Source organism: Streptomyces sp. NPDC048639 (assembly GCF_043199075.1).
Lineage (GTDB): Bacteria > Actinomycetota > Actinomycetes > Streptomycetales > Streptomycetaceae > Streptomyces.
This window is the reverse complement of sequence record NZ_JBICVP010000002.1, coordinates 338,741-395,032: the sequence shown is the minus strand read 5'-3', so window position 1 is coordinate 395,032 and position 56,292 is coordinate 338,741. Positions and strand designations below refer to the sequence as shown.

The window sequence follows — 56,292 nt, the reverse complement described above, 5'->3', positions numbered from 1 at the left end:
GAGCCGAGTCCGCTGCGGAAGCGTCTCCCTCGAGCAGCGGTTCGCAGCCCGATGCGAGTGCGGTGTTCTCCTCCCGCACCGACCGTGAGCGGTGGCTGCCCTGGATGTCGGTCCTCCCCAAGCGTGCGATCCGCACCCGGGATTGGGGGATCGACGCCATGTCGGCACCGCACGGGGACGGTCGGCCCGCGCAGGCGCCCGCGACCCCTTGGGGACGGCTGGAACAACGCTTGCGGACCGGCTCACCGTACGAGCCGAGGGCAGCGACCCCCGTTCCGGTCACCGCGCGGCCGAACCGGAACTGATCGCTCAACCAGCAGTGATTCCGCGGCAGTTGGCAGGAAATATCACCAGATTCCTCTCAAGAGTCCCTGTCGAGCGCCGGTCGCCACGCCCCCGGCGGTACGTACCCGGATCGGTTTCCATGACAGGTATGGTGCGAAATCCAGCTCGATTCCGGGGAGGCGGTTGTGTGACGGACAGGTCGGCGCGTGAACAGGGAAGCGCACGCGACCCGTTCTTCGACAATGCGAAGCTGCTGGCGATGGTCCTGGTCGTCGTGGGACATGCCTGGCAGCCTCTCAAGGACAGCCGGGCGGTCTGGGCGGGTTACCTCTTCATCTACAGCTTCCACATGCCGGTGTTCATCGTGCTCTCCGGCTACTTCTCGCGGACCTTCGCGTTCAAGCCGGGCCAGGTCAAACGGCTGGTGACCGGCATCGCCGTGCCCTACGTCATCTTCGAGACGATCTACACGCTCTACGGCAATGTCGTGGACGACCGCGGCAACGACATCAGCCTGCTGTCACCCTGGTATCTCACCTGGTTCCTCGTCGCCCTCTTCGTCTGGCGGCTCACCGCCCCGCTGTGGCTCGTCATGCGCTGGTACGTCGCGCTGGGGCTGTCCGTGGCCATCGCGCTGGCCGGTGCGGCGAACGAGATCGGCGCCGTACTGAACCTCGACCGGATCCTGCAGTTCCTGCCGTTCTTCGTGATCGGTCTCCTCATGCGCCCCGAGCACTGGGAGATGATGCGGGCCCGGTGGGTGCGGATCGCCGCGGTGCCCGTCATGGTGGTGGCGGCGGGCGTGGCCTATCTGGCGAAGGGGCGGATGACCTCCGAGTGGGCCGTCCGTGCCAAGAGCTGGGGCGAACTCCATGTGCCCTGGCCGGTCGGGGCCGCCATGTCGCTGGCGCTGCTGGCCTGTTCGCTGCTGCTGGTTGCCGCCTTCCTGGCCTGGGTGCCGCGCCACCGCACCTGGTTCACCGCGCTCGGGGCCGGGACGCTCTACGCGTATCTGCTGCACGGACTGGCCATTCGTACGGCCGCCTGGGAGGGCTGGTACGACGTGGCCTTCTGGCACTCTCCCACCGGCCGGCTGACCGTCACCGTGCTCGGGGTCGCACTCGCCCTGTTCCTCAGCTCGGCTCCCGTCCGCAAGGTCTTCCGTCCGCTGGTGGAACCGCGACTGGACTGGGTGTTCGTCCCGGCCCGCCGGACCAAGAGCAGCGGCGCCGACGACCGTACGAGAAGCGGGAGTCAGGCCGGTGCGGAGGCCGCCGGGTCCGCGACGACCACCTCGGCGGCGCGCAGCAGCTGATCGCCCACGCGGTAGCCGCGGCGGACGACCTCCGTGCAGGTCATCCCTCCCGTGGCGGTCGGCTCTGCCGGGGGCACGCGGGAGATCGCCTCGTGCCGGGTCGGATCGAACGGCTCACCCGCCTCTCCGAAGTCCTGCAGCCCGAGTTCGGCAAGGCGGGTCTCCAACGCGTCGGCGACGGCCGCGAATCCGCCCGTGACCTCGTTCTGAGCGCGGGCCTGTGCGAGGGCGTCGAGGACGGGCAGGAGCCCGCGGAGTACGTTGGCAGCCGCGGCCTCGCGGACCGCGAGGCGGTCGCGGCGCACCTGCTTGCGGTAGTTGTCGTACTCCGCCTTCACCCGCTGCAAGTCGGCGGTGCGTTCGGCGAGTTGGCCCCGGAGTGTCTCCGCACCGGGTGCGTCGGCGGGCTCCTCGGGCTGCGCGGCCGGTGGCACGTCGGAGGCCCCGGGCCGGGACGTATCGGCTGGGCCGCCGCCGCGCGGTGTCCCCGGGGGCGGTCCGGCCGGGCCGTTGCGCCGCTGATCGCGGACGGGTACGGGCTGCCGTGGGCCGTACCGGGAGCCGGACGGTGTGCTCATGCCGTGTCTCCCTTGTCCTCGTCGACGATCTCGGCGTCCACCACCTCGTCCTCGGCCTTGCCGTCCTCGCCACTGCCGCCGGTTCCGGCGTCCGCGCCGGACGCTCCCTCCCCGCCCGCGGGGGTGGCCCCTCCCTGGGTGTTGGCGTAGATCGCCTGGCCCATCTTCTGGCTGACGGCGGCCAGCTTCTCGGTCGCGGTACGGATCTCGGTCGTGTCGCCGCCGTCGAGCTTCTGCTTCACCTCGGCGACCGCGGCCTCGACCTCCGTCTTCACCTCGGCCGGGATCCGCTCGGGGTTGTCGAGAAGGAACTTCTCGGTGGAGTAGACGAGGCCCTCGCCGTTGTTCCTGGCCTCGGCCGCCTCGCGCCGTGTGCGGTCCTCATCCGCGTACTCCTCGGCCTCGCGCATCATGCGGTCGATGTCGTCCTTCGGCAGCGCGGAGCCGCCGGTGACCGTCATGCGCTGCTCCCTGCCGGTGCCGAGGTCCTTGGCGGAGACGTGCATGATGCCGTTGGCGTCGATGTCGAAGGTGACCTCGACCTGCGGGACGCCGCGCGGCGCCGGCGGAAGGCCGGTCAGCTCGAACATCCCGAGCTTCTTGTTGTACGCCGCGATTTCCCGCTCGCCCTGGTAGACCTGCACGGACACCGAGGGCTGATTGTCGTCGGCCGTCGTGAACGTCTCGGCGCGCTTCGTCGGGATCGTGGTGTTGCGCTCGATGAGCTTGGTCATGATGCCGCCCTTGGTCTCGATGCCGAGGGACAGCGGGGTGACGTCCAGCAGCAGGACGTCCTTGACCTCACCCTTGAGGACACCGGCCTGGAGTGCGGCACCGATGGCGACGACCTCGTCCGGGTTGACTCCCTTGTGGGGGTCCTTGCCGGTCAGCTCCTTGACCAGCTCGGTCACGGCGGGCATCCGGGTCGAGCCGCCCACCAGGATCACATGGTCGATGTCGGAGACCTTGATCTTGGCGTCCTTGATCGCCTGGTGGAACGGCCCCTTGCAGCGCTCCAGCAGATCCTGGGTGAGCTGCTCGAACTGGGCGCGGGTGAGCTTCTCGTCCAGGTGCAGCGGGCCCTCGGCGGACGCCGTGATGTAGGGCAGGTTGATGGTCGTCTCGGTCGCGGCGGACAGTTCGATCTTGGCCTTCTCCGCGGCCTCGCGCAGCCGCTGCACCGCCATCTTGTCCTTGGAGAGGTCCACCCCGTACGCGTTCTTGAACTGCTTGACCAGGTGATCGACGATCCGCTGATCCCAGTCGTCGCCGCCGAGGAGCGTGTCGCCGTTGGTGGCCTTGACCTCGACCAGGCCCTCGCCGATGTCGAGCAGCGAGACGTCGAAGGTGCCGCCGCCCAGGTCGAAGACGAGGACGGTCTGGTCGTTCTCCTTGTCCAGGCCGTAGGCGAGCGCCGCCGACGTCGGCTCGTTGATGATCCGCAGCACATTGAGGCCCGCGATCTCACCGGCCTCCTTGGTTGCGGTGCGCTGCGCGTCGTTGAAGTAGGCGGGCACCGTGACGACCGCATCGGTCACGTCCTCGCCGAGGTACGCCTCCGCGTCCCGCTTCAGCTTCTGCAGCACGCGCGCCGAGATCTCCTGGGCGGTGTACTGCTTGCCGTCCACATCCCCGGTCTCCGGGAACCGCCAGTCCGGGTCGCCGGCGTGGCGCTTGACCGACCGCGCGGTGCGGTCGACGTTGGTCACGGCCTGGCGTTTGGCGACTTCGCCGACGAGCACGTCGCCGTTCTTGGCGAAGGCGACCACGGACGGCGTCGTACGAGCCCCCTCGGTGTTGGGGATGACCGTGGGCTCACCGCCCTCCAGGACACTGACCACCGAGTTCGTCGTACCGAGGTCGATGCCGACCGAGCGTGCCATGTCCGCTCTCCCATCCTCACGGCCTTGCCGGCGCACGCCGCCCGTGCGCCGGTGCCACCTACCGTGAAGGGCCGTGACCTGCCGCTCTGGAGATAGCCCCTCGCTCTTCAGAAAAGGATCCAAAACGGGGCATTGTCAAGTTGTGGGGCGAGTGGAAGCCCGTACGGGGAGTGGAGGGCGGCGGGCAGAGCGGCCCGTCCGGCGGCCGGACGCACGCCGGGGGGCCGGTTCCGTATCCACCTCAGTCCCCGGTGACCCCGGCGAAGAAGGTCCGGATGTCGGCGGCCAGATGATCAGGCTCCTCCATGGCGACGAAGTGGCCGCCCGGGTTGCCCTCCGGCCAGTGGACGATCTTGTTGCGTCGCTCCGCGAGACGCCGGAAGAGGGCGGGCCCTCCGCTGTAGACGCCGGTCGGGACCTCCGCCTGCCCCTCCGGCCAGACGAACCGGTCGCTGTCGTACGAGAACCACGACGAGGACCCCGACGTCCCCGTCAGCCAGTACACGGTCGCGTTCGTGAGCAGCAGATCGCGGTCGATGGCCTGCTCGGGCAGGTCGGCGGTGGGCGTGAACTCCTGGAACTTCTGCATCATCCAGGCGAGCTGTGCGACCGGGGAGTCGTGCCACCCGTACGCGAAGGTCTGCGGTGCGGTGCGCAGGAGGGCGTGGTGGTCCACGCCCGCGTTCACCCAGCTCTGCATCTCCGCGTAGTCCGCACGCTCGTCCTCGCTCATGTCCGGGACATCGGCCTCGGTCGGAAAGCCCAGCCCGCCGTTGACGTGGACGCCGATCACACGGTCGGGGAAGAGCCGGGCCACCTCCGGGGCGACGTACGCGCCGAGGTCGCCGCCCTGGGTACCGAAGCGCTCGTAGCCCAGGCGGCTCATCAGCGCGGCCCACATTCCCGCCACGCGGCTCACGCTCCAGCCGGTCTCGCGCGGCGCCTCGGAGAACCCGTAGCCGGGGACGGAGGGAGCGACCACGTGGAAGGCGCGGGACGGGTCGCCGCCGTGGGCGCGGGGGTCGGTGAGCGGGCCGATGAGGGAGGTGAACTCCACGATGGAGCCGGGCCAGCCGTGGGTGAGGATCAGCGGTACGGCGTCCGGCTCGGGGGAGCGTACGTGCAGGAAGTGGACGCTGTGCCCTTCGATCTCCGTGAGGAACTGGGGGAAGGCGTTGAGTGCGGCCTCGTGCGCGCGCCAGTCGTAGCCGGTCCGCCAGTACGCGGCCAGGTCCTTGAGATAGCCCACCGGCACGCCGCGCTCCCAGCCCTCGCCGGGCAGTTCCTCCGGCCAGCGCGTCCTCGCCAGCCGGTCGCGCAGATCGTCCAGGTCCGCCGGCGGGATCTCGATCCGGAAGGGACGGATGTGCTCGTTCATGACGTCGCCTCTCTCGCTGCATCCTCCAACGGCTTTGACGCTAGAGAGGATGTAGGTCAGCTCCTGTCACACATCAGTGGGATGCTGGACGGCATGAGCGACACCCGATGGGCGCTCGCGTCAACCGTGCGGCGGACGGCTCCGCTTCGGGCGGCCCCTGCCGGACGGTTCTGCTTCGGGCGGTGACGCGAACGGCCGGCCGGGCGGCGACCCCTGACAGGGGCCATGGGGCTCATGCCGCGCCGGCCGGCCGGGCCGGAGGTCGTCAGTCGAGCCCGAGGGAGGCCAGTTGCTGCTCGAACGGGCTGACCCCGACGCTCGGTTCGGTGGTGCGGGGCCGGTTGGCCAGGAGTGCCGCAAGCTCGCCGGCCGCACGGTCGATGCGGGCGGGCAGCCCCTCCGTCTGCGCGTCCCCGGCGCCCCAGTCCTCGGAGGCGGCGAAGACGGCTGTCGGTACGACGACGGTGCGCAGGTGGGCGAACAGCGGGCGCATCGCGTGTTCCAGGGCGAGCGAGTGCCGCGCCGTACCGCCCGTGGCCGCGATCAGTACCGGCTTCCCTTCGAGCGCGGTGGGCTCGACGAGGTCGAAGAAGGACTTGAACAGGCCGCTGTAGGAGGCGGTGAAGACGGGGGTGACGGCGATGATGCCGTCGGCCTCCGTCACCGCGTCGATCACCTCGCGCAGCGCCCCGCCGGCGAACCCGGTCACGAAGTTGTTGGCGATCTCCGTTGCCAGATCGCGGAGTTCGACGACCCGGACGTCCGTCGTACGGCCGGTGCCGTCCAGGTGTTTCGTCGTCGCCTCGGACAGCCGGTCCGCGAGCAGGCGGGTCGACGAGGGCCTGCTGAGGCCGGCGGAGACGACCACGAGCTTCACCGGTTCCCTGGTGTCCTCGGTCGGCTGCATCCTGTCCTCCTTCAGGGGTGTCACGTTCTTCACGGTCACGTTCTGTTCGGTCGCGGGATCCGTGCTCTCCGGGTCACCGGGACGCGCGTGGTGTACGGGCGGGGGCGCGGATGCTTCCACGGCCTCGGATCCACCGGCTCAGGCGGCCGGGTCGGCGGACGCTCCTTCGGCGTTCCGCCGGGCGACCCGCGCCGCGTGCGTGGGCGCGTCCGGCACCTCGGCCGGACGGCCCGCCGCGAACTCCTTGCGGAGCACGGGCACGACCTCCTCGCCGAGCATGTCGAGCTGTTCGAGGACGGTCTTCAGCGGCAGGCCCGCGTGGTCCATCAGGAACAACTGCCGCTGGTAGTCGCCGAAGGACTCACGGAAGGTCAGGGTCTTCTCGACGACTTCCTGCGGGCTGCCGACGGTGAGGGGCGTCTCCCGTGTGAACTCCTCCAGCGACGGACCGTGTCCGTAGACGGGCGCGTTGTCGAAGTACGGACGGAACTCCCGTACGGCGTCCTGGGAGTTCCTGCGCATGAACACCTGCCCGCCGAGTCCGACGACGGCCTGCTCGGGCGTGCCGTGGCCGTACTGCGCGTACCGCTCCCGGTACAGCCGGATCAGCCTCTGGAAGTGCTCCTTGGGCCAGAAGATGTTGTTCGCGAAGAACCCGTCGCCGTAGTACGCGGCCTGTTCGGCGATCTCCGGGCTGCGGATGGATCCGTGCCAGACGAACGGCGGGACGCCGTCCAGCGGGCGCGGCGTGGAGGTGAATCCCTGCAGCGGGGTACGGAAGCGGCCTTCCCAGTCCACGACGTCCTCGCGCCAGAGCCGGTGCAGCAGCGCGTAGTTCTCGATGGCCAGCGGAATGCCCTGGCGGATGTCCTGGCCGAACCACGGATACACCGGACCGGTGTTGCCCCGGCCCATCATCACGTCGACGCGGCCTTCGGCGAGGTGCTGGAGCATCGCGAAGTCCTCGGCGATCTTGACCGGGTCGTTGGTCGTGATCAGCGTCGTCGAGGTGGACAGGACGAGGCGCTCCGTCCGCGCGGCGATGTATCCGAGCATGGTGGTGGGCGAGGACGGGACGAACGGCGGGTTGTGGTGCTCGCCCGTCGCGAAGACGTCGAGACCGACCTCCTCCGCCTTGAGCGCGATGGCGACCATCGACCGGATCCGCTCGTGCTCGGTAGGAGTCCTGCCAGTGGTGGGATCGGGGGTGACGTCACCGACGGTGAAGATCCCGAACTGCATCTCGCTCACCCAACTTCTGTAGTTGCGCATTCAACTAATGCGTGCAACGAGCGGGCGGTCGGCCGTATTCCCGTTCCGGCGGGTGCCCCGGACGCGCCGCGCATCCCGGCCGCCGCCGACGCCCGCGCCTGTCGTCCTCCCAGGTCGAAGCATGATCGGCTCCCCTCGTGCGACGCCTGTCCCACCCCACTAGCGTGGGAGGGAACGGGAGGTGGTGTCCATGAACGGGTGGTTGCCGACGAGACAGATTCCGCTCCGGCTGAGTGCCGGAGCCTTCATGCTGACCTCCGGGTTCTCGAAGGCATCGGCGGACGAAGAGGCCGCCGGCCAGCTCCACGGTTTCGCGACGGGCACCTATCCGTTCCTCGGCAAGCTGGACGCGCGGTCGTTCGCCGGGCTGCTCTCCAAGGCCGAGATGGCACTCGGCGCGGCGCTGCTGCTGCCCGTGGTCCCCTCCGCCGTCGCGGGCGCCGCCCTGACCGCCTTTTCCGCCGGGACGCTGGGTCTGTACTTGCGGACACCCGGCATGCGGGAGGAAGGCAGTCTGCGCTGGACGCAGCAGGGCACGCCACTGGCGAAGGACGTCTGGCTGCTCGGCATAGGGCTCTCCCTGCTGATCGACGGCTTGCCGAAGCCGGGCCGGGGGCGCTGCCGATGAACGCCTCAGCACCCGATCCGCATCTGTCGATGGTCAGGCCCGTGGAGCCCCGGACTCCCGAAGGATGCGAGGAGTGCCTGCGGCTGGGCTCGACGTGGGTGCACCTGCGGGTGTGCCTCACCTGCGGCCAGGTCGGCTGCTGCGACTCCTCACCGCACCGGCACGCGCGCGGGCACGCGGACGAGGCCGGTCACCCCATCGTCGCGTCGATCGAGCCGGGTGAGGACTGGCGCTGGTGCTTCGTGGACGAGGCGCTCGTCTGACGGTTCGCCTGACGCAGGTCCGCAGGTCCGCAGGTCCGCAGGTCCGTAGGTCCGCAGGTCACCGAAGCGGGTACATGGGTGACCGATGCGGGTCCGGGGTGACGACGCGGGTTCATGGGTGACCGATGCAGGTCGATGGTGACCGACGCCGGTCCGCGGATGTCGGAACGGAGGCCCCCGGGCCCCGGCCGTAGGTCTCCGGGCCTCCAGGACGTGGGTCTCCGCGCCTCTGTGGGTCTCCGGGGTCTCCGAACCCGGGTCCGGGAGCGAGGAACACAGGTCCACGAGCGTCCGACGCAGGTACCCGCGGCGGGTGGTGGCACGATCGTCGCGCCGGGCGGACGCAGCGCAACCGGGCCGGGCACTCAATCCGCGGTCCGCCGCCCACCCGCGGCTACGGTCCGTCTATGGGACTGGGCATCGTCTTCGCACTCGCCGCCGCCTTGACCACGGGGACCGCTACCGTCATGCAGGCCATGGGGGCACGCAGGGCAGCCGAGGAGGCCCCGGAGACGCACGGGCTCGGAACCTTCCTCCTGGCCCTTCGCCGCTGGCCGTTCATCGCCGGAATCGGGCTCGACATGCTGGGCTTCGCCGCCGAACTGCTGGCGCTGCGCACCCTGCCGATCTTCGTGGTCGAGGCGGCGCTCGCCTCCGCCCTCGCCGTCACCGCCGTCGCCGCGGCCATCGTGCTGCACATCCGCCTCCGCCGGATCGAATGGAGCGCCGTCATCGCCGTCTGCGTGGGCCTCGTCGTCCTCGCCGTCTCCGCGGGCCGGGAAGGGGACGGTGACGGCGACGAACTGCTGCGCCTCGCCACGCTCATCGCGTCCGGGGGGCTCGCGATCGTCGGCTTCGTCACCGGACGCGTCGTGACGCACCACCGGGCCCCCGTCCTCGGGATGATCGCAGGGCTCAGCTTCGGCCTGGTCGCCATCAGCGTGCGCATGCTGCCGGACTTCGACCTTCCCGGGCTGCTCACCGAGCCGACGACGTACGCCGTGGTCATCTCAGGGATCACCGGCTTCATGTTCCTCATCGACGCCCTCCAGTCGGGCTCGGTCACCTCCGCCACCGCGGCGATGGTCATCGGCGAGACGATCTGGCCCGCGGTGTTCGGGGTCGCCTGGCTCGGGGACACCACGCGGCCCGGGCTGGCCCCGCTCGCCGTGATCGGCTTCGTGCTCTCGATCGCGGGGGCCCTGGCCCTGGCGCGGTTCGGCGAGGCGGAACAGACGGAGGAGGCCGCGCCGTAGACGGCCCGCACACCGTGCGGACGGCCGGACCACCACGGCACGGCCGGCGACGTGCAGCTGCACGTCAACACCGCGTACGTGGCCCGGACGGGCGGGATACCGTCGACCTACGGATGACCGATCCCTCGGAGTGTCCCGCGGCGCGTGCCGCCGGATCCGCGAGGCGGGCGTGGAGGCAGGTGGCCGGGGCGTGAGGCTGACGATTCTGGGCGGCGGGGGATTCCGCGTGCCGCTCGTCCACCGGGCGCTGCTGGGGGACCACGCCGAGGGACGCGTCACGCAGGTGACGCTCCATGACCTCGACGCCGGACGCCTCTCGGCCATCGGCCGGGTCCTCGCCGAGCAGGCCGAGGGAATCGCCGACGCACCCCGCATCACCGTCACGACCGACCTCGACGCGGCGCTGAAGGGAGCGGACTTCGTCTTCTCCGCGATCCGCGTGGGCGGTCTGGAGGGGCGCGCCGCCGACGAGCGCATCGCCCTGGAGGAAGGCGTGCTCGGGCAGGAGACGGTCGGCGCGGGCGGCATCGCGTACGGTCTGCGCACCGTCCCCGTCGCCGTGGACATCGCCCGCAGGGTCGCCGCGCTCGCGCCCGACGCCTGGGTCATCAACTTCACCAACCCGGCCGGGCTGGTCACCGAAGCGATGTCCCGTCACCTCGGGGACCGCGTCATCGGTATCTGTGACTCGCCCGTGGGTCTCGGCCGCCGCGTCGCCCGTGCGGTCGGAGCCGATCCCGCCGAGGCGTGGATGGATTACGCCGGGCTCAATCACCTCGGCTGGCTCCGCGGGCTGCACGTCGGCGGCCGCGACCGGCTCCCGCGCCTGCTGGCCGACTCCGGCGCCCTCACTTCGTTCGAGGAGGGCAAGCTGTTCGGCGCGGACTGGCTCCGTGCGCTCGGCGCGATCCCCAACGAGTACCTGCACTACTACTACTTCAGCCGCGAGGCCGTGCGCGCCGCGCAGGACGCGCGGCAGACGCGCGGCGCCTTTCTGCGCGACCAGCAGCGGGGCTTCTACGCGCGCACGGAGCGCGGCGTCGGGCCCGCCCTGGCGGCGTGGGAGCACACGCGCGCCGAGCGCGAGTCCACGTACATGGCGGAGAACCGTGAGACCGCGGGCGCCGGGGCGCGCGACGCCTGCGACCTGGAGTCCGGCGGGTACGAGCACGTGGCCCTCGCCCTGATGCGCGCCATCGCCCGGAACGAGCGCGCCACCCTCATCCTCAACGTCCGCAATGGCGCCACCCTGCCCGTGCCCGATGCCGACGCCGTCGTGGAGGTGCCGTGCCTGGTGGACGCCAACGGCGCCCATCCGCTGCCGGTCTCGCCGCTGCCCGGGCACGCCACCGGTCTGGTGTGCCAGGTCAAGGCGGTCGAGCGCGAGGTCATGGCGGCGGCGGACAGCGGCTCGCGGGCCGCCGCGCTGAAGGCGTTCGCCCTGCATCCGCTCGTCGACTCGGTGCAGGTCGCCCGGCGGCTGCTGGACGCCTACGTGGGCGAGCATCCCGGTCTGGCGTATCTGCGCCCCTGAACGCGGGCCGGCCGAGGACCGCGCTCGGAAGGGCGGGCGGAGCCCATGCCCGGAAGGGGCGGGCGAGGAGCCGTGTCCCGAGGGGTGCGGGCGTGACGGCGTGCCCGGGGTCAGGCGACGTCGTGCGGCCGGGGTCAGGCGACGCCGTGGCCCGTGCTCAGGCGACGTCGTGCGGCCGGTACTGGATGCTGATCCGGGGCCCAACGGCCTTGCTCGTCTTGGGAATCGCGTGTTCCCACGTCCGCTGGCACGAGCCGCCCATGACGATCAGATCGCCGTGGCCCAGTGCATGCCGGACCGTCCCGCCGCCGCCCTCCCGCGGACGCAGCATCAGGAAGCGCGGCTCACCGACGGACACGATGGCGACCATCGTGTCCTCCGTGTCGCCGCGCCCGATCCTGTCGCCGTGCCAGGCGACGCTGTCGTGTCCGTCCCGGTAGTAGCACAGGCCCGCGGTGGTGAACGGCTCGCCGAGCTCCGCCGCGTAGTGCTCGCTCAGTGCCGTACGGGCATCGGTGAGCGCCGGGTGGGGCAGCGGGTCGTCCGCCCCGTAGAACGCCAGCAACCGCGGCACGTCGACCACGCGCTCGTACATCCGCCGCCGCTCGGCGTGCCAGGGGACGGAGCCGACGAGCGCCTCGAACAGCTCGTCGGCTCCGGTCAGCCAGCCGGGCAGGACGTCGATCCAGGCGCCGCTGCCCAGTTCCGTGCGGCGTACGGGCTCCAGCGAGCGCAGGCCGACCTCGTCGGTCTCGTCGAAGAGAGAGCCCTGAAGGTGAACTGCCATGCGTGCAGTCTACGCCCGCATTAGAACGTATGAGCTAATCCTGTGCCTCACGAGAAGTACTCCCGCAGCACCGTGGTCAGAGCACCGGGCGACACGTCGTGGGTCTGGCCCTCCACCGTGTGCTGACGCCCTCCCGGGATCGCGGCGGCGATCGCGCGCGACGCCTCACGCAGCCACCGCGGACTGTCCCCGCCGTCGATGACGAGCGTGGGCACTCCCACGGCGCCGAGACGGCCGACCGGCAGCATGCCGTCGCCCATCACCGCGGCGTCGTACGCCAGCGAGGGCGCCAGCTCTTCGAGGCCGGGCCAGAACGGACTGCGGCGAGCCTCGTCGATCATGGCGTCGGGCGCGCCCGCGTAGCGCATGAAGAGGGTGAGCGCGCCGCCGCGGTCCCCGGCGGCGAGCAGCCGGGCGAGCTCGTTGCCGTAGTCGGCCGTCCGGTCCCGGTGGCCCCAGTCGAGCGCGTACGGCACCTCGAACACGGCCGACTTGGCGATGGAGAGCCCCGCGGCCGCCGCCTCGAGGACCAGGGCGCCGCCGGAGGACAGGCCGCAGACCGACGCGGTGCCGCCCGCCTCCTCGATGACGGCCTCAAGGTCCTCCACCTCGCGGGCCACCGCGTACGGCGGGGTGTCGCCGCTGGCTCTGCGGCCGCGCCGGTCGTAGGTGAACACCGTGAAGTGCGGGGCGAGGAGTTCCGCGAAGGGCTCTCCGGCCGGGCCGTCGTTCAGAGCCCCGCCGACCAGGATCACCGGCCAGCCGTCGCCTGTGCGCTCATACGCGATGGAGGTGCCGTCACGCGAGATCACTGTGCTCATGGAGGGCCTCGTTTCTCGTAAGACCGTGGATCCGGTTGAAGAAGACTTACGAGGATGAGGACTCCGCGGCGCGGCCGAACTCATCGCCCGCCGCGGGGAATTCAACGAATTCGGCCCTCTGCCCGCTCCCAGGTCTACAGGGGGCGCGGGGTGATCACGGCGAAGACGGCGCCCTGCGGGTCCTGGACCACCGACATCCGTCCCGCCGGCATGTCGAACGGCGGCCGTACCACCTGGCCGCCGGCCTTGATCAGGGCGTCCACGGTGGAGTCGGTGTCGTCCACGGCGAAGTACGTGAGCCAGTGCGAGGGTTCCTCCTTGGGCGTGTCCTCACCCTGGACCGACATGCCGCCCACCGTCCGGCCGCCCGCGTTGATCCCGAAGTAGTCGTCCATCCCCTCGACGCCCTCGATCTCCATGGGAGCGATGCCGATGCCCAGCGCGGCGGGGTAGAAGGCGCGGGCGCGGTCGGGGTCCCGCGTGGCAAGCTCGCTCCAGATCAGGGCGCCGTGCTCGTTGGCGATTCCGGCGCCGGGGAACTCCTTGGCCTGCCAGATGCCGAATACGGCGCCGTCGGGGTCGGCGGCGATCGCCATACGGCCGAGGGCGGCGACGTCGTCCGGCGGGAACAGGACGGTGCCGCCGTTCTCCGTGATCGCCCGCGCCGTGGCGTCGGCGTCCGCGGTGGCGAAGTAGGTCGTCCACGCCGTGGGGGGCGGCGGCTGGTCGCCCATCGGCTGCGCGGACATGATGCCGGCGACCGACTTGCCGTGCAGTTCGCAGTTCGCGTAGCCGCCGTACTCGGGCGGTCCGATCTCGCCCTGCCAGCCGAACAGATCGCGGTAGAAGTCCAGAGCGGCTTGCTGTTCGGGGGCGCTGAGATCGATCCAGCACGGAGTCCCGGGCGCGTACGGAGTGGAGATCTCGGGCATCGTCTGCCTCCCGCTGCAGAATTCCGCCCCCGGCCGCGGTCCGGCCGCGGGGCCGGTGAACACCCCCGCCTACGGCCCACACTCCCGGAGTCCGACCGCCCCCGCCACTCGGCGCACGGCGGCCGCCCGGGCTCGGGGGCGGGCGGTGGTGCGGCGTACGGCGGGGCTCGGGGCGGGTGGTGGTCCGGCGTACGGCGGGGCGCGGCCGGGCGTGGGACAGACGGTGGTGCGGCGTACGGCGGGGACGGCGCGGGGACCACCCGCCGCGGCGGTGCCGGCCACGGCTTCGCCACGGTTGCGGGCGGTCCCTGTGCCGGGGTCGGGATTGCCGCCATGATGAGGCTCGGAACGCGTCCGCGGCAGGTGCGCCGGCGGACCGGGGGCGGGGGGAGCTCCGATGACAGGGGTGTTGGAGAGCGGCGATCCGCGGCGGGTGGGGCCGTACCGCATCGTGGCGCGGCTCGGCTCCGGCGGAATGGGCCGCGTCTACCTGGGGCGCTCCCCGGGCGGCCGTGCCGTCGCGGTGAAGGTCATCAGGCCGGACCTGGCGGCGGATCCGCAGTTCCGGATCCGCTTCGCGCGGGAGGCGGAGGCGGCGGGGGCGGTGAGCGGGGCGTTCACGGCCGCGGTCGTGGATGCGGATCCGCACGGCGAGCCCCCGTGGCTCGCGACGGTGCACGTGCCGGGCGTCTCCCTCACGGACGCGGTCGCGCGCTACGGAGTCCTCCCGGAGCCCTCGTTGCTCGCGCTCGGCGCGGGGCTGGCCGAGGCGGTGCAGGCGATCCACGCGGCCGGACTGGTGCACCGTGATCTCAAGCCGTCGAATGTGCTGCTGGCGTCCGACGGCCCGAAGGTGATCGACTTCGGCATCGCGGTCGCCGCGGAATCCAGTGCGCTCACGCGCAGCGGCGTCGTCCTGGGAACTCCCGGATACATGGCGCCCGAGCAAGTGACGGGCCGTCGGGCGGGCCCTCTCTCGGACGTCTTCGCGCTCGGCGCGGTGCTCGCCTTCGCCGCCACCGGCCAAGGGCCTTTCGGCAGGGGGTCGTTGCACGCGCTCGGCTACCGGGTCGTGCACGAGGAGCCCGGGCTCGACGCCGTACCGCCGGGACTGCGGCCGCTCGTGGCGCGCTGTCTGGCCAAGGATCCGGCGGGGCGGCCCGCGGTCTCCGCACTGCTCGACGACCTGGCCGGGCGGCTCCTCGCGCAGCCGACGGGCGGCTCGGCGGGCGGGGGCGGCGACACGGTGACGCTTGCCCTGAAGGGCAGCCGGTGGCTGCCCGCGCCGATCGCCCGGGCCGTCGACCGGGCGGGGACGACGGGCGAGGGCATGGATCGTATGAGCGAGGGGGCGCATCGTACGGGCGAGGGGGCGCATCGTACGGGCGCGAGCCCGGATCGTACGGGCGAGGGAGCGGTGGGTGGGGGAGACGCAGTCGTGGGCGAGGGCGACCCGGCCGCCAAAGGCCCCGACCGTGCGCTCGGGTTCGGCATGCGTGCGGCGTCCGTCGGCGGGAGCGAGCGGACCGAGGTCCTGTCGCGGAGGTCCGGGCCGGTTCCGGTCGATCACCCGTCTCCCACGGACGGGGTGCCCGGGTGGCCCGACCGCATCACGCCCGAGCGCGCGGCACCGGAGCATGAAGGGCCCGAGCGTGAACTGCCTGAGCGTGAAGTGCCCGAGCGTGAAGTGCCCGAGCCTGAGGCGCCGGAGCGTGAAGCGCCCGAGCACGATGGGCCCGAGGACGGGCCGCGGCCCGGCAGCGGGCCCGGTCGCGCGGTCCCCGTTCCCGCGGACTCCGCTCGCGCTGCGGACGGTGAGGCGGGCGCCGGCGCCCTGCCCGTGCCGGACGCCGCACCGCGCACGCCCGGTCGGAACGAGGGCGGACCGGCCAGGCGCCGCGTCCTCATCGCGCTCGCCGGTGCCGGCGCCGCCACGGCTCTCGGCGCCGGCGGCCTGCTCATGTTCCGCGACGACGACCCGGCAGACTCCCCCGCATCTCGCGGGAGGCGGAAGTCCCGCCGCCGCTGGGAGTTCGCGACCGGCGGTCCGGTGACCGGTGCCCTGACCGCGACGGACGGGACGGTCTACGCGGGCAGCAAGGACCGGAGCCTGTACGCCCTGGACGCCGAAACCGGCGAGCAGCGCTGGCAGTTCACCGCGGGCAACGGCGTCTACTCGGGACCTGTGGTGGCCGGGGGAGTGGTCTACGTCGGCAGCGCCGACTACAACCTCTACGCCCTGGACACCGCGACCGGTGCAAAGCGCTGGGAGTTCCCCACCGGCGACGAGGTCAACTCCTCTCCCACGGTCGCGGGCGGTGTGGTCTACGTCGGAAGCGACGACCGTCATCTGTACGCCGTCGACGCCCGGACCCACGAGCGAAGATGGGCGTTCCGCGCCGACGGATGGTTCCGGTCCTCCCCGGTCGTCGCGTGGGGCGCCGTCTACGCGGGCAGCAGGGACGGCAGCCTCTATGCCGTGGAGGCCCGAACGGGCGCGCAGCGCTGGAGATTTCCGACCGGCGGCGAGGTGAAGTCGTCCCCCGCGATCGCGGACCGCATCGTGTACGCGGGCAGTTACGACGGCACGCTGTACGCCGTGGACTGCGACACCGGCGAACGGCGCTGGGCATTCGCCACCGGCGGCGGGGTCGGTTCGTCCCCGGCAGTCTCGGGCGGCGTGGTCTACGTGGGCAGTGACGACGGCAAGGTGTACGCGCTGGACGCCCGGTCCGGCTCGCCGCGGTGGAAGTCCACCGTCGGCAACGTCGTCTACTCCTCTCCCGTGGTGGCCGGCGGGACGGTCTATGTGGGGGCGAAGGACGGCAGCCTGCACGCGCTCGACGCCGAGACCGGTGCCCGCAGATGGAGGTACGCGACGGGCGCCGACGTCAAGTCCTCTCCGGCCGTTGCGGGTTCGGCCGTCTACGTGGGCAATGACGCGGGCACGGTGTTCGCCGTACGCCGCTGAGCCGAGGCCCGTGGTCCGCGTTCCCGAGATGCACGGGGCGTATCTCGTAGGCACTCCTGCGGTGCTTCGGAGCGGTCAACGTCCCCCGTACCGAAGCGCGTTCACGTGTGCGGGCGGCGCGGGAGAACCGTCCGTGCGTAGTCCTCCACGGCCGCCTCCATGCCGACGTCGCGCTGCGCCTGCTCGGACAACAGCCAGCGGTGTTCCAGCAGTTCGTGGTAGATCTGCGCGACATCGGCCGAGCCGCGCAGCTCGCGGGGCACGGCGCGTACGGCCGGGCGGAAGACGTCCCGGACCCAGCGGTGGGCGAGGACTTCCGGGCGGGCGCCGAGGGGATCGCCGGGTGCGTAGTCCTCCTGCGAGACCATCCAGGTCTCCAGGTCGTTGAGGAGGCTCCGCGCCTGGTTCTCCTCGGCGTCCATGCCGGTGAGCCGCAGTAGTTGCCGCTGGTGGTGTCCGGCGTCGACGACCTTGGGCAGGAAGGTGACGGCATCGCCGTCCGGCGAGCGCTGGATCTGCATCTCGGCCACGTCGAAGCCGAGGTCGTTGAGGCGCCGGATGCGACGGTCGATGTAGTGGCGCTTGGCGAGCGGGTAGACCGACTGGCGGGTCAGCTCGTGCCACAGTTCGGCGTACCGCTCGGCGATGGCCCGGCCGAAGAGCACCGGGTCGACGGAGGGGTGCAGGGATCCGCCCGCTTCGAGGTCCATCAGCTCGCCTGCGATGTTCACCCGCGCCAGCTCGACGTCGTACTCCCGCTGCCCGTCGGTCAGCCGGGGCTGGATCTGCCCGGTCTCCGCATCCACCAGGTAGGCGGCGTACGCTCCGGCGTCGCGCCGGAAGAGGGTGTTGGACAACGAGCAGTCGCCCCAGGCGAAGCCGAGGAGGTGCAGCCGTACGAGCAGCACGGCGAGGGCGTCGAGCAGCCGCTTGATCGTGCTGGGGCGCATCGTCGTCTCGAACATCGAGCGGTACGGCAGCGAGCCCTTGAGGTGGCGGGTCACCAGGGCGGGTTCGAGGGGTTCGCCGTGCTCGTCCGTTCGCCCGGTCACCACGGCGACGGCGTCGACGGCGGGTACGGCGAGCCGGTCGAGGTCGCGCAGCAGCCCGTACTCCCGGGTGGCGGCCCACTCGCCGACCTCCTTCACCGCGACGATCTCGTCCCCGGCGCGGGCGAACCGGACGATGTGCCGGGAGATGCCGCGGGGGAGGGCGACGAGGCACTCGTCCGGCCACTCCTCCAGCGGGATGCTCCAGGGCAGGTCGAGCAGGGCCGCCGGATGCTCGGGCGATGTGGCGGTGATCTGGAGCTCCATGGAGACCAGTCTGCGGCAGGAAGGTTTCTGCGCGCCGGGAGGGTTCTCCCGCCGCCGTGCGGTCCGAGGTTCACCGCGGAGGGTTGGGGGCAGGGGGCGGTGTCGGCCGGGTGGGCCGAGAGGCCGGGAGGGGGCCGGGAGTGCCGCGCCGGTCCCTGTGATGTGCGACAGCACCCTTGACCGCCGGCGGGCCAGCAGTAAAGTCTAGACCAATGCCTCTGGCGTGAACTCGGGCCGCTCCATCGGCAGTTGCCGCACCCTGCGCGGACCGTGCTCGCCGGCCCGTCGGCGGGCGCTCCGTGGTCACGTCCCCCCGCTATCGGTCGGGACTCTCCCGCTCTCCCTGGCTGCGGGCGTCGACCGAGAAGGAGTTGACATGCACAAGAAAAGAAAGCTGGCCGTCGTCATAGGCGCCGGAGTCGCCCCGCTCATCGCGCTGAGCCTTCCGGCCGGCACCGCCCAGGCCCACGGCTATGTCTCCTCTCCGCCCAGCCGTCAGGCCCAGTGCGCCGCCGGGACCCTCCCGTGCGGCCCCATCAAGTACGAGCCGCAGAGCGTGGAGGGGCCGAAGGGCCTGACCAGTTGCAGCGGCGGCAACGAGCAGTTCGGCGAGCTCGACGACGACAGCAAGGGCTGGACGGTCACACCCGTCGGCACCTCGACCGGCTTCAGCTGGAAGCTGACCGCGCGTCATTCCACCAGCACCTGGCAGTACTTCGTCGGCGGCTCGAAGATCGCCGAGTTCGACGACGGGGGTGCCCAGCCCGGCGAGACGGTCACCCACCAGGTCGACTTCGGTGGGCTGAGCGGGAAGCAGAAGGTCCTCGCGGTCTGGAACATCGCGGACACGGCCAACGCCTTCTATGCGTGCATCGACGTGAACATCGGCTAGCGCACGGGGGAGAGCCGAACGCGATGCACGGCCCGCGGTGGACGGGAGAGGGACGTCCACCGCGGGCCTCACCCACGCGCAGCCCCTGCCGCGCCTTGCGTGTACCGCCATCACCCACGCCCGCAGCCCCTGCCGCGCCTTGCGTGCCTCCGCCTGCCCCGCGCCGTGCACGCCCCGCCGCCCTCGACCGCATCAGCGGCCGAAGGTGCCCGCCCCGACCCGCGCCGAGCGTGCCCGCCCCAACTCCCGCCCTGTCCCGCCGCTCGCTCACTCCGGCCGGTGGCAGACCGCCTCCACGTTGTTCCCGTCGGGGTCGCGGACGAAGGCCCCGAAGTAGTGCTCGTGGTACTCCGGCCACACCCGCGGCTCGTGCAGGCTTTCGGCCCCGGCCGCCGTCGCCGCCTCGTGGAAGGCGTGCACGGTCGCCCGGTCGGCGGCCTCGAACGCGAGGTGTGCCTCACGCGCCTCGCCGCCCGACGTGACGGGACCGAGCCAGAAATCGGGGCGGTCCGTGCCGTACCCGATCACGGAGCCGAAGTCCATCAACCGTCTGCCACCGAGCGGGGCCAGCACGGTGTCGTAGAAAGCAGCGGCCGCCTGCACGTCCCGGACCTGAATCGCCACGTGATCCATCATGCGGGCAGTCTGGCAGCAGGGTCCGACAATCCGGCCCGGCTTCAGCCCTCCAGCAGGACCACCTCGAGCGTGCGCGGGCCGTGCACCCCTTCCACCCGGTCGAGTTCGATGTCGCTCGTCGCCGAGGGGCCGCTGATCCAGGTCAGCGGACGCAGCGGATCGAGCCGTTCCAGCGCCTGCGGCACGGAGTCCACCACCTGCTCCGGGACCCGTACGACGCAGATGTGGTGGTCGGGCACCAGGGTGATGCGGCGGCGTCCCTGATCCGGGCTCCCGTCGAGGACGATCGTGCCCGTCTCGGCGATGGCGACCGTGCAGCCCGTGACGACGCTGTCGACCGCGTCGAGTCGATGCGGGGTGCTCGCACGCCGGTCCGCGATCCGGGCCGCGTCCCCGGGCGCCATCCACTCCGGCGGAAGCCCCGGCGGTACGAGGACGGAGGCCGCGCCGCGCTCCGACAGCAGCCGGGCGATGAGCACGGGCAGCCCGTCGGCGCGCGTACGGTGCACGACGGCGCGGTAGTCGGCGAGGTTCTCGGCGAGGAGGTCCACCATCTGTGCGGGAGTCCGCTCGCCGTGCACGCGCAGATAGTCGCGCACGACGGGAACGTCCTCCGGCCGCTCCTCGCTCGGCACGTCCGCCAGAGCGCGGCGTACCCGTCCCAGGATGCGCTCCCTGCTGCTCACCGGCCGCTCCCGTCCTCGCCGTGCGTCCGGTCTCCACCCGCACCGCGCGGCACTTCCCCGTCCTCTCCCCGCGCCCGCTTCGCCTCCTCGCCCCGGTGCCGCTCCCCGCCCTGGGTCCGTTCCCACCAGTCGCGGAAGGACTCGGCGGGCACCTCGGGCAGGTCGCGCGTCTGCGTCCAGGCACGGCCCGGGCCCGGCAACCGCTTCGGATGCAGCCGCCGCGTCCGGGCGGCGAGGCGCTGTCCCGCACGCAGTGCCCGCGGATGGTCCAGCGTCCAGCGCGCCGCGCGCATCGCGGCCCGCTCGGCCGCATGACCCTTCGCGGGCCTGATCGTCGCCTTGGCCCCCTGCCGGGTCACCTCGCCACCCTCGACGACCCGTTCCCGCAGGTGCACCAGCACCTCGGGGATGTCGATGGCGACCGGGCACACCTCGTAGCAGGCGCCGCAGAGCGATGAGGCATACGGCAGCGACTGCTCCAACGGCCCTGCCATGCCGCGCAGTTGAGGCGTGAGGATCGCGCCGATCGGACCGGGGTACGGGGAGCCGTACGCATGCCCGCCCGCCCGCTCGTAGACCGGGCACACATTCAGGCACGCCGAGCAGCGGATGCAGCGCAGGGCCTGCCGTCCCACAGTGTCGGCCAGGGTGTCGGTGCGGCCGTTGTCGAGCAGCACGAGGTGGAAGGCGCGCGGCCCGTCGTCCTCCTCCGTGCCGGTCCACATCGAGGTGTACGGGTTCATCCGCTCCGCCGTCGAGGACCGCGGCAGCAGCTGGAGGAAGATCTCGAGGTCGCGCCAGGTGGGCACGATCTTCTCGATGCCGACCACCGAGATGAGCGTCTCGGGGAGGGTCAGGCACATCCGGCCGTTGCCCTCGGACTCCACCACGACCAGCGTGCCCGTCTCGGCCACGATGAAGTTCGCCCCCGAGATACCGACGCGGGCGCGGAGGAACTTCTCCCGCAGATGCAGCCGGGCGGCCTCGGCCAGCTCGGCGGGCGCATCGGTGAGGCCGTCGGGCGCGGGGCGGCCCCACTCGGCCATCCGCTCCCGGAAGAGGTTGCGGATCTCCGAGCGGTTGCGGTGGATCGCCGGGACGAGGATGTGGGAGGGCAGATCGTCGCCCAACTGCACGATGAGCTCGGCCAGATCGGTCTCGCAGGCCGTGATGCCGGCCCCCGCCAGAGCTTCGTTGAGCCCGATCTCCTGGGTGGCCATCGACTTGACCTTCACCACCTCGGTCTCGCCGGTGGCGCGTACGAGACCCGTGACGATCCGGTTGGCCTCGTCGGCGTCCGCCGCCCAGTGCACCTGGCCCCCGGCGGCCGTCACCGCCGCCTCGACCTGCTCCAGGTAGTGGTCGAGATGGCGCAGCGTACGGTTCTTGACGGCGGCTCCGGCGGCACGCAGACGTGCCCAGTCCTCCAGTTCGCCGACCGCCTGGGCGCGCTTGTCGCGGATGGTGTGCGTGGCGTGGCGGAGATTGCCGCGCAGGGTCTCGTCCCGCGTGGAGAGGGCCGCGGCCTGCGGGAACGCGAGCATGCCCAGATCTGTGCCACTCATCGCGCATCGCCCTCCGTGCTCGCCAGGATCTCGGCGATGTGGACCGGGCGGACCGATGAGCCGAGCCGGGTCAGCGTGCCGCCGATGTGCATCAGACAGGAGTTGTCGACCGTGCATACGGCCTCGGCGCCGGTGCCCATGACGTTCCGCGCCTTGTCGGCGCCCATCGCGGCGGACACGGCGGCGTTCTTGACGGCGAAGGTGCCGCCGAAACCGCAGCACTCCTCCGCTCCCGGCAGCTCGCGCAGGTCGATGCCCTTCACCCGCTCCAGCAGCCGGCGCGGCCGGTCACCGAGACCCAGTACGCGCAGCCCGTGGCAGGTGGGGTGGTACGTCACGGGGTGCGGGTAGTACGCCCCGACGTCCGTCACGTCCAACACGTCCACCAGGAACTCCGTCAGCTCGTACGTCCTGGGCACCGCGACGGCGGCGGCCTCGGAGAGCGTGTCGCCCCGCCCCTCGGCGGCGGCGCTCGCGCCGATCCGCGGGTAGTTGTCGCGCACCATCGCCGCGCATGAACCGGACGGGGTGACGACGTAGTCGTAGTCGCGGAAAGCGGTGGCGAAGCGGCGTAGCAGGGGCTCGGTCTCATGGCGGTAGCCGGTGTTGAACTGCGGCTGCCCGCAGCAGGTCTGGGCGGCGGGAAAGTCCACGTCGACGCCCAGCCGTCTCAGCAGGGCGACGACCGCCCGGCCCGTCCCCGGATAGAGCGTGTCGTTGACGCAGGTGACGAAGAGCGCTACGCGCATGGCGGTTCCTCCGGGCGGTCGGTCGCGGCCGGCACCGTTCCGGGCCCGGTCCGCTTCGGCGCCCGCTGCCACGACACGTGATCACCCATGGGCTCATGGTGCCGCAGGGAGCGGGGATCCCGCACGGGGTGGGGCGCGGACGGTTCGGCGGGTCGCGCACTTGATCGCCGGGCCGGGTACGCCCAGCAGGAGGACGGGGAGCCCGGGGAGCACGGGGAGCACGGGGAGCACGGGGAGCACGGGGAGCACGGGAGAGAGGACACGACCGATGCGCGCTGTGGTGTTCGAGGAGTTCGGCCGGGTGCCCGAGATGCGGGAGGTGCCGGAGCCTTCGGCCTCCCCGCACGGTGCGGTGATCCGGGTCGAGGCGACCGGGCTGTGCCGGAGCGACTGGCACGGCTGGATGGGCCACGACCCGGACGTACGGTTGCCGCATGTGCCCGGCCATGAACTGGCCGGGGTCGTCGAGTCGGTGGGGCCCCAGGTGGTCAACTGGCGGGCGGGCGACCGCATCACGGTTCCCTTCGTCTGCGCCTGCGGCCGCTGTCCGGCGTGCGCCGCGGGCGACCAGCAGGTGTGCGAGCACCAGACCCAGCCGGGCTTCACCCACTGGGGTTCCTTCGCGGAGTACGTCCGGATCGAGAACGCGGACGTCAATCTGGTCGGGTTGCCGGACGACCTGGCGTACGGCACGGCGGCCGGCCTCGGCTGCCGTTTTACCACGGCGTTCCGTGCCGTCGTCGCCCAGGGGCGGGTGGCGCCGGGGGAGTGGGTCGCGGTGCACGGGTGCGGAGGGGTGGGCCTGTCCGCCGTCATGATCGCGGCCGCGAGCGGGGCGCGCGTCGTGGCAGTCGACGTCTCGGCGGAGGCTCTGGAACTGGCCGCGCGGTTCGGTGCCTCCGTGTGCATCGACGCCTCCGCTTCGACCGCCTCCGCGCCGACCGCCTCCGCGTCGACCGGCTCCGCGCCGGGCGTCTCCGCGGCGGACGCCGTGCGGGAGGCCACCGGCGGCGGGGCCCACCTCTCGCTCGACGCTCTCGGCAGCCCGCAGACCTGCGCCGCCTCCATCAACGGCCTGCGCCGCCGCGGCCGCCATGTGCAGGTGGGGCTGCTGCCCGCGGCCACGGGCGATCCCGCGCTGCCCATGTCCCGCGTGGTGGGCCTCGAACTCGAGGTGCTGGGCAGCCATGGCATGGCCGCGCACACCTACCCGGCGATGATGGACATGGTGCGGTCCGGGCTCCTCCGCCCGGACCTGCTCGTCACCGCCACCATCGGACTCGACGAGGCGCCCGCGGCGCTGGCCGCGATGGGTACGGCCACGGGCAGAGGCGTCACGGTCATCGAGCCGCACCGGAAGGCCTGAGTCCGTCAACAGGGGTTTCGTACAAGCGAGTCGGCGGTCACGGAAGCCGGAGAGCGGTCGGCCGCGGTCGGCGAGCCTTCGGGCGGACGGCCTACGGGAGTCAGGGGACGTTGTACGGGAGCGGCGCGTCCGCGTCCGGGAACGCCTGCTCCGTCCAGATGGTCTTGCCGGACGGTGTGTAGCGGGTACCCCACCTCCGTACCATCTGCGCCACGATGAACAGCCCCCGCCCGCCCTCGTCGTCGCTGGCACTGTGCCGCAGGTGGGGCGAGGTGTACCCGCCGTCCGACACCTCGCACAGCAGGGTCCGGTCGCGGATGAGCCGGAGCTGTACGGGCGGTGCGGCGTGCCGGATCGCGTTCGTCACCAGCTCGCTGACGACGAGTTCGGTCGTGAACGCCAGCTCCTCCAGGCCCCATTCGCGCAACCTCGCGGTCGCCAGTTCGCGGGCCTTGGCCACCCCCGCCGGCTCCGGGGGCAGCTCCCAGACCGCGACCTGATCCGCCCCCATCCGGCGGGTGCGGACGAGCAGCAGGGCGGCGTCGTCGGCCGCAGGACCGCCGGGGAGCAGCTCACCGAGCACTCGGTCGCAGGTCTCCTCCAGGGACCGCCCGGGCTCGGCGAGCACCAGGCTCAGCTTCTCCAGACCGGCGTCCAGGTCCCGGGTCCGGGAGCCGACGAGGCCGTCCGTGAGGAGGGCGAGGAGGCTCCCTTCGGCGAGTTCGATCTCCATGGACTCGAAGGGCAGGCCTCCGAGCCCCAGCGGCGGGCCCGGAGGGAGATCGGGGAACGACAGGGCGCCGTCGGGCGCGACGATCACCGGGGGCAGATGGCCCGCCCGTGCCATGGTGCACAGCCGCGACACCGGGTCGTACACGGCGTACAGGCAGGTCACCCCGGTCGCCACGTCGTCCTCGGGCCCCCCTTCCTCCGCGGACTGCCCCACCAGGTCGTCCAGGCGGAAGAGCAGCTCGTCCGGTGCGAGGTCGAGGCGGGCGAGAGCGCGTACGGTCGTGCGCAAACGCCCCATGGTGGCCGCGGCGTTGAGGCCGTGCCCGACGACATCGCCGACGACGAGCCCGACGCGCGTACCGGAGAGGGCGATGACGTCGAACCAGTCGCCGCCCACCCCCGCCCGGCTGTCCGTCGGCAGATAGCGGTAGGCCATGTCGAGGGCGGACTGCGGCGGCAGATGCTGGGGGAGCAGGCTGCGCTGGAGGGTGAGGGCGGCGGTGCGCTCGCGGGTGTAGCGGCGGGCGTTGTCCAGGCTCACGGCCGTACGCGCCACCAGCTCGTCGGCGAGGGCGAGTTCGCCGCTGTCGAAGGGTGTGGGATTCCGGGTCCGCAGAAAGGTCACCAGCCCCATCGTCGTTCCGCGCGCCCGCAACGGGACCACCAGCGTGCCCTCTTCGAGGATCGTCCGGCCCGAGGACAGGCCGCGGCCCTGCGGCGAGGCCGGCGGGTAGCCGATGGGGTGGGGCATCCGCTCCTCGGCGCCGTTGCCCGCCACGGACGTCCCGGCGTCCTTCGTTTCCTCGGTGGCCGTCGGGTCCCCGGTACGTGTCGGGTTCGCCGTTCCGGCCGAACTCTCCGTGCCCTTCGGGTCGTTCGGTACCTCCGGGTCTCCGGTGTCCTTGGGGCCGGAGCGGCGCGCCATCCGCAGCAGGGAAGCCGGGGGCTCCCGGGCCGGGTCCGGCTCCTCTCCTTCCAGGACGACCCCCACGACGTCGACGGTGACCGTGTCGGCGAACTGCGGGACGACCACATCCGTGATCTCCCGCGCGATCAGCTCCATGTCCAGCGTCGTACCGATGCTGCCGCCCGCCCGGACCAGGAGTTCCAGCCGCTGCTGGGTCCGGTAGCGGTCGGTGATGTCGAAGGCGTCCTCGCAGACGCCCAGCACATGGCCGCGGGCGTCCTGCAGTCGGTAGTACGAGCAGGACCAGAAGTGGTCGTTGTCCGGGTCGGCCGGGGGACGGCCGTGGAAGTGCAGGTCGACGACGGGTTCGCCGGTCGCGAGCACGTAGCGCATGACTTCGGGGAGTGTGACCGGATACGTCTCGGTGAGGAACTCGCCGCGCGGGTACAGCTCTTCGACGTGGCGGCCGCCGAAGTCCTCGAGCGGGACGCCGATCTCCTCCTCGTACTTGGCGTTCGCCCACGCCACATGGAGATCACGGTCGTAGATGCACAGGGCGATCGGGGACTGGGTGGCCAGGCCCTGGCGCATCGCCTGATGCGACTCCCAGCGCCGCAGCACCTCCAGGTCGGCGGCGACAAGGACGCGGGCCGGGCCGGAGCCGCCGTTCTCCAGCTCGCACAGGGTCGTGGCCACCTGGAGGACGTGTCCGTCCCGGTGGCGTGCGATACGGGGCTCGCTGGGCGGCAGGGGGCCTGCGGGGGGCTCGACGACCCCGGGAAAGGCGGGCTCGGGGGTCGGGCGGCCCACGAGCAGGGTGTCCACGCGATGCCCGATGATCTCCTCGGCGGGGTATCCGAGCAGCTCCTCGGCCGCGGGGGACCAGCCGATGATCACGTTCTCGGCGTCCAGCACCGCGGTGGCCGCCCTCGTGACGTCCAGGGGACCACGGAAGTCATCGGCATTGTTGGACGCGTTCCACATGCTCATGGCATCAGACCCAGCCCGGATTCATTACCTCCAGCTTCGATCCTGATCAAGGCCTCCACAACCGCAGTGACACGGACTGATGCGCAGCATCCCTGTTCACACGGCGCCGCATCCGTCACATCCGCCTCACCGTCGCCCGGACGGCCCGGGCCTGGCGCGTCGTACGGGCGGGGGTGAGGGGTGTGACGGGCGGGGGTGCCGGCCAGGGGCGTACGGCGCCGGCATGGGCCAGGGAGCGTACGGGCGCGGGTCAGGGGCGTACGGGCGCGTGCCAGGTGGCCAGGTCAGAGGGATCGGGTGCGATCAGCACCGGCGCGGGAACCGCGAAAAAGGGCGCTGACGAGTGCGCCGGAAGCACACTCGTCAGCAGCTCTGGGATTTCTTGGGGAGACCGGACTACCGGTTCGCTCGGCGGCGCAGCGTGACCACGGTCCCCGCGCCCGCGACGGCCAGCAGCGCGGTGCCGCCGGCGATCTGCAGGGAGGTCGTCCCGTCGATGCTGCCGCCCAGGCCGCCCTCAGTGCCCTTGCTGGGCGTGCTGGGGCGAGACGTGGGGCGCTCGGTGGGCCGGTGCGTCGGGCGCTCGGTCGGCCTCGACGTCGGGTGGTGCGTCGGACGGTGGGTCGGCCGCGACGACTCGTGTCCGGGGGAGGGCTCGGCGAGGGCGGCGGGGGCCCCGAGGCCGAGGGTGGCACCTGTCACGAGGGCAACGGCGAATATTCGTCCAGCTCGCATGTCGGATCTCCTGCGCCGGCGCGACCTTTGGCCCAGCCGCTTCGAGGGAATTCCGGCGTACTTGGATTAAGCACGCAACCCGCTCATGTCGCGATGGGGGGAGCGGGGTTGGGGTCACTCCGATGGAGGACCCGGCTCCACCGCGGAGGACGCCTCTGTGCAGGTTGGCCGTCGTCTCCGGCGCCTGCGGCGGGATTTCGGGGCTGCCCGCCGCATGGGTGACCCCGAGGGCCCGGGCCGCGCCGGGCCGGGCCGGTGCCGCGCCGGAGCGATCGACGGCCCGGGTACGCGAACCATGGCCCCGAACCGCGAACCGCGAACCGCGGGCCCGAACCCGTCCGCCGCGCTCGGTCCGCCGATAGTGCGCCCCGCGGGTGTTCCGTCCGTTCCGCTGCCGCGGTCCCGGCACACGACCCCGAGGTCCGTACGGGCGCATCGGACCCGCAGCCCGTGTTGCCCTCCAACTCGCCCTCGTACGCGCCCAGATGCCGGATGGATCCCTCACTCGCCCTGCACCGCACCAGCGTTGACCCCGTGAGGAACGCAACAGACATACGGAGAACCGGAGATGGGGCGGTCCCGTAGGACGAACGAAGCCCCGGAGGGCGGGCACTCACCCCACCCCTCTCGCGGAATGGTGCCCGCCCCCACGGGGCGCCGCCGGCAGTCGCCCGGGGGCGACGCCGACGTCAGGTGGCGGCTTCGGCCACCGCCAGTACCGCGGCCATGATCGTGATCTGCGGGTTCACCTCCGGACAGCTCGGCAGCAGCGAGCCGTCCGCGATCACGACGCCGTCGACACCGCGGAGCCGCCCCTGCGTGTCGACGGGGCTGACCTCCGGATCGGTGCCCATCGCGACCGTCCCGGTCGGGTGGAAGGCGGACAGGTGGAGCGCGTTCGCCGACACCCCGCGCAGCAGCTCGACGAGTTCGTCCATGGAACGCGCCCGCGGGGCGGTCGGGATGCCGGTCAGAACCTCCTCCGCACCCGCCGCGAACAGGATCCGGCCGGCCGCTTCCACCGCGCGCAGCAGCTTGCGCGCGTCGTCCTGGTGCAGGTCGTAGCGGAGCAGGCTGCGCCGCCCGCCGAGCACCCGGCCCGAGGGCCGGTCGGCGATCATCGCGCCCACGGTGGCGAGCGATGCCGCGTCCTCCAGCTCGGCGCGCAGCGCGCGGCCGACGCCGGGCAGGACGAACGAGCCCATGCCGGGCGGCCCGGCCGTCGCCTCGAGAAGGATCCCGTCGTCGTGCAGCTCCTCCACGCCCACGCTCTGCAGGACGCCCCGCCAGGCCGTGACCGGCTCGGAGAAGCGGCCGGCGGTGCTGACCGCCGGGTGCACGGCGAGGTTGCGCCCGACCCGGGGGTGACTGCCGAGTCCGGAACGGCGCAGCAGCGTCGGCGAGTACAGCGCTCCAGCCGCGACGACGACCAGCGGGCTGAGGATCTCGAACGTCGTGCCGTCGGGCCGACGTACGGCGACTCCGCCCGCCCGCGGCCCGCCCGGCCGGTCCCGTTCGACCAGGATGCGCTGCACATACGCGCCGGTGACGATACGGGCGCCCGCGGTGCAGGCGTCGGGGAGGACGGAGAGCTGGACGCTCTGCTTGGCGCCCGTGGGGCACCCGACGACGCACTGGCACGAGCCCTTGCAGCCGGGGGCGTTGCGGCGCAGCGGGCCCGCCTCCCAGCCCAGCTTCTCCGCGCCGAGCAGGGCGGTACGGCCGTTTCCGCCGAGGACGTCCAGCGGCTGGGTGCCGACCTGAAGGGTGCGTTCGACCTCGTCGAGGTGGGTCCCGAAGGTGGCGCCGTCGGCCATGTCGAGGCCGAACTCGCCGCGCCAGCGGGCCAGGACGTGATCAGGAGTGCGGTAGCACGTACCGGAGTTGACGATCGTGGTGCCGCCGACGGCCCGGCCGACCGGGATGACCACGGGCGGATTGCCCAGCGCCACGGTCGCCCCGCCGTCCCGGTACATGTCCGTGAAGCGGTCCAGCGGTGCCCGCCGCCCGAACTCCTCGGTGGTGTGGTGCTGTCCCTCCTCCAGCACGACCACGCTCATCCCTGCGCGCGCCAGGGTACGGGCCGCCATTGCCCCGCCCGCGCCCGAGCCGACCACGACGGCGTCGACGGTCGCGCGGTCCGGCCACTCGGTCGACGGCACGCAGTCGAGCGGGGGATCGGCGGCCGCGTTCCGGGTCAGCGGCATCGGCTCCTGGTGGAGCATCCGCTCGGTGCCCGCCGCGAGCATCACGGGCACCTTGACCACGTCGAGCAGTTGCAGCAGCGCCTTGCGGCTCGCGAGCGAGGTCAGCAGGGCCTCGCGCTGCTCCGGGCTCAGGGCGTGCAGTCCGCGTCCGGTGCGCACCCGGGCGTATGTGTCCACGGCCGCCGCCGCGCTGTGGACACCGGCCCGGGCCGGAGCCGGCATCGCGGCGAGCACGCCCTCCAGTCGCTGCGGGACCGCACCCACCCAGGGCGCGCCGCCGTCGTCCGCGAGCAGTGCGGCGACCAGGCCGCCGAGCCGGCGGCTCACCGGGTGCCAACTTCCGCGTGCGCGGTGCCCACCAGGGACCACTCCGCTTCCGTCTGCCAGCCGCCTTGCTTTCGGCGTTCCAGGACGATGTGCGCGTCGGCCGATTCGCTGTTGCGGCACACGGCGGGGCTCCCGTCGGGGTCGGTGTAGTCCAGGGCGAGGGTGCGGTCTTCGGGCTGGGTGACCGAGACGCGGATGCGGCGCCCTCCGGCGGTGCCGATCACGGTCCACTCGGGCAGGCCGATGTCGGCGCGGAACCGGCCGAAGCCGGCCCAGCCGATCGCGCCGCGCTCCGCACGGCGCGGCCAGGTCCGGCCGTCCTTGCGCAGCCGCAGGAAGACCAGCGGGGGCAGCCGCCGCAGGCCGGGCCGCGTCGAGACGGCGGCGACGACTTCGAGGACGTCGCCGTCGCCGAGGTCGGCGTGGAGCCAGGCCCACCGGCGGGCGTTGCCGTGCCCGTAGATGCGCGCGGTCGCTCCCGGTGCCCCGGCAAGCCGCAGCTCCCCGCCGTCGTAGGCGACGGTGCCGGAGTACGACGAGCGGGGCGCGGGCAGAATCTGCGCGGCGGGCAGCAGTTCGCGCCGCCACGACCAGCGGGGAAAGGTGTAGAGCGGCGTCCGGTCCTCGTGGCGCTCGGTGAGCTTCCAGGCGAACTCGCCCGCTCTGCCCGTCAGTTCGCCCGGACCTGCCGAGATGGAGTCGGCGGCGAAGCCGCGGGGGTTCGGCTCCCACGGCTGGGGCCCGAAGCGGGCGTGCCGGACCGGTCCGTCCGGCGGGTAGAGCGCGACCCACCCGTGCGCGTAGGCCTCGGATCCGTCGCTGGGGGCGACCAGTTCGTGGTGCAGCCAGAGGCCGGTACGGGTCTCGGGGTCGGTGATCGTGGTGTACCAGACCTCGGTACGGCCCGGCTTGCCGTCCCAGCGCGGTACGAGATGCCGGTCGGCCTTGTCGGGCTTGGGGAAGCGGAAGCTTCCGAGAAAGGGCAGCAGCCCGGTGGTGAGGGGGAAGCGCAGGGTGCCGTGCCCGGCGGTCTCTCCCTCGGCGAACAGCGTGAAGGGCAGCACGGTCATGGACTTCAACGGCCGTGACGGGGCTATGGACTTCCAGCCGTCGAGCACGTAGCGGCGGCCCTCGACGGTGAAGTTGATGTGGTAGCGGATGCGCCGCCTGGCCAGGGGCGAGATCTCCAACTCGCCCGTCGCGTACGGGTCGTCGGCGAGGCCGGTGATGCGCACCCGCCCCGTCACTCGCGCGTCCGTCGTACGGTGAAGGAGCATCACCTCGTCCGAGCGCACATCGAGATCGATGCGCATCGGGCGCGATGCGTCCTCGCCCACCAGCCGTACGGTGCCGAGCATTGTCTCCGCGAAGGTCGTGCCGCGGCTCATACGCCAACTCCCAGGTCCTCGAGCATGATGTGTTCGGTCTCGCCGAGATATGCCTCTGCCGCGGCTCTCGCCGCCGGCGCGTCGCCCTTGAGGACCGCCTTCACGACCGGGGCGAGGCGGTCGTGGGCGAGCGCCGCGTCCAGGAACGGGCCGATGAGGTGGGAGCGGACCGGCAGGTACGCGTTGAAGAGCGTGTTGCTCAGCAGGCTGTAGACCCGGTTGCCGGTCGCGCGCGCAAGGGCGCGGTGCACCTCGACGTCCGCGAGCTGGACGCCGTCACCGTCATCGGCGGCCGCGATCTCCATCAGCAGGTCGGCGAGTTCGATGCGCTGGTCGGGGGTGGCCTTCTGCGCGGCGCGTTCCGCGATGAGGGCCCCAACGGCGCGGCGGACCTCGAAGACCTCGCCGAGCCAGTCCGGGCTGTGGCGGACGAGCATCGGCAGCAGGTCGGCGCCGCCGAGCCGGGCGAAGTCGCGGACGCGTGTGCCGACGCCGTGGCGGGTCTCCAGCAGCCCGGCCTGCACCAGGCGACCGAAGGCGTGCTTGAGGGTGGTGCGTGTGACGCCGTAGCCCTCGGCCAGTTGGCGCTCGGGTGGCAGATAGCTGCCCGTTGGGTGACGCCCGGAGAAGATGTCCTCGCGCAATCGATTCTCCAGGACATCGACGATCGTCTCGCGTGGCAGCGTCGTCACGGGCTCGCCCTCTCGCAGGTGACCTTCGTGGCTGAGTGGATGAGCCACTGAACCACACGTGGCGCAGCCACGACAAGAGGCAGGAAGATGAAGGGTGAACTACTCGGCGGGTGGTGCCGGCCCGCTTTTCGGGCCCAGGCTTCCGCGGAGGACATGCCGGCCGGCGTGCCCACCGCGGATTTCGGGAGAGGGTTCGTGGGTGGACGGATCTGGCGCAGCGAGAGCGGACTCAGGGACTTCTTCCGGACGTGCTCGGTCTTCTTCGAGGAGTCCACGAGGCTTGTGCAGATCCTCGTCGTGCGCGAGGCCGGGCCGGGAGCCGTCGAGGCGTTCCACACCGGGCGCCCGAGGCTGGAGCCGGGGGAGAGCCACTGGCGGTCGCGGCGCGGATCGTCGAGGGCTTCGCGGCGCTGGACACCAGACCCGCCGGCTGTTTCCGCCCCCGCCGAGGGCCTGGAGACCTGGAGGCGTCACGGCACGGCACGCCCCGCCGTGGTGGCACACCGGCCCCGGTGGCCCGAATCCGCTCACCCGTGGTGCAGTGGAGAAGGGCAGGGCCCCGCTCCGCGGAGGGAGGGACGATGCCGCAGTGGACCTGGGAGTACACCGGCTACGTTCCCACCGAGGAGCGGCTCCGGGAGTCCCTGCTGACCCTCGGGAACGGCTACTTCGCCACCCGCGGTGCCGCCCCCGAAACCGTCGCCGACGACGTGCACTACCCGGGTACGTACGCAGCGGGCTGCTACAACCGCCTCGTCTCGCAGGTGTCGGGCCGGCACATCGAGAACGAGGACATGGTCAACCTGCCCAACTGGCTTCCACTGAGGTTCCGTGTCCGCACCGAGGACGGCTCCGCCGCCTGGTTCTCGCCGGACACCGACGAACTGCTCGACCACCGCCTCGTCCTGGATCTGCGGGGTGGCAACCTCACCCGGCGCCTGCGCTACGAGGACGCGGAAGGCCGCCGGATGCGCGTCGACCAGTGCCGTCTCGTCCATATGGGAGATCCCCATCTGGCCGCCCTGCGGACCGAGTTCACCCCGGAGGGCTGGTCCGGCGAGGTCGAGGTCGAGTCGGCCCTGGACGGCGAGGTCACGAACGCCGGCGTGCACCGCTACCGCGATCTCGCCGGCAGCCACCTGGCCCGTATGCACACCGGCGCCGTGGAACCCGACACCGTATGGCTGCGCTGCCACACCTCCGGCTCCGGCATCGGGATCGGCATGGCGTCACGCACCACGGTCACCGGCGCCACCCCCGTCGCCTCCCGGCTGCACATCGCGCCACGGCGCGTCGCGCACACGCTGCACATCCCCGTCTCGCCCGGTGCCCCCGCCACCGTGGACAAGGTCGTCGCCCTGCACACCTCCCACGACCCGGCGATCGGCGACCCGCTCGACGCCGCGCTGGGCGATGTCGCCGCCGCCCCCGGCTTCGCCGGGCTTCTCGAATCCCAGCGCGCGGTGTGGGAACAGCTCTGGCGGCGCGCCGAGTTGGACGTGCCCGGCGAGGCCGGCGCCATCCTGCGGCTCCATCTCTTCCATGTGCTGCAGACGCTGTCGCCGCACACCGCCGACCTGGACGTGGGGGTGCCGGCCCGCGGGCTGCACGGCGAGTCGTACCGGGGCCATGTCTTCTGGGACGAGCTGTTCGTGCTGCCCTTCCTCAATCTGCACTTCCCCGGCGTCTCCCGCGCGCTGCTGGACTACCGGCACCGACGGCTGCCGCAGGCCTGCAAGATGGCGGCCGAGTCGGGCCGGGCCGGCGCGATGTACCCGTGGCAGAGCGGCAGCGACGGCCGCGAGGAGACGCAGATCCTGCACCTCAACCCCCGTTCGGGCCGCTGGCTGCCCGACCACTCCCGCCTCCAGCACCACGTCGGCTCGGCCGTCGCCTACAACGTGTGGCAGTACTGCGAGGCGACCGGCGACACCGGGTTCCTGCAGACCAAGGGCGCCGAGATGATGCTGCAGATCGCCCGCTTCTGGGCGGACAGCGCGGCCTTCGACCCCGGGCTCGGCCGCTACCGCATCCGCGGCGTGGTCGGCCCCGACGAGTACCACGACGCGTACCCGGACGCGGCCGGGCCCGGGCTGGACGACAACGCGTACACCAACGTCACGGCGGCCTGGGTGCTCGGCCGCGCCCTCGACCTCGTACGCGATCTGCCGGAGCCGCGGCGGCGCGAGCTGTTCGAGCACATCGGCGTCACCGACGGCGAGCCCGAGCGCTGGGAGGACGTCTCCCGGCGGCTGCACGTGCCCTTCCACCGCGACGTCATCAGCCAGTTCGAGGGCTTCGGCGACCTGGAGGAGCTCGACTGGGAGGGCTATCGCGAGCGCTACGGGGACATCCGGCGGCTCGACCGGATCCTGGAGGCCGAGAACGACACCGTCAACCGCTACCAGGCCTCCAAACAGGCCGACGTCCTCATGCTGGGCTATCTCTTCTCACCGGCCGAACTGGCCGGACTCTTCCGGCGGCTGGGCTACGAGTTCGGCAGCGAGCTGTGGCACCGCACCGTCGACTACTACGTCCACCGCACCAGCCACGGCTCGACCCTCAGCGGCCTCGTTCACGGCTGGGTCCTCGCCCGGGAGCGCCGCGCCGGTGCCTGGAGCTTCGTCCGCGAGGCGCTGGAGGGCGACGTGGCCGACCTGCAGGGCGGCACCACGGGGGAGGGCATCCACCTCGGCGCCATGGGCGGGACGCTCGACCTGGTGCAGCGCGGGCTGACGGGCCTCGAGACCCGCGACGACGCCCTGTGGCTCGACCCCGTACCCCTCCCCGAACTGTCCGAGTACGGCTTCTCGCTGCGCTACCGCGGGCACTGGGGCGTGGATCTGCGGCTGCGCCACGGCCGGCTGCGGATCGAGGTCCCGGCATCGCCCGAACCGCCCATCCGCGTGGTGCTCGCGGGCCGGTCCATCATGGTCGCGCCCGGCGAATCCGTCGCCCTGCGGCTGCCCTACGGGTGATCAGTCCCGGGAGAGCAGGCGCTGCAGCCTGCGGTGCCCCCGACGGACCGTACGGCGCATCCGGTAGCCCGTCGTGGGGTTGCTGGGCTCCTGGCGGTGGCGGTCGAGTTCCTCGGCCAGCCACTGGGAGCGCCGCTCGACGTCGAGCTCGTTCAGCAGCCGGTCCACATTGGCCAGCAGCGCCCCGTGGAGTTCCCATTTGTCGGGCTCCTTCTCCATCTCGGCCCGCAGCAGGTCGTCGATGCGCCGACGGGTGCGCCGCCCCTCGGCCAGTGCTTCGGCGAGCTGTTCCTCGGCCATCTCGGCGTTGGTGCTGACCTGGGCAGTGATGAGACGGCCGAAGCTGTCCACGGCGTCCGCGATGTGCGCGAACAACTCGCTCATGACGCCGGCCACCTCGCCCTCGTAGACGAGCTCGGAGCGGCGGTCGCGGGTGAGGTCCGTCAGGGACCTGGACAGGGTGCGCAGCACCACGGTGCAGATCTCCAGGGTGTCCAGTCCGCTGCGCAGGACGAGACGGGCGAGCAGCCCCTCGCGCACCCGCGGGTTGAACCGCATGCTCTCGTCGGCCTGTCTGAGCTGGGCGTCGACGTCGGAGATCTGGTTGTCGAGCTGGCGCGCCTCGTGGAGCCAGGCCACCGCGTCCTCGCCGGTCGCCCCGCGTTCCAGGGCCCGGCTCATCCGCAGCAGCAGCGACCGCATCCGGCGGGCGAGGTCGGCGATGGCCTGTCCCGCGGGCTCCACGTAGACAGGCGGGGCGATCAGCACGTTGAGCAGAATGCCGGTCGCGGCGCCGATCAGGGTCTCGGCCACCCTGCTCCACGCCATTTGCGCCGTGTGGCTGACCCCCAGGACGAGCATGGCGCTGATCGCCACCTCGGGCACGAACTCGTGGACCCGTACGAGGTGGCCGATGACGAGCGACGCGAAGATGAGCAGGCCGAGGCTCCACCAGCTCAGGCCCACCACGGCGCTGAATCCCGAGGCGACGAGCACGCCCGCGATGACGCTGTTGACCCGCCGGAAGCCCATGGTGAGGGTCGCGTACAAGCTGACCTGGACGACCAGCAGCGCGGTCAGCGGGGCCAGCAGCGGCGGCGGACCGCCCTGGATGATCCAGTCGGCGGCCGCGTAGGCGAGGGTCGCGCCCACGGTGCACCGGACGGTCTGCACCACGACCGGGTCATTCTGCCGGTCCCGGGCCTTCCGGCCGACGTCGGCGACTTGCTGCGCGAGTCCAGACACCTTCCCATCTATGCCACGGCGGGCCGGGACCAACAATCGCGGCGGCACCACCGGTCGGCCGCAACCGCCATACGGTCGTGCGCCGGCGGGCGGTGCCGTGCGGACGATGGCACAGTGGCGGACATGTCGGCCTCGACGCACGCGGTGCCCGGCGCGCCGTGCTGGGTGAGTTTGATGACGCGCGACCTGGAGGGCGCGCAGAGCTTCTATGGGGCGGTGCTCGGCTGGTCCTTCCGGGAGACGTCGCTGGGGTCGGAGTTCGCGGTCGCGGTCGCCGACGACGTACCCGTCGCGGGCATCGGCGCCCTGGCGCACAGCATGGGCGTCCCCGTCTCCTGGACCGCGTACTTCGCCGTCGAATCCGCCGACCTCACCGCCTCCCGGATCCGGGAGCGCGGCGGCACGGTCGGGGTCGGGCCGATCAGCATCGGCAAGGGCCGGGCGGCCCTCGCCGCCGATCCGGGGGGAGCGGTCTTCGGCTTCTGGGAGGGCGGCGGCGTCCCCGGCTGGGAGGTGGGTCGCGGCAAGGCCCCGGCCTGGCTGGAACTGCGCACCCGCGACGCCTTCGCCGCCGCCATCTTCTACGGCCAGGTCTTCGACTGGGCCTCCGGACGGCCGGACGCCCCCGAGGTCGAGTACGAACAGGACGCGGTACGGGTGAAGGCCGGCGGTCATACGGTCGCGCACCTGCGAGGCGGCGGCGTCGAGGCCGATCCGGACCCGCAGGTACGGCCCCGCTGGCACGTCTACTTCGTCGTCGAGGACGTCGACGCGGCCGCGGAGGCCGCCGTCGCCGCCGGAGGCACGGTCACCGCCCACCCGGCCGATTCCCGTATCGGACGGGAGGCGACCCTGCGCGATCCGCACGGCGGGATCTTCACGGCGACGGCGCCGCGGGCGGACGCACCGGAGGAGAGCTGAGCGACGGCTGCCCGCTTCGGCCGTGTCCTGTGGATCGCCTCGGATCAGCCCGCGGGGTGCGCCGCGGGGTGCCCTGCCGGCGGTAGCCGGGGCCAGGACGGGGAGCGCCTTCCTCGCAAGGGCCCACGCGGATGCTGCGGCAACACAGTTGGGGCACTCCCGGGCGAAGCTGTGGGGGAGCCGCACGTGTCGTCGCGCGCCGACCAACGATTACGGGACAGCCTCAGCCGCCGGACGCCACCGCCGCAGCCGCCCCGCTCTCCGGCTCCTCGGCCCGGGCGGTCCGTTCCGTGCCGCGGGCGACGACGCGGTCGCGGCGGCCACGGTTCTCCGCTCGCGCCGCCCCGATGCCCGCCACCACCACCAGCGCGGTACCGGCCGCCTGAAGGACCGTCGGCGTCTGGGCGATGAGCACCAGACCGGCCAGCAGACCGACCGCAGGCTCCAGGCCCACCAGCGTCCCGTACGCCGTTGTGCCCATCCTCTGCAGTGCCGTCATCTCCAGCAGGAACGGGACGAGCGGCATCAGCAGCGCGATCCCGGCGACCGCCGCGAACACCTCCCACCGCGGTTCTGCCAGGGCTCCTGGCGCCCCGAGCGGCGCCGTGACCACCGCGGCCACCGCCAGGGAGAGCGCCAGCCCGTGGTGGGCCGGGAAACGGCTGCCGACGTGCCGCGTCCCGAGGACGTAGAGCCCCCAGCACGCGCCCGAGCCGAGCCCGAACAGCACGCCCGCCGCGTCGGCGCCGCCGTTCCACGGCGAGGTCAGCATCAGCACCCCGCCGGCAGCGAGCAGCAGCCAGGCCAGCTCCCTGCGGTGCCGCAGAGAGGCGACGGCCACGGTCAGCGGCCCGAGGAACTCCAGCGCGACCGCCGTACCCAGCGGCAGACGCGCAGCCGCTTCGGAGAAGAGCAGCATCATCCCGGCGCTCACCACGCCGAGCAGCGCCGTGGCCACCAGGTCGGCGCGCGGAGCGGTCCGTACGACCCGCCACAGCGGCCGGCCCGTGCAGGCGAGCAGCACGAGCGCGGCGAAGGTCAGCCGCAGCCAGGTCGTACCGGCGGGCCCGATGGTGTCGAAGACCTCCGTCGCCAGCGCGCTGCCGGTGTGCAGCAGCGTCATCGCCACCAGCACCAGAACGGCTCCGGGAACCTGGTGCGTACGGGCACGGCGGACGAGGGCGAAGGGCGAGGAGGAGATCACGGCCCCATTGCACCGTTACGGCTTCCTTGCTGTCCACGGGCCGATGGCGGACGCACTGTTTACGATTGGTGGATGATCGACGACCGGCTCCCCGACCTCGGACGGCTGCGGCTCCTCGTCGAGCTGAGCAGACTCGGCACCATGGCCGCCGTGGCCGAGCGCACCGGCTACGGAACCTCCGCCGTCTCCAAGCACCTCGCCGTCCTGGAGGAGGAGATGGGCGCGAAGCTGCTGAGCCCGGCCGGACGCCGTGTCCAGCTCACCCCGGCCGGGGAGCGCCTGGTCGAGCACGCCGTCGCGATCCTGGCCTCGGTGGAGGAGGCCCGCGCCGAACTGCGGGGGCAGTCCGAGCCGGAGGGGCGGGTGCGCATGGCGAGCTACTTCACCGTTGCGGGCACCGTCGTTCTGCCGGCCCTGACACGGCTGCGCGCCGACCACCCGGGTGTCGAGGTGCGGCTGTACGAGCACGAGCCGCAGGAAACCCTCGATCTGCTGCTCGCGGGGGACATCGACCTCGGCGTCGTCTACGACTACAGCCTCGTGCCGCGCCAGGTGCCCGACGGACTGAGTGCCCGCCGGATCGGCGAGGAGCCGCTCCATCTGGTGACCTCGGCGGCGGACGCGGTATGCGCCGCCGCAGCGGATCTCTCCGGTCTCGCAGGCCTCGAGGACATCGCTGGACTGGCGGACGCCGGGTGGATCGCCAACTCCCGCGGCACCGACGACGACGAACTGGCCCGCCGGGTCTGTGCCCTGGCCGGTTTCACCCCGCGCATCGTCCATCGCGTGGACAGCCTGCACTTCATCAACACGCTCGTGGGTGCCGGCCTCGGAGTCGCGATCCTCGCCGAGTCGGGTATCGAGCGCGGGCGCGAGGACGTGTCGTTCCGGCGGCTGGACCCGGTGGCCGGGGTCCGCCGCAGCTTTCTGGTAGCGCGGCGGGGGCAGTGGTCGTGGCCCCCGATCGCGGCCTTGGCCCGGAGCATGACCGTGGCCTCCCGGATTGCCCGGGAGGCCACGGAAGAAGGCCGCGAACCGGCGTGACTACCAGCTCTTGGTGGACTTCTTCGCGTCCTTCTTCTTGTCGTGCTTCTTCTTGTCGTGCTTCTTGTGGTGCTTCTTCTTGTCGTGCTTGGTGACCTTGGTCTTCTCGCTGCTCGAGTTGACGCAGGTGTTGCCGAACGCCGGGTTCAGCCCACCGACGGCGTCGAGCGTGTTGCCGCAGAGGTTCACCGGGATGTGCACCGGAAGCTGGAGCACGTTGCCCGAGAGGGCGCCGGGCGAGCCGATGGCGGCGGCCTTGGCGCCCGAGTCGGCGAAAGCGACTCCGGTGGAACCGGCGAGGACCGCGCCGGCCGCGATGGTGACGGCGGCGGCCTTCGTGATGCGCGACATGTAGTCGTCTCCTTCTGCAGGAAGTCTCGTACCGTCCCGATACGGACGGTGACGCCATCCAGAACGCGCGAGTATCACGGGGGTTACGCAATTTGTGCCGAACCGGTGAAACCCCCGATAAGAGTGGTATCGGGTCACTCGCCGACGAGCCGCGCCGGGGGAGCGCGGTTAGCGTGAAAGACATGCAACCGCCCCTGCGTACGGAACGCCTCGAGGTGCGTGACTGGGCCGTCTCCGATGCCGAGGCGGCGCACCGGATCTACGGTGCCGAGGAGGTCGCGCACTGGCTCACCCCCGCCATGCACCGGGTCGAGGACCTCGGGGCGATGCGAGCGGTGCTCCAGGCGTGGGAGGAGGCCCAGCACAACCTGGTCGTTCCGTCCGGCCGGTGGGCCTTGGAGCGCCTGGAGGACGGCCGCGTGGTGGGCGGTCTCGTGATCCGGATGCTGCCGCCGTTCGAGGAGGATCTCGAGATCGGCTTCCAGCTCAGCCCTGACGCCTGGGGGAACGGTTATGCGACCGAGGCCGGGATCGCCCTGTCCCGGTGGGCGTTCCGGCAGGGGGTCGACGAACTCTTCGCCGTCGCCCGCCCAAACAACCGCAAGGCCGCCGCGACCGCACGCCGCATGGGCATGGAATGGGTCGGCGAGACGTCGAAGTACTACGGCATGCGGCTGAACGTGTACCGCATCCGTCCCGCGGACCTGCCGGCCGTACCACGGGCGTGAGGCCGGTGCCCGCCCCCCACGGACGGACACCGGCCTCCTGAGGCGGGCCGCGTTACGGCTCGACCACGATCTTGCGGCCCTGCCCCGCCTTGAACCGGTCCAGCGCCTGCGGGTACTCCTCCAGCGGCAGCCGGTCGCTGATGAACAGATGCGGGTCGAGCACACCGTTGGCGAAGAGATCGGCCGCGCGCTCGTAACTGTGCAGGACCGCCATCGAGCCCGTGATGGTGATCTCCTGGTTGTAGATCTTGTACGGCTCGATGGTGGCGGTCGTCGCGTAGTCCGAGACACCGAACTGCAGGAACGTCCCCGCCTTCGCCACCCGGCCCAGCCCGTCCTGGATGGCCGCCGCATTGCCCGTGGCGTCGATGACCACGTCCCAGCCGCGTGGCCGGTCCAGCTCGTCGGCCGCCGCGGCCGCCGAGGAGACGCCCAGCTTGCGCGCGGTGGCGAGCCGTTCGGGGTTGATGTCGACGATGTCCACCAGGGAAGCGCCGGTGCGCTTGGCCAGCTCCAGCATCATCAGGCCCATGGTCCCCGAGCCGTAGATGAGCACCTCGGCGCCCAGGCGCGAGCCCAGTACGTCGTAGCCGCGGACCGCGCAGGAGAGCGGTTCGATGAGAGCGGCGTCCCGTACGTCCACGTGGTCCGGGAGGCGGACGCAGTTGGCCGCGGGTGCGACCGCGTACTCCGCGGCACCGCCGGCCACGGTCACGCCGATCGCGGCCCAGCGGTCGCAGAGATTGTTGTGGCCCGTACGGCAGTAGCGGCACTCGTGGCAGTACAGGGACGGGTCCACCGCCACCCGGTCGCCGACGGCCAGCTCGGTGACCTCCGCCCCCACGCCCACGATCTCGCCGGCGAACTCGTGCCCGGGCACAACCGGCAGGGTCGGGGCGAACTCGCCCTGCAGGATGTGCAGATCGGTGCCGCACAGCCCGCAGGACGCCACGTCCACGACGACCTCCCGCGGCCCCGGAGCGGGGTCGGGCACGGTGGTGACGGTGACCTTGCCGGGGGCTTCGATGAGCGCGGCCCTCATTTGACGGCTCCTAGCGACAGGCCCTGGACCAGCTTGTCCTGGGCGGCGAATCCGGCGGCGAGCACCGGCAGGGAAATGACGACCGACGCCGCGCACAACTGCGCCAGGAACAGGCCCTGACTGGTGACGAAGCCGGTCAGGAACACCGGAGCGGTCTGCGCGGTGACACCTGTGAGGACCCGGGCGAACAGCATCTCGTTCCAGCTGAAGATGAAGCAGATCAGTGCCGTGGCGGCGATCCCGGGACCGGCGACGGGGGCGACGACCCGGGCCAGTACGGTCGGCAGCCGGGCCCCGTCCATCTGCGCGGCCTCGATGATGGAGACGGGCACGTCCGCGAGGAAGGACTGCATCATCCACACCGCGATCGGCAGATTCATCGAGGTGTAGAGGATGACGAGCAGCCAAATGTTGTCCAGCAGGCCGGTGTTCTTCGCGAACAGGTAGACGGGCAGCAGACCGGCCACCACCGGCAGCATCTTGGTGGACAGGAAGAAGAACAGGACGTCGGTCCACTTGCGGACGGGCCGGATGGACAGCGCGTACGCCGCGGGCAGGGCCAGCAGCAGGACGAGAAGCGTCGAGAACACGCTCGCCGAGACCGAGTTGATCAGGGACGGCCAAGGGCTCGCCCCGCCCGTCGCGCCGAAGAACTCCCGGTAGCCGTCCAGGGTGAGCGAGGCGGCGAGCGACGGCGGGTTGGTCGCCGCGTCCGCCTCCGAGTGCAGTGAGGTCAGCACCATCCACAGCACCGGCAGGCAGAACGCGATGCCCACCACCCACGCCAGCAGACCCAGCGCGGCCGAGCGGCGGCGGGCGCGGCGTGCGGCCGGAGGCAGCGGTGCGTTCAGCGGGGTCGTAGCGGTCGTAGCGGTCGTCGCGGTGGTCGCGGTCATCCGCGGGACACCTCCTCGCGGAAGAGGGAGGAGACCACCCGGAGGGCGAAGGTCGCGATGACGATGGTGCCGATCACGACGACTACTCCGGCGGCCGAGGCCAGCCCGTACTCATGGGCCTGGTAGAAGGTCTGGTAGATGGTGTACGGGAGATTGGCGGTGCCCAGGCCGCCGCCTGTGATCGTGAAGACGGCGTCGAAGTTCTGCACGATGTAGACCGAGCCGAGCAGGATGCCGAGTTCGAGATAGCGGCGCAGATGAGGCAGCGTCAGATAGAGGAAGATCTGCCGACTTCCGGCCCCGTCGAGCCGGGCCGCCTCCACCATGTCCGCGGGCCGGCTCTGCAGTCCCGCCAGCAGGATGAGCATCATGAACGGCGTCCACTGCCAGACCAGTGACGCCTCCACGGCCAGCAGCGGCATCTCCGAGATCCAGTCCGACTGCCCGAGACCCAGCCAGTTGAGCACGCCGTTCAGCAACCCGTACTCCGGGTTGTAGAGCGCGTGCTTCCACAGCAGGGCCGAGGCGATCGGCACCAGCAGGAAGGGGGCGATGAGCATGGTGCGCACCGCGCCGCGGCCGAAGAACGCACGGTCCAGCAGCAGTGCGAGCGCGAGGCCGATGACCACGCTCGTCACGACCACGGCCGCGGTCAGCAGCATCGTCGTGAGGACCGAGTCCCGCAGCTCCGCGTCGGTCACCACGGTCGCGTAGTTCTCCAGGCCGGCGAAGTGGCGGCTGTCCGGAGCCAGGGAGTTCCAGTCGAAGAGCGAGATCACCAGCGTGGCCACGAAGGGCAGTTGGGTGACGACGATCAGGAACACCAGCGCCGGCAGCAGCGGGGCACGCGTGGCCCATGCCCTCAGGCCCGGGGGCCTGCGCCGAGCCGGGGCGGCCGGTGAAGCCGGCGGCTCGCCCCGGGAGCGGCGTACGGGGAGTGTCGTGGTCATCGGTTCCGGTACTCCTCGGCGACCTTCTCGGCCATCGCCTGCGACTTCTTCAGGGCGCTCTCGACCGTCTGCTTGCCGGCGATCGCGGCGCTGATCTCCTGGGATACCTTGGTGCCCAGATCCGTGAACTCCGGGATGTCGACAAACTGGATGCCGATGGTCGGCCGCGGCTGAGTGCCCGGATCACGCGGGTCGGCGCTGGAGATGGCCTGCTGCGTGACCGACTGGAAGGCGGAAGCGGCCTTCTTGTACGCGGGGTTGGCGTAGGTGGAGGACCGCTTGCCCGCGGGGACGTTCTGCCAGCCGATCTCCTTGCCGACCAGCTTCTCGTACTCCTTGCCCGAGGCCCAGGAGATGAACTTCCAGGCGTTGTCCGGGTTCTCGGACGCCTTCTGCACGCCCCAGGCCCAGGTGTAGAGCCAGCCGGAGCTGTCCGTCCGCTCCACCGGCGCCTGGACGTAGCCGATCTTCCCCTTCACCGGGGAGCCGGAGGCTTCGAGGGAGCCGGCCGCGGCAGTGGCGTCGTACCACATGGCGACCTTGCTCTGGGTGAGGTTGTTGAGGCACTCGGCGTACCCGGCCTGGGCGGCGCCGGACTCGCCGTGCTCGCGGACCAGGTCGACGTAGAACTTCGTCGCCTTGACGAACTCGGGCGCGGTGAGCTTCGCCTGCCAGTCCTTGGTGAACCAGGTGCCGCCGAAGGTGTTGACGACCGTGGTGAGCGGGGCGATCACCTCGCCCCAGCCCGGCTGCCCGCGCAGACAGATGCCCTTCATGCCGGGCTCGGCGCCGTCGGCCTTGGCGGCGAGGGCGGCCACCTGCTTCCAGCTCGGCTTCTCGGGCATCTTCAGGCCCTTCGCCGCGAAGACGTCCTTGCGGTACATGAGGAACGACGACTCGCCGTAGAAGGGCTGGCCGTAGACCTTGCCGTCGTCGGCGGTCAGCGAGTCGCGCACCGGCTTGAGGATGTCGTCCTGGTCGAAGGCCTTGTCGTCCGCGATGTGCTTGTCCAGGGGGTGCAGCCACTGGTTCTTGGCGTAGAAGGGCACTTCGAAGTTGCTGATGGTGGCCACGTCGTACTGCCCGGCCTGGTTGGAGAAGTCCTGGCTGATCTTGTCGCGGACGTCGTTCTCCGGCAGCACGGTGAAGCGGACCTTGATGCCCGTCTTCTTCGTGAAGTGCTTCGCGGTGAGCTTCTGCAACTCGACCATCTGCGGGTTGTTCACCATGAGCACATTGAGGGTGTCACCGCCGGACGAGCCGGAGCCCCCGGCTCCGGCGCACGCCGCGAGGAGCGTCCCCGCTGCGGCGACCGCGAGGGTCGCGCGAATGCCGTTTCGTCGCTGGATCGGCATGAGATTCTCCGTACACCTGTGTCGGGATCGGGTGGGCGGGCCACGGATTCGTGACGCCGGGTCGGTACGAGGGTCGTCGAGAGCGGGGCGAACTGCTGGGCGAGGGCGGGCCGTTGGGAGCGGACTGCCGGGTGCGCGGCCCGGCTCCGGGCGTACGCGACCGGGCCACGCCGCCTCGTGGCGGTCGAGCGGAACGGGTGGAGTTGTCGGAGGGCGTGCGGCTCACACCCGTAGGACCTGGGGACCGAGGAGCGAGTAGCGGCCCGCCTCGGACGAGGGCAACCCGGTGTCGGTGACGATGGCCTCGAGGTCGCCCACCTCGCCGAACCGGCAGAAGCTGGCGGCCCCGAACTTGGTGTGGACGCCCGCGAGGACCCGGCGCCGGGACACCTTCATCACCTGCTTCTTCACATCGCTCACGGCAGGGTCGGGGGTGGTCAGACCGTACGTGCGGGAGATGCCGTTGGCGCCGACGTACGCGAGGTCGATCACGAAGCCGGAGAGCATCCGCACGGTCCAGTGGTCGACGGTCGCCATCGTGCCGCCGCGTACCCGCCCGCCCAGCAGCAGCACGGTGATCCGCTCGCTCGTGGCGAGCGCCGCGGCCACGGTCAGGGACGCCGTCACCACGGTCAGCGGCCGGTCCCTGGGCAGTGCCTCGGCGATGAGCTGGGGGGTGAATCCCTCGTCGACGAAGACGGTTTCGGCGTCGCCGAGCAACTCCGCGGCTGCCGAGGCGATCCGGGACTTCTCCGGGACGTGCATGGTGGTGCGGAAGGCGAGGGTTGTCTCGAACCCGGCGCTCTCCACGGGATAGGCACCCCCGTGCGTACGCCGGATCAGCCCGTGGTCCTCCAGCAGGCCGAGGTCCCGGCGGACGGTCTCCTTGGAGATGCCGAAGTCCGCGGAGAGCTTGGCGACGTCGACGGAGCCTGCGCGCCGTGCCAGCTCGAGCATGGCCCTTCTGCGCTCCTCGGCGTCCACTGCGCACCTCCCTCGCTGCGGGGTCCCGCTCTTGCGATCAGCGATGAGCGATGACCGTTCGGGCTTGCGTGTTGATTTAACAAGCCTGAATCTGCCGTGACCAGGTTCGAAGCGACAAGGATCCTGACTGTTTGTGACCGTTTCGCAAGAAAGAATCCCGCAGATCAGCGGCATGGGAAGCGCTTGCTGCGAGGTCGGCCACTGCCCGGGAGGAGGGTGCGGGGGCCCGTTTCGTGCCCGGACCGCGCGGCGAACCGGGCATGCCCGTTCGGTAGGGGGTGGTCCGAGCCTCCAGGAACGGCACCTTCACCGCCGTCGGGTCCCGGCCGCGCCGCCCGCCCTCGGGCCGCTCTCGACGGCGCAGTGCCGGTCCGCGGTGCGTCCTCGGTCCGCGGTGTGCTCTTGGCTCGCGGTGTGCCCTCGGACCGCGGTGTGCTCTTGGCTCGCGGCGCGCTCTCGGCCCTCGCCGGGCCCTTACCGTCAGCTCGCGGTCAGCAGCGGCGTCTCCGCGCGCCGGGACTCCTGCGAGGTGATCACAGTGGACCGTTGGTCGAGAAGCGGCCCATCGGCCGAGGCCATCGCCGGAGCCGGGATGCGGATCCCACGCTCCCTGCCCGCCTCCACGGTCGGTCGCGGCGCCCGGTGCGCCTCGCTCCTCTCGCGCGCCGCGCCGTCGGCCGTCAGGACCACCAGGCCCCAGGCCGTGAGCGCCCCCGCCGCGAGCGTCACCGGCACTCCGGCCACGCCGAACCTGATGCCCTCGTCGAGCAGCACGATGCCGATGGTGGCGGCCACGACCGGGTTGACGACCGTGACGGTGGCCAGCGGCGCGGTCAGACCTGCACCGCGGTACGAGGCCTGCGACGCGGCGACCCCCGTTGTCGCGAGCACGGCGATCACGCCCAGGCCGGGCAGCGCGTCCGTGACCGAGGATGTCGACCAGGCCTCGGCGACCGTCTTCACGAACACGGACGAGACACCGAAGGACACTCCGGCGGCCGCGGCCAGCGCCAGCCCCCGCGCGGCGGCCCGCCGCGCCCGCCAACCTGTCAGCACCAGCGCGCCGATCGCGCACGCCGTGACCACCGCGACCGCGAGTTGCTCGGACCCGGACAGGGCGCGTGAGCGCGAAGCGCCGGTGAGCAGCAGGAGTCCGGCCAGTCCGGCCGCGACCATCAGGGACCCGCGCCACCCAGCCGCCGTCACCTCGCGGCCCACGCAGAGGGCGGCCATCGGCAGCACGAACACGATGGTCAGCACACCCAGCGGCTGGACGATCGCCAGCGGCCCGGCTCCCAGCGCCAGTACGTGCAGACCCGCGCCGGCGCCGCTCAGCCCCATCGCTGCCCACCAGGCGCCCCGCCGGAGCAGCCCGAGGCGCTGCGGCGGACCGGTGGCTGCGACCCGCTCCTGGACGATGGCGGTCGCGGCGTAGCAGACCGCCGACACCAGGGACAGCAGAACCGACAGCGTCAGGGGGCTCATCGCCCGGCCGGCCGGTGTGAGCGGGTACGGATCGTCATGGCCCAACGATCTCCAAGGAGCAGGGGAGTTGTCGTCGTCTCCCAGGGTCCACCGGCGTACCACATTCGGAGTACTCCGAGCCGCCATGTCAGCCCACTGGTGGAGATCACCATGCCACTTTCGGGCGGTGTCGGGGTGCCGACGGGGTCTGAACGCACGGCCACGGGGTACTCGCCGAGCCGTGCGGGAACAGCCGCACACCGATCGATGATGCCCGGGAGGTTCACCATGACCACACCCCGACCCGATCCCGTACCTCCGGCGCCGACGCCTCCGCCGGGGCCCGGGCCCGGTCCGGGACCCGGTCCTGGACCGGGCCCTGGGCCTCTGCCCGTCCCCGAGCCGGACCCGGTTCCGCCGGTGCCGCCGGGGCCGACGTCACCGGAACCGCCGGCCCCCGGGCCCGAGCCCCAGCCCGAGCCGGCTCCGCCGCCCGCCGGAAGGGGGTGAAGCCATGGAACTGCTGGACGCGTTCGACACCGGGCTGAAGGAGTTCGGCCGGCGGGTGCACCGTGTGCAGGACGACCGGTGGACGGCCGGTACGCCGTGCGCCGAGTGGTCGGTGCGCGATCTGGTGAACCACGTCGTCGGCGAGCATCTGTGGGCACCGTGGCTGCTGCGCGGCGCGACCCTGGCCGAGGTCGGCGACCGGTTCGACGGCGATGTGCTCGGCGATGACCCGGTCGCGGCGTGGGACGCCGCGGCGGCGGAGTCGAAAGCCGCGTTCCACCGGCCCGGCGCCCTCGACATCGACGTGCACACCAGCAGCGGGCCGACGCCCGCGCCCGAGTACATGTGGCAGATGGTCACGGACCTCGCCGTGCACGCCTGGGATCTGGCCCGCGGCATCGAGGTCGACGACACCCTTGACGAGGACCTCGCCGCCGAGGTCTACGCCTACGTCGAGCCGTATGCCGACAGTTGGCGGGGCTACGGCGTCTTCGGCCCCGCCGTGAAGGTGCAGGACGCCGCGCCCGTACAGGACCGGCTGGTCGCCCTCCTCGGCCGCGAGCCCTGAGCCCGCGATCAGCGACAGGCCCCCGCCCGGCACTTGGTGCCCGGCGGGGGCCTTCGCGTGGGCGGCTGGGGGTCTTCGCGTGGGCGGCCGTGCGCCTTCGCATGGGCGGCTGGCGGCCTTCGGGTGAATGGACGGGGGTTTCGCGTGGGCGGGCCGGGGGCCTTCGGGTGGGCCCGGATCCGGTCCTCGTCTCCGACCCGCCCCGGGCGACGGGCGCCTGACCGTCCGTCGATCACGCCTCAACCGCCCGCCGCACCACGGCGGTTGACCGGTGACGCAGTACGCCCCGGCCTGCGTACGAGCCGCTTCGGCAGGTCCGGTGGACGGTCACGGTGCGTACCGCCGCGGAAAAATATTGCCCCGCCTTTGAACACGCCGTGCTCCACCGTCCGTACATAGCGCTGTCAGAGGCGCACACCCGCGCCGGACGGGAAGCCGATTGCAGGAGTGGACGATGAGGAAGTGGCAGAGCGCCTCGATCGCGGTGGCCGCGGTGGCGGTCATGCTGACAGCGGGTTGCGGCTCCCAGCAGAAGCAGTCGCAGCCGACCGCTGCTCAGCCGGCCGGACAGGCCGACGCCGCCTACGGCGGGCAGGACAAGGCCAACGGGGGCGGGTACGGCGGTGCGAACCCCCAGGGCGAGAAGTCCCAGGCCAAGCCGGCCGGGCAGCTGATGATCGGTGACGACAAGAAGCTCGGCTCCGTTCTCACCGACAGCGAAGGCTTCACCCTCTACCGCTTCGACAAGGACACGGCCAAGCCGCCGAAGTCCGGCTGCGACGGCGACTGCGCCACCGCCTGGCCTCCCGTCCCCGCCTCCGACGTCTCGTCCGCCGCCGGTATCGACCCCTCCCTTCTCGGTGAGGTCACCCGTGCCGACGGCACGCAGCAACTGACCGTCGACGGCTGGCCGATGTACCGGTACGCCAAGGACACCAAGCCGTGGCAGATCAAGGGCGAGGGCGTGGGCGGTACGTGGCATGCCTCGGCGCCCGACGGCAAGAAGGCGTCCGGCGACGGTGCCGACCAGGGCGGCGGCGAAGGCGGCGAAGCCGGGGCGGGCGGCGAATCGAAGGCGGCGTTGTCCACCTTCAAGGACGCGAAGCTCGGCGAGATCCTCCGCGACGCCAAGGGCCGTACGCTCTACCGGTTCAACAAGGACTCGGCGTGGCCGATGAAGTCCAACTGCACCGGTGCGTGCCTGGACACCTGGAAGCCGGCCAAGCCGGTCGACAAGAACGATGTCGAGGGCGTGAACCCCAAGCTGCTCTCGAAGTTCACCCGCCCCGACGGTGACGAGCAGCTCGCGATCGACTGCTGGCTCCTGTACTGGTACACCGGCGACGAGAAGCCCGGTGACACCAACGGCCAGGGCGTGGGCGACGCATGGTTCACCGTCTCCCCGGACGGCAAGAAGGTCGGCGCCGAGAAGTAGGCGCCCGCAAGAAACCGGAAGTCCCCGCCGGAGACCGGAAGCTCCGGTGGGGACGCCGGAAACGGTGGGAGTCCGGAAGGGCGGTGGAGGGGTCGGCAACCCAGAGTTGCCGGCCCCTCCGCCGCTGCATCCGTGCCTGCGCGGGAATCGGGGACCGCCGCGATCAGTTTTCGCCTGTACCTTTCGAAAAATCGCATAAAGAGTGACAGAGTTGCGCTGAGTGGCAGAGCGCAGGAAGCCGGCGCACGGCTCAGGGGTGGGTACGCCGGACCAGGAGGGCGACATGGTTGATCGGGGAACTACCCCGGCCCCCACCGCCCCGCTGCCCGCCGACTGGCCCGTCCGCGCGGACGTCAATCTCGCGCTCAACCGCATGGGCAGCTTCGACTGGGACCTCGACAGCGGCCGGATGCACATGGACGCCCCGGCCCTCGAGGTCTTCGAGATGGACCCCGACGAGTACGACGGCCGTCCGGCGACCCTGGCCGAGCGCGTACCCACCGGCGAGGCCGAGCGCCTCGACGCCGTCGTCACCCATGCGATCAAGGGCGGCGCCGGCGCGTACGGCGCGTACTTCCGTATCCGCTGCCGTGACGGGTCCCTGCGCTGGACCCACACCCAGGGCCACATCCAGCGAGGCGACGACGGCCGCGCCGTCCGCGTACTCGGGATCATCCGGGACGCCACCCAGGAGCTGGCCCACTCCGCCGAGCGCATCGCCCTCAACGAGGAGCGAAGACGCCAGACCAGCGTGATCGACGAGACCACGGCCGCTCTCGCCCACGCGATCACCGTCCAGGACGTCATCGACGTGCTCGGCGGCAGCCAGGGCCTGGGCCGCCTCGGCGCCGTCAGCCTGGTGATGGGGCTGATGGACAACGGGCGGATCCACGTCGTGGCCGAGGGACAGGCCGGAAGCTGGGTGCCGGAGCTCGAGTACACGCGGGTCGACGAGGAGTACCCGATGAGCGAGGTGGTCCGCACGCTCACCCCGCGCCTGATCACCTCGCCCGAGGAGTTCTCCCGCCGCTATCCGCGGCTGTGGCCGTACGTCGAGCCGCTGGACGTCTCGGCCGCCGCCTATCTCCCGCTGATCGCCCAGGCCCGCCCGCTCGGCGCGATCGGCCTCCTCTACCGGGGCAAGCACGACTTCACCCCGGAGGAGCGCAACATCCTCGTCGCCCTCAGCAGCAGCATCGCCCAGGGCCTCCAGCGGGCGATGCTCTTCGACCAGGAGCACGACATCGCCGAGGGCCTGCAGACGGCGATGCTGCCGCGCAGCATCGCGACCGTCCCCGGCGCCCGGATAGCCGTCCGCTACCGCTCGGCACGCTTCGGCCGCGAGGTGGGCGGCGACTGGTACGACGTGATCCCCGTGCCGGGAGGCCGGGTCGGCGCCGTCATCGGCGACGTCCAGGGGCACGACACGCACGCCGCCGCCGTCATGGGCCAGCTCCGCATAGCCCTGCGCGCGTACGCCTCCGAGGGCCACGCTCCCGCCACCGTCATGGCCCGCGCCTCGGTCTTCCTGCACGAGCTGGACACCGACCGCTTCGCGACCTGCCTGTACGCCGAGGTGGATCCGGTGGACGGGACGGTGCAGCTGGTCAGGGCGGGGCACATCGAACCGATGATCCGGCACCCCGTCAGCGGCTGCCGGCCCGTCCAGGCTGCGGGCGGCCTTCCGCTCGGAGTATCGGCGGCGTTCGGGCAGACCGACTACCCGGTGACCCGCGTGGTCCTCGACCCCGGCGAAACGTTGATGCTGTTCACCGACGGGCTCGTGGAGCAGCCGGGGAAGGACCTCGACGACGGGCTGCGGCTGCTGGCCGCCGCGGCGTCCGACGGCCCGCACCTGGTCGAGGAGCTCGCCGACCATCTGAGCGCGGCGATGGGGGAGCGGACCGGGGGCGACGACATGGCGATGCTCCTGCTCCGCAGGGAGGGGGAGCCCATCCCCGAGATCGGCCGCCGGGTCCACCAGCACGTCGCCCAGGGCGACCCGGAGGCCCTGAGCCTGGCCCGGCACATGATCAGCCAGGCCGTACGGGACTGGGGCGCCGGAGGCCGCGCCGACGAGGTGGAACTGGTCGCCGACGAACTGATCACCAACGCCCTGATGCACACCGACGGCGGCGCCGTGGTGACCGCCCGTATGCCGGGCGGCGCGGAGCGGCGGCTCCGGGTCGAGGTGCAGGACTCCTCCAGCACCTGGCCGCGGCGCCGGGAGCCGGGGGAGAGCGGCGTCTCCGGGCGCGGGCTGCTGCTGGTGGACCGGCTGGCGGATGTCTGGGGTGTGGAGTCCCGGGGGAGCGGCAAGAGCGTGTGGTGCGAATTCGTCCTCCACGACCGTCCCATGGAGTGACGGTTCCGCACGGCGGGCCGTGACGGATCCCTTCGGGAGCGACGGCCGGTGCGCGCGGTGGCTGGTACGCGCGGTGGCTGGTGCGTGCGATGGCCGGTGCGGTGCGAGGGACCCGCTCCGGTCGGCGTGACGAATCCGGCCGGTCTAGGCTCGTCGGGACGGATGTTCACGGAACGAGGGAGCCCATGCGTACGGGACTGGCCGAGCAACTGCGTCATCTGGACGGTGCGTCCTACGGCCGGTACAAGTCGCTCGGCGGCGCATGGCAGATGGCGGGCTTCACCCTCGAGGTGGTCCGCGGCCAGGCCGACCCGTATGCGCCGCCCGCCCGCCTCGCCTTGCACGTGCCCGCCGAACACGCGGGATTCCCCGGGGAGTTGAGGGACAGTGCGGTGCGCCGACGTGCCCTCGCCGGGTATCTGGTGCGCCGGGCCGCCGCCGTGGCGGGCCGGGGCCCGGTGCATATCGACCACGGCGGTCAGGAGGTGCTCGACCGCTCCTCGTGCAGGATCGGCGACGGCATCGGCATCGGCAGCGGTGGCGGCAGCGGTGACGACGCCGCGGGTGCGGTGACGGTCCGCCTGGGCGTCGAACTCCCGGGCCGGGGACGGCGGATCGACGGCCGTGCCGCCGAGGAGGTCCTGTGCCGGCTGCTCCCGCGCGTCGTCGAACGCGCCCTGCGGTACGCCTCGCTGGACGCGGCCGAGGTGCGCCGCTTCGTCGACACCGTGGAGGACACCGATGTGCTGCGGCGGTCCCTGGAGCCGCGCGGGCTGGTCGCGTTCGTCGCCGACGGTGCTGTTCTGCCGCGCCGCAGCGGCGTGGACGACCGGCCGCTGGCCGGGCCCGCGACAGTGCCGTTTGCATCCCCGGACGCCTTCCGGGTGGAGGTGGACCTGCCGAACGCGGGGCGGGTCACGGGCATGGGCGTACCCGAGGGCGTCACGCTGATCGTCGGCGGAGGCTTCCACGGCAAGTCCACCCTGCTGCGGGCGCTGGAGGCGGGCGTCTTCGACCATGTCCCCGGCGACGGACGGGAGTTGGTGGCCTCCCGCGGCGACACCGTCAAGATCCGTGCCGAGGACGGCCGCCGCGTCGAGCGCGTGGATGTGCACGCCTTCGTCAGCCATCTGCCCAGCGGTGCCGACACCGCCGACTTCTCCACGGACAACGCGTCAGGATCCACCTCGCAGGCCGCATCACTGGTGGAGGCGGTCGAAGCGGGCGCCGGGACGCTGCTGATCGACGAGGACACCGCCGCCACGAACCTGATGATCCGTGACGCACGGATGCAGGCGCTGGTCGCCAAGGACCGCGAGCCGCTGACTCCGTTCGTCGACCTCGTTCGGTCGCTGCACCGCGACCACGAGGTGTCCACCGTTCTCGTCATGGGTGGATCGGGCGACTACATGGACGTCGCCGACCAGGTGATCATGATGGACGCCTACCGGCCTTCCGACGTCACCGAGAGGGCGCACGAGCTGGCCCGCGTCCCGACCGGCCGTCATGCCGAGGCGGACTCCTTCCCGCCCGTGACCCACCGCAGCCCCGACCCCGCGTCCGTCGACTCCCGCGTCCGGGGCCGCTCGCGCGTCAAGTCCCGGGGCACCGACGCCCTCGCCTTCGGCGATCAGCACGTGGACGTACGGGCGGTGGAGCAGATGCCCGACCGGGGGTATGTCACGGGCGCCGGGTTCGCCATGGAACTCCTGGTGCGCCGGGGCCACCTGGACGGCGGCCGGACGCTCGCCGAGGCGCTGGACCTGCTGGACCGTGATCTCGCGCGCGGCGCGGCCGAGTTGCTCACCGTCCACGAGGACGACTGCGCGGTACCGCGCCGCCACGAGATCGCCGCCGCGCTCAACCGGCTGCGGAGTCTGCGGATCAAGCGCTGACGGTCCGCCGAGCTTTGACGGGCCGTCAGGATCCTTGCAGGGGCTCAGAGTTTGCGATAGGTGCGGGCGTCGTCCGTGGCGGCCATGATGGCGTCGAGGTCCGCTCCGGTCGAAGCGGTCACCAGGGCCGCGACCGCGCCCTCGACGAACGGGGCGTCCGCGATCCGCACGTCCTTCGGAAGGGCGCCCTCCCCGGTCTCCGCGAGCAGCGCCTTCATCGTCAGCACCGCACTGCCCATGTCGCACAGCACGACGACGCCGCGGCCGCCGTCCACCGCCTTGACCGCCTCGCGGACCAGCGTGGAACTGGTGCCGATGCCGCCGCCCTCGACACCACCTGCCGCGGCGACCGGCGCCGGGTCGCCCGAACCGACCAGGGCCTTGGCCAGATCGGCGGTGGCGTCGGCCAGTTCACTGCTGTGCGAGACGAGGACGACGCCGACGCGTGGGCGTGGCCCACCACCGCCCGTCGCGTTCTTGCGCTCGGCCTCCTCGTCCTGCTCCTCGTCACCCTCCGGGGCCGAGGCCTCGGCGCCCCCGCCGGTGGCCTCATCGGTCAACGGATCCACCGCCCCGGAGGCCTTGCCGGATGCCGCCTCCGTTTCCCCGGAGTGTCCGGTGGCCGCCTCGTACAGTGCCGTGATCAGCAGGGCCGACGACGTGGCACCGGGGTCCTGGTGACCGATGCTCCGCGCGCCGAGGTAACTGGCCCTGCCGCGGCGGGCCTGCATCGGGATCGTCTCCTCGGCGCCCTCCTGGGCGGCCCGCGCCGCCGCTTCGAGGGCGTCGCGGAGCTGCCCGCCGCTCTGCAGGGCGGCCGCGTACGCCTCGGCGGCCGGGGCCAGCGCATCCACCATCGTCTTGTCCCCGGGCCCCGAGTCGCCCAGCCGCCGCACGCCGGCGACGGCCTGCGCGAGGGCATCGCCGAGCGCCTCCGGGCTCACCGTCTCCTCATCGCCCAGCGCACGCCCCGCCCGCCGCAGCACGGTCCCGTAGAGCGGTCCCGAGGCGCCGCCGACCGTACGGGTGAGGTGCGTCCCGAAGGCCTTCAGCAGTCCGCCCGGTGAGTCCGAGGGCTCCGCGGTCACCGCCGCCGATGCCGAGGTGAAGCCGCGCCGCAGATTGATGCCATGGTCCGCGTCCCCGATGGCGGAGTCGAGTTCGGTGAGCTGGTCGGCTTCCTGAGTGATCACCTGCGTGGCGTCCTGCAGCCAGCGGAGGAAGAAGGCGGTGTCGAGGACGGGGGATCCCGGAGGCACGGTCATGAGCGGGTGGCACTCCTCGGCTCGTGGCGGATGCGTCTGCGCCCCGGCCGGGGCGGCCGTGACGCGGGCTGTACGTCAGGGTGCACGTCACCAGTCTCCTCCCACCAGTGCCGGGCGGCCCAGGTGTAGCCGTACGGATCGCGGAGACTCGCCATCCGGGAGGAGGAGATGATCACGTGGCCCATGCAAACATGCCCGCGGGGGCGGGCGAGCGTCTTCTCGAAGAGTTGGTAAGACACGTCCAGTCGGCGGCCCCGACTGACCTGTCCGCCGTGGTGAACCGGCACGTCCAGGCCCTCGGCATGGACGACGCCCGGGTCTATCTGGCCGACCTCCAGCAGCGGCGGCTCATGCCGCTCGATGAGCGCGGCCCCGCGTACCCGGGAGGCACGCGGGGCCGGTTTCCGCGGGGACCTAATCGATCGCCTTGATCAGTTCGCCGTCGGCGGTGTCACCGCTGAGCTCCCAGAAGAACGTGCCTCCGAGGTTCTGCCGGTTCTTGTAGTCCATCTTTCCGGCGATGGTGGCGGGGGTGTCGTAGCTCCACCACTGGTTGCCGCAGTGGGCGTACGCGGTGCCCGCGACGGTGCCGTTCGCCGGGCACTTGCCCTTCAGCACCTTGTAATCGTCTATGCCCTGTTCGTACGTGCCGGGCGCGGGGCCGGTCGCGGTGCCGCCGGGCTCCTTCTGTGTGACGCCCGTCCAGCCGCGGCCGTAGAAGCCGATGCCCAGCAGGAGCTTCTCGGAGGGGATGCCCAGGGAGGTGAGCTTCCGGATGGCGTCGTCGGTGGTGAAGCCCTGCTGCGGGATGCCGTCGTAGGTGGTGAGGGGGGAGTGCGGGGCGGTGGGTCCCTGGGCGGCCCAGGCGCCGAAGAAGTCGTATGTCATCGGGTTGTACCAGTCGACGTACTGGGCGGCCCCGGCGTAGTCGGCGGCGTCGATCTTGCCGCCGGAGGAGGCGTCGGCGGTGATGGCGGCCGTGACGAGGTTGTCGTCACCGAACTCCGCCCGCAGCGCCCGCATGAGGTTCGTGTAGGCGTCCCGGCCGCTGCTGTCGCAGCTCAGGCCGCAGGCGTTGGGGTACTCCCAGTCGA

The 56,292-nt window shown here is 71.8% G+C and carries 46 protein-coding genes and 1 pseudogene (1 of these 47 running past the window's edge); 17 read left to right on the top strand and 30 right to left on the bottom strand.

Going from position 1 to position 56,292, the window contains the following annotated elements; genetic code table 11:
- Positions 1-472 precede the first annotated feature (472 nt).
- A complete protein-coding gene (locus ACGFNH_RS06120) occupies positions 473-1,600 on the top strand; it encodes an acyltransferase family protein (protein ID WP_393651833.1) in 1,128 nt (375 codons plus the stop codon).
- Here ACGFNH_RS06120 and grpE read toward each other — a convergent pair.
- The 5 genes from grpE to ACGFNH_RS06095 form a co-directional block, all read right to left on the bottom strand.
- Positions 1,540-2,178: a nucleotide exchange factor GrpE gene (grpE, locus tag ACGFNH_RS06115; protein WP_393651832.1), complete on the bottom strand. Its 639-nt coding sequence runs from the start codon at positions 2,176-2,178 to the stop codon at positions 1,540-1,542. The genes ACGFNH_RS06120 and grpE overlap by 61 nt on opposite strands.
- Positions 2,175-4,061, bottom strand: a complete 1,887-nt coding sequence (dnaK, locus tag ACGFNH_RS06110; RefSeq protein WP_393651831.1) for a molecular chaperone DnaK — start codon at positions 4,059-4,061, stop codon at positions 2,175-2,177. Before dnaK ends, grpE begins: the two co-directional genes overlap by 4 nt.
- 241 nt (positions 4,062-4,302) lie before the next feature.
- A complete protein-coding gene (locus ACGFNH_RS06105) occupies positions 4,303-5,439 on the bottom strand; it encodes an epoxide hydrolase family protein (RefSeq protein WP_393651830.1) in 1,137 nt (378 codons plus the stop codon).
- Positions 5,440-5,704: 265 nt separating this feature from the next.
- On the bottom strand, positions 5,705-6,346 hold the full coding sequence (locus ACGFNH_RS06100) for an FMN reductase (RefSeq protein ID WP_393651829.1): 642 nt from the start codon (positions 6,344-6,346) through the stop codon (positions 5,705-5,707).
- Positions 6,347-6,484: 138 nt separating this feature from the next.
- On the bottom strand, positions 6,485-7,588 hold the full coding sequence (locus ACGFNH_RS06095; protein ID WP_393652225.1) for an LLM class flavin-dependent oxidoreductase: 1,104 nt from the start codon (positions 7,586-7,588) through the stop codon (positions 6,485-6,487).
- Between the two features lie 277 nt (positions 7,589-7,865).
- On the opposite strand from ACGFNH_RS06095, the gene ACGFNH_RS06090 reads away from it, so the two are divergent.
- The 4 genes from ACGFNH_RS06090 to ACGFNH_RS06075 all read left to right on the top strand — a co-directional run bounded on the left by ACGFNH_RS06090 (position 7,866) and on the right by ACGFNH_RS06075 (position 11,299).
- Positions 7,866-8,246 (top strand): hypothetical protein, encoded by a 381-nt coding sequence (locus ACGFNH_RS06090; RefSeq protein WP_393651828.1) that lies wholly within the window; start codon positions 7,866-7,868, stop codon positions 8,244-8,246.
- Positions 8,243-8,509 carry a UBP-type zinc finger domain-containing protein gene (locus ACGFNH_RS06085; RefSeq protein WP_393651827.1) on the top strand — a complete coding sequence of 89 codons (267 nt, stop codon included), beginning with the start codon at positions 8,243-8,245 and terminating at the stop codon, positions 8,507-8,509. The genes ACGFNH_RS06090 and ACGFNH_RS06085 overlap by 4 nt, the downstream gene beginning before the upstream one ends.
- Before the next feature lie 407 nt (positions 8,510-8,916).
- Positions 8,917-9,765, top strand: a complete 849-nt coding sequence (locus tag ACGFNH_RS06080) for a DMT family transporter (RefSeq protein ID WP_393651826.1) — start codon at positions 8,917-8,919, stop codon at positions 9,763-9,765.
- A gap of 190 nt (positions 9,766-9,955) precedes the next feature.
- Positions 9,956-11,299: a 6-phospho-beta-glucosidase gene (locus ACGFNH_RS06075; RefSeq protein WP_393651825.1), complete on the top strand. Its 1,344-nt coding sequence runs from the start codon at positions 9,956-9,958 to the stop codon at positions 11,297-11,299.
- Between the two features lie 157 nt (positions 11,300-11,456).
- Here the strand turns inward: ACGFNH_RS06075 and ACGFNH_RS06070 are convergent, their stop codons facing one another.
- The 3 genes from ACGFNH_RS06070 to ACGFNH_RS06060 form a co-directional block, all read right to left on the bottom strand.
- Complete coding sequence (locus tag ACGFNH_RS06070) at positions 11,457-12,086, bottom strand: alpha-ketoglutarate-dependent dioxygenase AlkB (protein ID WP_393651824.1); 630 nt, start codon at positions 12,084-12,086, stop codon at positions 11,457-11,459.
- A gap of 47 nt (positions 12,087-12,133) precedes the next feature.
- The gene (locus ACGFNH_RS06065) at positions 12,134-12,907 is read right to left on the bottom strand and encodes an alpha/beta fold hydrolase (protein WP_393651823.1); all 774 of its coding nucleotides are present in this window, start codon (positions 12,905-12,907) and stop codon (positions 12,134-12,136) included.
- Positions 12,908-13,041: 134 nt separating this feature from the next.
- The gene (locus tag ACGFNH_RS06060; protein WP_393651822.1) at positions 13,042-13,839 is read right to left on the bottom strand and encodes a VOC family protein; all 798 of its coding nucleotides are present in this window, start codon (positions 13,837-13,839) and stop codon (positions 13,042-13,044) included.
- A gap of 397 nt (positions 13,840-14,236) precedes the next feature.
- On the opposite strand from ACGFNH_RS06060, the gene ACGFNH_RS06055 reads away from it, so the two are divergent.
- Complete coding sequence (locus ACGFNH_RS06055; protein ID WP_393651821.1) at positions 14,237-16,810, top strand: PQQ-binding-like beta-propeller repeat protein; 2,574 nt, start codon at positions 14,237-14,239, stop codon at positions 16,808-16,810.
- Between the two features lie 101 nt (positions 16,811-16,911).
- On the opposite strand, the gene ACGFNH_RS06050 is transcribed toward ACGFNH_RS06055, so the two are convergent.
- Complete coding sequence (locus ACGFNH_RS06050; protein ID WP_393651820.1) at positions 16,912-18,126, bottom strand: DUF4032 domain-containing protein; 1,215 nt, start codon at positions 18,124-18,126, stop codon at positions 16,912-16,914.
- A 376-nt stretch (positions 18,127-18,502) separates the two neighbouring features.
- On the opposite strand from ACGFNH_RS06050, the gene ACGFNH_RS06045 reads away from it, so the two are divergent.
- Entirely contained in the window at positions 18,503-19,018 is a 516-nt protein-coding gene (locus ACGFNH_RS06045) for a lytic polysaccharide monooxygenase auxiliary activity family 9 protein (RefSeq protein WP_393651819.1), read from the top strand.
- Between the two features lie 267 nt (positions 19,019-19,285).
- On the opposite strand, the gene ACGFNH_RS06040 is transcribed toward ACGFNH_RS06045, so the two are convergent.
- From ACGFNH_RS06040 to ACGFNH_RS06025, 4 genes are read right to left on the bottom strand one after another with little or no spacing between them, the layout of a single operon-like run.
- A complete protein-coding gene (locus tag ACGFNH_RS06040; RefSeq protein WP_393652224.1) occupies positions 19,286-19,651 on the bottom strand; it encodes a VOC family protein in 366 nt (121 codons plus the stop codon).
- Positions 19,652-19,695: 44 nt separating this feature from the next.
- Positions 19,696-20,340 (bottom strand): lactate utilization protein C, encoded by a 645-nt coding sequence (locus ACGFNH_RS06035; protein WP_393651818.1) that lies wholly within the window; start codon positions 20,338-20,340, stop codon positions 19,696-19,698.
- On the bottom strand, positions 20,337-21,905 hold the full coding sequence (locus ACGFNH_RS06030; protein ID WP_393651817.1) for a lactate utilization protein B: 1,569 nt from the start codon (positions 21,903-21,905) through the stop codon (positions 20,337-20,339). The genes ACGFNH_RS06035 and ACGFNH_RS06030 overlap by 4 nt, the downstream gene beginning before the upstream one ends.
- A complete protein-coding gene (locus ACGFNH_RS06025) occupies positions 21,902-22,654 on the bottom strand; it encodes a (Fe-S)-binding protein (protein WP_393651816.1) in 753 nt (250 codons plus the stop codon). The genes ACGFNH_RS06030 and ACGFNH_RS06025 overlap by 4 nt, the downstream gene beginning before the upstream one ends.
- A 268-nt stretch (positions 22,655-22,922) precedes the next feature.
- Between ACGFNH_RS06025 and ACGFNH_RS06020 the strand changes: the two genes are divergently transcribed.
- Positions 22,923-24,020, top strand: coding sequence for a zinc-dependent alcohol dehydrogenase family protein (locus ACGFNH_RS06020; protein WP_393651815.1), 1,098 nt, complete (start codon positions 22,923-22,925; stop codon positions 24,018-24,020).
- Between the two features lie 100 nt (positions 24,021-24,120).
- Here the strand turns inward: ACGFNH_RS06020 and ACGFNH_RS06015 are convergent, their stop codons facing one another.
- The 5 genes from ACGFNH_RS06015 to ACGFNH_RS05995 all read right to left on the bottom strand — a co-directional run bounded on the left by ACGFNH_RS06015 (position 24,121) and on the right by ACGFNH_RS05995 (position 31,998).
- On the bottom strand, positions 24,121-26,649 hold the full coding sequence (locus ACGFNH_RS06015) for a SpoIIE family protein phosphatase (RefSeq protein WP_393651814.1): 2,529 nt from the start codon (positions 26,647-26,649) through the stop codon (positions 24,121-24,123).
- 396 nt (positions 26,650-27,045) lie between these two features.
- Positions 27,046-27,384 carry a PT domain-containing protein gene (locus ACGFNH_RS06010; protein WP_393651813.1) on the bottom strand — a complete coding sequence of 113 codons (339 nt, stop codon included), beginning with the start codon at positions 27,382-27,384 and terminating at the stop codon, positions 27,046-27,048.
- 689 nt (positions 27,385-28,073) lie between these two features.
- A complete protein-coding gene (locus ACGFNH_RS06005) occupies positions 28,074-29,918 on the bottom strand; it encodes a GMC family oxidoreductase N-terminal domain-containing protein (RefSeq protein ID WP_393651812.1) in 1,845 nt (614 codons plus the stop codon).
- A complete protein-coding gene (locus tag ACGFNH_RS06000; RefSeq protein WP_393651811.1) occupies positions 29,915-31,306 on the bottom strand; it encodes a hypothetical protein in 1,392 nt (463 codons plus the stop codon). The genes ACGFNH_RS06005 and ACGFNH_RS06000 overlap by 4 nt, the downstream gene beginning before the upstream one ends.
- On the bottom strand, positions 31,303-31,998 hold the full coding sequence (locus tag ACGFNH_RS05995) for a FadR/GntR family transcriptional regulator (protein ID WP_393651810.1): 696 nt from the start codon (positions 31,996-31,998) through the stop codon (positions 31,303-31,305). Before ACGFNH_RS05995 ends, ACGFNH_RS06000 begins: the two co-directional genes overlap by 4 nt.
- Positions 31,999-32,579: 581 nt before the next feature.
- On the opposite strand from ACGFNH_RS05995, the gene ACGFNH_RS05990 reads away from it, so the two are divergent.
- Positions 32,580-34,976, top strand: coding sequence for a glycoside hydrolase family 65 protein (locus tag ACGFNH_RS05990; protein ID WP_393651809.1), 2,397 nt, complete (start codon positions 32,580-32,582; stop codon positions 34,974-34,976).
- Here the strand turns inward: ACGFNH_RS05990 and ACGFNH_RS05985 are convergent, their stop codons facing one another.
- Complete coding sequence (locus ACGFNH_RS05985) at positions 34,977-36,221, bottom strand: aromatic acid exporter family protein (RefSeq protein ID WP_393651808.1); 1,245 nt, start codon at positions 36,219-36,221, stop codon at positions 34,977-34,979.
- A gap of 123 nt (positions 36,222-36,344) precedes the next feature.
- Between ACGFNH_RS05985 and ACGFNH_RS05980 the strand changes: the two genes are divergently transcribed.
- Positions 36,345-37,142 (top strand): VOC family protein, encoded by a 798-nt coding sequence (locus tag ACGFNH_RS05980; protein WP_393651807.1) that lies wholly within the window; start codon positions 36,345-36,347, stop codon positions 37,140-37,142.
- A 223-nt stretch (positions 37,143-37,365) separates the two neighbouring features.
- Here the strand turns inward: ACGFNH_RS05980 and ACGFNH_RS05975 are convergent, their stop codons facing one another.
- Positions 37,366-38,346: a DMT family transporter gene (locus tag ACGFNH_RS05975; protein ID WP_393651806.1), complete on the bottom strand. Its 981-nt coding sequence runs from the start codon at positions 38,344-38,346 to the stop codon at positions 37,366-37,368.
- Between the two features lie 72 nt (positions 38,347-38,418).
- On the opposite strand from ACGFNH_RS05975, the gene ACGFNH_RS05970 reads away from it, so the two are divergent.
- Positions 38,419-39,390, top strand: coding sequence for a LysR family transcriptional regulator (locus ACGFNH_RS05970; protein WP_393651805.1), 972 nt, complete (start codon positions 38,419-38,421; stop codon positions 39,388-39,390).
- Here ACGFNH_RS05970 and ACGFNH_RS05965 read toward each other — a convergent pair whose 3' ends face one another.
- A complete protein-coding gene (locus tag ACGFNH_RS05965; protein WP_393651804.1) occupies positions 39,391-39,741 on the bottom strand; it encodes a chaplin in 351 nt (116 codons plus the stop codon).
- A gap of 182 nt (positions 39,742-39,923) precedes the next feature.
- Between ACGFNH_RS05965 and ACGFNH_RS05960 the strand changes: the two genes are divergently transcribed.
- Entirely contained in the window at positions 39,924-40,469 is a 546-nt protein-coding gene (locus ACGFNH_RS05960; protein ID WP_393651803.1) for a GNAT family N-acetyltransferase, read from the top strand.
- 52 nt (positions 40,470-40,521) lie between these two features.
- On the opposite strand, the gene ACGFNH_RS05955 is transcribed toward ACGFNH_RS05960, so the two are convergent.
- The 6 genes from ACGFNH_RS05955 to ACGFNH_RS05930 all read right to left on the bottom strand — a co-directional run bounded on the left by ACGFNH_RS05955 (position 40,522) and on the right by ACGFNH_RS05930 (position 47,181).
- Positions 40,522-41,511 carry a zinc-dependent alcohol dehydrogenase family protein gene (locus ACGFNH_RS05955; RefSeq protein ID WP_393651802.1) on the bottom strand — a complete coding sequence of 330 codons (990 nt, stop codon included), beginning with the start codon at positions 41,509-41,511 and terminating at the stop codon, positions 40,522-40,524.
- On the bottom strand, positions 41,508-42,407 hold the full coding sequence (locus ACGFNH_RS05950; RefSeq protein ID WP_393651801.1) for a carbohydrate ABC transporter permease: 900 nt from the start codon (positions 42,405-42,407) through the stop codon (positions 41,508-41,510). The genes ACGFNH_RS05955 and ACGFNH_RS05950 overlap by 4 nt, the downstream gene beginning before the upstream one ends.
- Positions 42,404-43,357, bottom strand: a complete 954-nt coding sequence (locus ACGFNH_RS05945; protein ID WP_393651800.1) for a carbohydrate ABC transporter permease — start codon at positions 43,355-43,357, stop codon at positions 42,404-42,406. Before ACGFNH_RS05945 ends, ACGFNH_RS05950 begins: the two co-directional genes overlap by 4 nt.
- A complete protein-coding gene (locus ACGFNH_RS05940) occupies positions 43,354-44,712 on the bottom strand; it encodes an ABC transporter substrate-binding protein (RefSeq protein ID WP_393651799.1) in 1,359 nt (452 codons plus the stop codon). The genes ACGFNH_RS05945 and ACGFNH_RS05940 overlap by 4 nt, the downstream gene beginning before the upstream one ends.
- Positions 44,713-44,934: 222 nt before the next feature.
- Positions 44,935-45,696 carry a DeoR/GlpR family DNA-binding transcription regulator gene (locus ACGFNH_RS05935; protein ID WP_393651798.1) on the bottom strand — a complete coding sequence of 254 codons (762 nt, stop codon included), beginning with the start codon at positions 45,694-45,696 and terminating at the stop codon, positions 44,935-44,937.
- A gap of 480 nt (positions 45,697-46,176) precedes the next feature.
- Positions 46,177-47,181, bottom strand: coding sequence for a DMT family transporter (locus tag ACGFNH_RS05930; protein WP_393651797.1), 1,005 nt, complete (start codon positions 47,179-47,181; stop codon positions 46,177-46,179).
- Between the two features lie 493 nt (positions 47,182-47,674).
- On the opposite strand from ACGFNH_RS05930, the gene ACGFNH_RS05925 reads away from it, so the two are divergent.
- From ACGFNH_RS05925 to ACGFNH_RS05910, 4 genes are all read left to right on the top strand, one after another.
- Positions 47,675-48,238: a TIGR03086 family metal-binding protein gene (locus ACGFNH_RS05925; protein WP_393651796.1), complete on the top strand. Its 564-nt coding sequence runs from the start codon at positions 47,675-47,677 to the stop codon at positions 48,236-48,238.
- 454 nt (positions 48,239-48,692) lie between these two features.
- The gene (locus ACGFNH_RS05920) at positions 48,693-49,673 is read left to right on the top strand and encodes an SCO0930 family lipoprotein (protein WP_393651795.1); all 981 of its coding nucleotides are present in this window, start codon (positions 48,693-48,695) and stop codon (positions 49,671-49,673) included.
- A gap of 283 nt (positions 49,674-49,956) precedes the next feature.
- Entirely contained in the window at positions 49,957-52,038 is a 2,082-nt protein-coding gene (locus ACGFNH_RS05915) for a SpoIIE family protein phosphatase (RefSeq protein WP_393651794.1), read from the top strand.
- A gap of 185 nt (positions 52,039-52,223) precedes the next feature.
- On the top strand, positions 52,224-53,933 hold the full coding sequence (locus tag ACGFNH_RS05910) for an ABC-ATPase domain-containing protein (RefSeq protein WP_393651793.1): 1,710 nt from the start codon (positions 52,224-52,226) through the stop codon (positions 53,931-53,933).
- A gap of 44 nt (positions 53,934-53,977) precedes the next feature.
- Here the strand turns inward: ACGFNH_RS05910 and ACGFNH_RS05905 are convergent, their stop codons facing one another.
- Together ACGFNH_RS05905 and dhaL are read right to left on the bottom strand one after the other, a co-directional pair.
- Positions 53,978-54,502 carry a PTS-dependent dihydroxyacetone kinase phosphotransferase subunit DhaM gene (locus ACGFNH_RS05905; protein WP_393652223.1) on the bottom strand — a complete coding sequence of 175 codons (525 nt, stop codon included), beginning with the start codon at positions 54,500-54,502 and terminating at the stop codon, positions 53,978-53,980.
- 51 nt (positions 54,503-54,553) lie between these two features.
- Positions 54,554-55,198, bottom strand: a pseudogene (gene dhaL / locus ACGFNH_RS05900) (dihydroxyacetone kinase subunit DhaL); the annotation flags it as partial.
- Between the two features lie 176 nt (positions 55,199-55,374).
- Between dhaL and ACGFNH_RS05895 the strand changes: the two are divergent.
- Positions 55,375-55,629, top strand: coding sequence for a hypothetical protein (locus tag ACGFNH_RS05895; RefSeq protein ID WP_393651792.1), 255 nt, complete (start codon positions 55,375-55,377; stop codon positions 55,627-55,629).
- Here the strand turns inward: ACGFNH_RS05895 and ACGFNH_RS05890 are convergent.
- Positions 55,613-56,292, bottom strand: the 3' portion of a protein-coding gene (locus ACGFNH_RS05890) for a glycoside hydrolase family 18 protein (protein ID WP_393651791.1). 589 nt of this gene lie beyond the right edge of the window; 680 of the gene's 1,269 nt are visible here — the last part of the coding sequence; its start codon lies beyond the right edge, outside the window — the gene reads right to left on this strand; the stop codon is at positions 55,613-55,615. The genes ACGFNH_RS05895 and ACGFNH_RS05890 overlap by 17 nt on opposite strands.

What these genes read in the sequence shown, in the direction of transcription:
- grpE (WP_393651832.1), bottom strand. Translation starts at nt 2,178, where the DNA reads ATGAGCACACCGTCCGGCTCCCGGTACGGCCCACGGCAGCCCGTACCC.
- dnaK (WP_393651831.1), bottom strand. Translation starts at nt 4,061, where the DNA reads ATGGCACGCTCGGTCGGCATCGACCTCGGTACGACGAACTCGGTGGTC.
- ACGFNH_RS06105 (WP_393651830.1), bottom strand. Translation starts at nt 5,439, where the DNA reads ATGAACGAGCACATCCGTCCCTTCCGGATCGAGATCCCGCCGGCGGAC.
- ACGFNH_RS06100 (WP_393651829.1), bottom strand. Translation starts at nt 6,346, where the DNA reads ATGCAGCCGACCGAGGACACCAGGGAACCGGTGAAGCTCGTGGTCGTC.
- ACGFNH_RS06095 (WP_393652225.1), bottom strand. Translation starts at nt 7,588, where the DNA reads ATGCAGTTCGGGATCTTCACCGTCGGTGACGTCACCCCCGATCCCACC.
- ACGFNH_RS06090 (WP_393651828.1), top strand. Translation starts at nt 7,866, where the DNA reads ATGCTGACCTCCGGGTTCTCGAAGGCATCGGCGGACGAAGAGGCCGCC.
- ACGFNH_RS06085 (WP_393651827.1), top strand. Translation starts at nt 8,243, where the DNA reads ATGAACGCCTCAGCACCCGATCCGCATCTGTCGATGGTCAGGCCCGTG.
- ACGFNH_RS06080 (WP_393651826.1), top strand. Translation starts at nt 8,917, where the DNA reads ATGGGACTGGGCATCGTCTTCGCACTCGCCGCCGCCTTGACCACGGGG.
- ACGFNH_RS06070 (WP_393651824.1), bottom strand. Translation starts at nt 12,086, where the DNA reads ATGGCAGTTCACCTTCAGGGCTCTCTCTTCGACGAGACCGACGAGGTC.
- ACGFNH_RS06065 (WP_393651823.1), bottom strand. Translation starts at nt 12,907, where the DNA reads ATGAGCACAGTGATCTCGCGTGACGGCACCTCCATCGCGTATGAGCGC.
- ACGFNH_RS06060 (WP_393651822.1), bottom strand. Translation starts at nt 13,839, where the DNA reads ATGCCCGAGATCTCCACTCCGTACGCGCCCGGGACTCCGTGCTGGATC.
- ACGFNH_RS06055 (WP_393651821.1), top strand. Translation starts at nt 14,237, where the DNA reads ATGACAGGGGTGTTGGAGAGCGGCGATCCGCGGCGGGTGGGGCCGTAC.
- ACGFNH_RS06050 (WP_393651820.1), bottom strand. Translation starts at nt 18,126, where the DNA reads ATGGAGCTCCAGATCACCGCCACATCGCCCGAGCATCCGGCGGCCCTG.
- ACGFNH_RS06045 (WP_393651819.1), top strand. Translation starts at nt 18,503, where the DNA reads ATGCACAAGAAAAGAAAGCTGGCCGTCGTCATAGGCGCCGGAGTCGCC.
- ACGFNH_RS06040 (WP_393652224.1), bottom strand. Translation starts at nt 19,651, where the DNA reads ATGGATCACGTGGCGATTCAGGTCCGGGACGTGCAGGCGGCCGCTGCT.
- ACGFNH_RS06030 (WP_393651817.1), bottom strand. Translation starts at nt 21,905, where the DNA reads ATGAGTGGCACAGATCTGGGCATGCTCGCGTTCCCGCAGGCCGCGGCC.
- ACGFNH_RS06025 (WP_393651816.1), bottom strand. Translation starts at nt 22,654, where the DNA reads ATGCGCGTAGCGCTCTTCGTCACCTGCGTCAACGACACGCTCTATCCG.
- ACGFNH_RS06020 (WP_393651815.1), top strand. Translation starts at nt 22,923, where the DNA reads ATGCGCGCTGTGGTGTTCGAGGAGTTCGGCCGGGTGCCCGAGATGCGG.
- ACGFNH_RS06015 (WP_393651814.1), bottom strand. Translation starts at nt 26,649, where the DNA reads ATGAGCATGTGGAACGCGTCCAACAATGCCGATGACTTCCGTGGTCCC.
- ACGFNH_RS06010 (WP_393651813.1), bottom strand. Translation starts at nt 27,384, where the DNA reads ATGCGAGCTGGACGAATATTCGCCGTTGCCCTCGTGACAGGTGCCACC.
- ACGFNH_RS06000 (WP_393651811.1), bottom strand. Translation starts at nt 31,306, where the DNA reads ATGAGCCGCGGCACGACCTTCGCGGAGACAATGCTCGGCACCGTACGG.
- ACGFNH_RS05990 (WP_393651809.1), top strand. Translation starts at nt 32,580, where the DNA reads ATGCCGCAGTGGACCTGGGAGTACACCGGCTACGTTCCCACCGAGGAG.
- ACGFNH_RS05980 (WP_393651807.1), top strand. Translation starts at nt 36,345, where the DNA reads ATGTCGGCCTCGACGCACGCGGTGCCCGGCGCGCCGTGCTGGGTGAGT.
- ACGFNH_RS05970 (WP_393651805.1), top strand. Translation starts at nt 38,419, where the DNA reads ATGATCGACGACCGGCTCCCCGACCTCGGACGGCTGCGGCTCCTCGTC.
- ACGFNH_RS05965 (WP_393651804.1), bottom strand. Translation starts at nt 39,741, where the DNA reads ATGTCGCGCATCACGAAGGCCGCCGCCGTCACCATCGCGGCCGGCGCG.
- ACGFNH_RS05960 (WP_393651803.1), top strand. Translation starts at nt 39,924, where the DNA reads ATGCAACCGCCCCTGCGTACGGAACGCCTCGAGGTGCGTGACTGGGCC.
- ACGFNH_RS05955 (WP_393651802.1), bottom strand. Translation starts at nt 41,511, where the DNA reads ATGAGGGCCGCGCTCATCGAAGCCCCCGGCAAGGTCACCGTCACCACC.
- ACGFNH_RS05950 (WP_393651801.1), bottom strand. Translation starts at nt 42,407, where the DNA reads ATGACCGCGACCACCGCGACGACCGCTACGACCGCTACGACCCCGCTG.
- ACGFNH_RS05945 (WP_393651800.1), bottom strand. Translation starts at nt 43,357, where the DNA reads ATGACCACGACACTCCCCGTACGCCGCTCCCGGGGCGAGCCGCCGGCT.
- ACGFNH_RS05940 (WP_393651799.1), bottom strand. Translation starts at nt 44,712, where the DNA reads ATGCCGATCCAGCGACGAAACGGCATTCGCGCGACCCTCGCGGTCGCC.
- ACGFNH_RS05930 (WP_393651797.1), bottom strand. Translation starts at nt 47,181, where the DNA reads ATGAGCCCCCTGACGCTGTCGGTTCTGCTGTCCCTGGTGTCGGCGGTC.
- ACGFNH_RS05925 (WP_393651796.1), top strand. Translation starts at nt 47,675, where the DNA reads ATGGAACTGCTGGACGCGTTCGACACCGGGCTGAAGGAGTTCGGCCGG.
- ACGFNH_RS05920 (WP_393651795.1), top strand. Translation starts at nt 48,693, where the DNA reads ATGAGGAAGTGGCAGAGCGCCTCGATCGCGGTGGCCGCGGTGGCGGTC.
- ACGFNH_RS05915 (WP_393651794.1), top strand. Translation starts at nt 49,957, where the DNA reads ATGGTTGATCGGGGAACTACCCCGGCCCCCACCGCCCCGCTGCCCGCC.
- ACGFNH_RS05910 (WP_393651793.1), top strand. Translation starts at nt 52,224, where the DNA reads ATGCGTACGGGACTGGCCGAGCAACTGCGTCATCTGGACGGTGCGTCC.